Consider the following 40,558-nt stretch of genomic DNA (forward strand, 5'->3'; position numbering starts at 1 on the left):
CTATTTTTATTTACCATTATAGTTGTTTTATATATTGGTTATTAAAAACATAGACATATTTTATCATTTATATCTACGTTTTTAGGTACAAAAATATAATTAACCGGTTATTATTTTATAATAAAACACAAAGAGTAAAAAAATTGACTTTGATCTGAGAGAAAAGGTATCTTAAAAAACATCGAGGCAAAATAAAGCGTTTTATCTACACCATTTAATAGATAGTTTGTTTTTAATTCTAATATTTTAAAAGGATAAAAATTATTAAAAACGATAATAAAATGGTGGTAACGATAAATAAAAAGACCGAGATATAAAAAAATTGAATTTCAGGAAACATGAAGAAACGGAATTCTAATAAGAAGTACAAATAAGCTATCAAATATAGCTAAGAAAGTTTGTTCCGCCCCAAGTTATTTTATCTAACCATAACAGGTTGAATTAAAATCTTGGAATTTATTAATTATACTTTTAAAATCAATCACAAGAGGTAATACTATGTCAGAGATCGAAGCAATCTCCTTAAAAGCGCCAATCAGCGTTATTGCAAAAGTAACCAACAAATCAATATATAAACTTAAACTTATTCAGGATTCTATCCGTTTGGATCAAGGTGAGTGGACCACTCTTCCTCCTCAAGTAATTAATAGAAGCAATGATAACACTCCTGGAAAAGCTATTTGGAGAAGTGATTCAAACAGCCTGTTAGGTGGTGTTTCAGGACGTTGTACCTATGTATTTGTAGATAACAAAGGCGAAATTTATAGTATCTATATTACATGGAACAATCCTCTGATTGGCAGCAGCAGCTACTCAATCTCAACCGATTATTTAGGTGATGATTTACACTTATCCTATACAGCAGATGGCGGTAACAATCCAATAGTAGAATATATGATTGTAAGCTAATATTTAACCATTAATATTAACAACCATTCCTGTGGTAAAATATTTAAATAAATATTTATGCAACAGGAATGGTTTATTCATTCAGAGAGATAATCCCTTTCCCATCTTAATCAATTATGAATTCTTATCATAATAACACCATTTTTTTATTATAAGACTGCTTTTAATATGTTTTTACAGATGGCGCCCGATAAGTATTAAAACGATCGAGTAAGATGGCAGGATCTTGCTCAATTATTGCCATATGACGATATTTTTCATGCAAGAATTGTTCATCAGCCATTTTATTAATCATGGCAATGAGCGGATCATAAAAGTTATTAATATTAAGAATACCGCAAGGTTTCGTATGTAACCCAATCTGACTCCAGGTAAATACCTCACTGAACTCTTCCAACGTACCAAAGCCACCAGGTAAAGCAACAAAACCATCAGCTAATTCAATCATTTTGTTTTTACGCTGATGCATAGTTTCAACAACGTATAATTCAGTCAGATTTTTATGTGATATTTCCCGTGCTTCCAGTAATGTTGGAATAACACCAATCACTTTCCCGCCCTCTGCCAAAACCGTATTAGCAACAGTTCCCATAATACCCACACTGGCGCCGCCATAAATGAGCGTAAGATTACGTTTAACCAATTCCTTTGCGAAGATAATGACATTTTCTTTATAGATTTCAGATATACCTAGACTTGAACCACAATAAACAGCAATACTTTTCATTATCTTATCTCCTGCCACTTTATCTTCACATGAAAACCAGAATTATACGTTAGTATCACCATCATACAACTCACTTATACCCGTTATCTTTCATGTTGGCTGCACTCGCTCACCCCAGTCACATAGTTATCTATGCTCCCAGGGATTCGCCCTTGCCGTCTCGATGCATCTTGAAATACATAGGGTATATAAAGCTAATACCAAGAAAAACAAAATAAGAATGGTTTTTTCATATTCAATATATTAGCATTAATCATAACTTATATTTAATTATTATGATATGAAATCAAGTATCAACCAGATTGTAGAAAATACCTTCATCACCTATAGCCCCTAAATTATCGACATATTAAAATACAATGTAAATTTATATCAGAATTATATTCCAATAATAAAATTTAATTTCACTATAACCATATAATATGGTCTAATAAATGAAAAATATTTCTCTAAAATTATATTCTCTAAACCTATTGAGTTATCTACGTTTCACTGCGAAAATTATCAGTCAGATCACTTGATTTTAATTGAGGTTTTGCCCGGATGTCTTCTTCCAAGCTCCAAAAGAGTGCCTTTCCATTAATACCTGTAATACTGTTACTGCTTGCCATGACATCAATTCAGAGCGGTGCTTCTCTTGCCAAGACACTATTTCCGGTTATCGGCGCGCCGGGAGTTACCGCACTGCGCCTAGGTATTGGAACTATCATTCTGTTTATTATTTTTAAACCCTGGCGCCTGCGTTTTAGCCGAAAATCAATCATGCCGCTGCTTACATATGGTATTGCTCTTGGTGCAATGAATTATACATTCTATATGGCGCTGACAACTATTCCTTTAGGGATTGCCGTGGCTCTTGAATTCACTGGCCCACTGGCTGTAGCTATGTTCTCATCACGCCGACCAATAGATTTTCTTTGGGTGGCATTGGTTATCGCCGGCTTAGCTTTCCTGTTACCCATTGGCAATAATAATATTGATAGTTTAGATCCTATAGGGATTATTTACGCACTTAGCGCAGGTGTTTGTTGGGCACTGTATATTATTTTCGGCCAACGCGCTGGTGCAGGCTATGGAGCAGCAACTGTGTCTATTGGTTCATTTATCGCTGCTATGATATTTTTCCCTGTCGGTTTGATACAAACAGGGCCAGAACTATTATTCGATATGTCTATTCTCCCTCTGGCGCTGGCAATTGCCATTCTATCTACTGCATTCCCATATACACTGGAAATGATTGCTCTGACTCGTTTACCTGCACAAACATTTGGTACTCTGATGAGCCTTGAACCCGCACTGGGTGCGCTATCCGGTATTGTGTTTCTGAATGAACATTTAACTATGACTCAATGGCTAGCGCTGTTCTGTATTATTTTCGCCTCTATCGGTTCTACATCAACGATAAAAGGAAAACCTAAAATCACCTCAGTCGATTAATCATTTCATTTAATCGAGATAATAAAGAAAACCGGAGTAATAAAATCATTCTCCGGTTTTTTATAAATAAAAAAGTTATCATTCATGATTAAATGCCTTACATAGATTCACCTAATAAATTATTATATTTTTCAATATTATCCTAAAAATTTCATGATAAATATTTTCCTATAAAAATGAACTATTGATTTAATAGGAATAAGCTATATGATTTAAAATTGGTATCGAGTTACATTCATCTCATCAATAAAAATCTTATTATTAACACCTTCAACACCAAGGGAAAATTATTATGGAAACAGCTAAATTAGTCAAATCAGGGACATCCACGCTACTTTATACTCGTAATGATATCGATGATGATATTAAACAGGAAACAACTGAAATTCTAAATCACATGGTGATCCAATTTATTGATCTTTCGCTACTTACTAAACAAGCACATTGGAACATGCGCGGCAGAAATTTCATTTCCGTCCATGAAATGCTGGATACCTTTCGCGCCACAATTACTGAACATACAGATACTTTCGCCGAAAGAGTCGTACAACTTGGTGGAATAGCTCTCGGCACCGTACAAGAAGTTAATAGGAACACAATGCTGAAAAGCTATCCAACAAATATCCATGACGTGCAGGATCATCTAAAAGCATTAGCCGACCGTTATGCTGTTGTCGCTAATGATATTCGTAAAGCGATGGATGAAGTTGAGGATGAAAACACCGCAGATATGTTAACCGCCGCCTCCCGTGATCTCGACAAATTCTTATGGTTTATTGAAGCAAGCGTTGAGCAGTAAAATATAAAGAGCCGTCATATTAAGAGCTCTAAAACTTGCAGGCTCCTGTTAACAACGGGGGCCTGTTTATATTAGCCTTTCATCACCCAATATCCGATACGGCAAAACATCATAAAATGCCCTCCACATGGACGAATTTATACCTAATAGATTTCGAGTTGCAGCGCGGCGGCAAGTGAACGAATCCCCAGGAGCATAGATAACGATGTGACTGGGGTGAGTGAAAGCAGCCAACAAAGAGGCAACTTGAAAGATAACGGGTATAACCATATTCTTTAAAAATCAGCACAAATTGTCTATAATCCACACTTATTTTCAGAAATAACTTGAGGAAATAATAAAATGGATAACGACGTAAAAGACAGTAATGGCACCTTACTTAATGATGGCGATTCTGTACAGGTCATCAAGGATTTAAAAGTAAAAGGCACATCAGCAACGTTAAAGCGCGGCACTTTGATTAAAAATATCCGTCTTACTCATCGTGAAGATGAAGTCGAATGTAACACAGATAAAATCAGAGGATTAGTATTGAAAACCTGTTTTCTGAAAAAAGTAGGATAAATCGCCTTTTTTATTAATTATACCCAATGGATTTCAAGATGCATCGCGACGGCAAGGGAGCGAATCCCCGGGAGCATAGATAACTATGTGACCGGGGTGAGTGAGTGCAGCCAACAAAGAGGCAACTTGAAAGATGACGGGTATATATTTACCAAATTAGCCGCCCCTATAAAGAGGGTGGCATTTTTTGCTAAGAGTGAAAATAAATCCCGATTTTGGGTAGATTTATTTCTATACTTATAACTATCGTTTAAATCAAAAAAAGAATTGCAGCCACATCAACAGAGATGTCTGGCTATTCTTATGGTACTTATTATGGGGATATCATTAATACTCCCCAGCTATATTGACAGCATTGTAGCTTTAAGGCTACAGTACGCCAAATGAATACGATTAAACATTACCTCACTCCCGATAAACGGGATCTGTACATGGAATTCTTGAAAGGGATTCGTGATCCGATAGCGAAATCAAAAATTTCGTCGCGGGTTAACCGGATGGCTACAGGAAATTTTGGTGATCATAAACCATGCAGAGCAGGCGTCTGGGAGCTTCGTATAGATCAAGGGCCAGGCTACAGGGTTTATTACAGCCAGGTTGGTAATGAGATTATTTTGCTTTTACTGGGGGGTGATAAACGCACCCAAAATGCTGATATAGCACAGGCTATTGAATGCCTAGAAGATTACTTAAAGAGGTGATTATGGCTAAAGCATGTTTACATGATGATGCTATGGTGCAACTTCTCCGCGAAGATCCTGAATTTGCGCGGCATTACCTGCATCAGGCTTTTGTTGATATGGATGAAGAAGGCGGGCAGGAAGCGTTCCTAATGGCATTACGCCACGTAGTAGAGGCGCGTGGAGGAATGGCGCAAATTGCTGACAAAGCAGGCGTTTCTCGTGAGACGCTGTATCGCACACTGTCGCCGAAAGGCAATCCAACACTCAAAACTCTGCGTAGCGTAGTTGCAGCAACAGGATTCCAATTTTCGCATCTTGCTGCAACGACTTAATCCTTGATTGATAGGAATTATAAATCCTAGATGGTACCGAGGTTATTCGTATTATCAGTGCACGAAAAACAGAGCGGATGAGAGGAAACATTATGAGCATAGTTATCGCCTTGCTTCCGCTAAGTGTGAGTTTCAGTTATCTTTTTTATATTGCCAATTTCCGCCTCTGAAATAACCTCCGGCTGTTCAATAGGAAAAACGGGCAGCGCCTGCAATAATCTTGGGCCATACCTTTTGCTCAATAAGCGCCTGTCATAAATCACCACATCACCATAACATTCATGACTACGGATAAGTCTTCCTACTTGCTGAATAAGGCTAAAAGAAGCACTGGGTAAACTCTGCACTTCAAACGGATAACGCTTAAGTGATTTCAACCACTCGCTTTCAGTAATAATGACTGGATTATTCACTGGCGGAAATGAGATTTTTTGAATGTGAACTTGGGACAGATAATCCCCCTTTAAATCCAACCCTTCCGCAAAAGATTGCAATCCAACCAATACGCTACACTGCCCTTCATTAATACGCTGACAATGAGTTTCCACTAACCGATAACGTGGCTGATCCCCCTGCACCAGTAACATCAGACGTAAATCTGTCACATAAGAGAGAAAAATATCCATCGCCCTCTGGCTACTGAACAAAATCAACATACCTTTATGTTGCTGCCTCAGCAATTGAGCCCTGAAATAACACGCCATCTCTTGCAAATGAGCGGCTTCATTATGCAGTGTCGGCTCCAACGACATTTTGGGAATAACCAATTTGCCCTGCCGCATATGATCAAAAGGCGATGACAATGTGACAAAACGGTCGCCTGCTTTTTCAGTTAACCCAGTCAATTCCTGAATACGGGAAAAACTATTCAAGGAACGCAGTGTTGCCGATGTCACAACCACATGAGGAATATTACGCCAAAGCAATTGGTCAAGCTGTTCACTGACTCTGATGCCGGAGCAATGGAAGTAGAGGTGCGATTGATTTTTCTCATAACGGCGCTTAAACCATTTTGATACTGGCGCCCCAGATGACTGTTCCAGCGCTGCTAAACGCCACAACTTAGCCATATTTTCAAAATATCCCAGTGTGCGACTGGTCTGCAAAATAGACCGATGCAATCTGACAATATCCTGTTTAGCCGTTCGCTCAGTTAAATCATTCAGTATCGCTTCTGCCAACCCCCGTAAACCGTCGGTCAGTTTAAATAGCTGCTGGCAGCAAAGTAGCAAGTTATCCGGTAACTTACCCATCTCAAACAGATACTCATCTACTTCATTTTTTTCAGGCAAAAATGCCTGAGTAATAATAGCGAGTTCTTTAAAGCACTCCCGTAGTTTTTCACTGTGTTCATTCAGGCGACTGGCATTAGCTAAGCGTGGTGGCTTTGCCGGATGGAATTGCACCAAATATTGCTCAACATGACGAACAAAGGTATCTAACTGACCATTCAGTTGAAACAGGGTGATTTCCCCCTCAACTTCCAGAGAGTCCCTGGCAACATCCGGTATATGGTGTCCCTCGTCGAGTACCAATAGCAAATTTTTAGCATCAGGGAGTACCGATTCACTCTCTAATGCCGCCATCACTAACGCATGGTTAGCAACCACCACATCTACATTTTCGATCTCACGGCGAGCAATAAAAAATGGGCAACGGTGATAATACTGACAGTTACGCCCCAGACAATTTGCTTTATCCGTACTCACTTTCACCCACAAAGCATCGGACAAAGCCAGTTTATGGTGATCACGCACCCCATCCCAGGCAAAGGTTGTGTAATCACTACGCAACCGACGACACAATTCCCTTTCTTCGCTATTGGCAAGCTCTGTTTTGTCCTCAACCAAAAACATCAGATCGATCTGCTCACTATCAGTTGCACAGATAGCTTCAAGATTGCGTGGGCATACATAACGACCACGACCAAAAGCACCGGTAAATTTCAGATCGGGAATAATTTTGCGCAACAGTGGCAGGTCTTTACTATAAATCTGATCTTGTAAAGCGACATTCGCCGTACTTACAACCAATGGCTTACTTTCCGCTCTACTGATAGCAATGCCAGGCAACAGGTAAGAAAGGGTTTTACCGATGCCGGTTGGCGCCTCAATAACCAAATGGCGCCCTTCCTGATCCGCAAGCGTTTTTGCAACTTCGGCAATCATCTGTCGCTGAGGAGCACGAGAAATAAAACCATTAATATGTTGAGGTAATGCTTTATACCACTGACTTATCTGATTTTTTATTGAATTAGAAAGTGCCATTGAATTCTCTGCCATACAACCGGGGCGCTATTGTCCCACAGAGCAGAAATGAAATCAGCTTCATGTCGAGGCGACAATTGGTCAACTACGTTTGTTATACCTAACAGATTTCGAGTTGCAGCGCGGCGGCAAGTGAACGAATCCCCAAGAGCATAGATAACGATGTGACTGGGGTGAGTGAAAGCAGCCAACAAAGCAGCAACTTGAAAGATGAAGGGTATAAATTGGTGAACACCTTGCCAGCTATCCAGAACGCTATATACTTCCTATTTTCTACAACACCTGAGAACAATAATGAAAAAGTTCCCTATCATTTTCATCGCTATCTTTGCATTTGGTTCAATTGGCGGCGTATTCTTGGCAGGTCTTAATATGTATACCCGCTCAACTACACCGATAGAATCACCAACTAGCCAACAGCAAGAAGCCAACACAGCACCGATACAACAACAATAACGGGCCGTGACACTCATTTTATCTTTGTATCCAATTCATCTTCGTGTCTAGTGAGGAACCTCATGAATAACGCATACTTTGTCACTCCACAATGGTTAAAAGATCATCTTAATGATGAGAATATCGTCATCCTTGATGCGACTGCCCCACCACCACCTCAACAAATTGATTGCCATAAACTTTGGCTGGATACCCACATCCCCGGCGCCCAATTTTTTGATTTAGACAAAGTTGCCAATCATCAAAGTGGATTGCCTCATATGCTGCCCGATCCGCAAACTTTCAGCCAGGCTGTTGGCGCAATGGGCATCAGTGAAAATCATTTAGTCGTGATTTATGACCAAGGAAATATGTTCTCTGCCCCCCGCGCATGGTGGACATTTAAGATATTCGGCAGCCATAACGTCCGTATTCTTGATGGCGGTTTACAAGGCTGGCAACAGGCAGGATTACCAACAGAATCAGGTGAAGTGCAACGCAATCCTCAAATCTTTAGTACCGATTTCGATGCCGATAAAGTGAAATCCCTAGAACACATTTTGGCTTCACTAAATGATCCACAAATCCAAATTGTCGATGCCAGAGCAACGGATCGTTTTCAAGCTAAAGCACCAGAACCACGCCCTGGATTAAGAATGGGCCATATTCCCGGTAGTAAAAACGTTCCGTGGAACATGTTAGTAGAAAATGGTCACTTTAAATCGGCAAATGAAATTACAGATATTTTTCATAAACAAGATGTCGATTTAAACAAACCGGTTATCGCCAGTTGTGGATCAGGTATGACCGCTGCCGTTTTGGTACTGGGTTTAGATATCATCGGCAAGCAAGATGTTTATTTATATGACGGCTCATGGGCTGAATGGGGAGCAGATGATGCTCTGCCACTTGAAAAATAATTAAACGCCATAGGGCATATTTACTTTATGCCCTTTAATTATTCAATATATACAAATATACCCGTCATCTTTCAAGTTGTCTCTTTGTTGGCTGCACTCACTCACCCCGGTCACAGAGTTATCTATGCTCCCGGGGATTCGTTCCTTTGCCGTCGCGATGCATCTTGAAATCCATAGGGTATAGATATATCTTTCGATCATCAGATAGCAGCCAATCAAATAACACCCATATCGTTATATTTCACAATCCCATTTATTAATTTAATTATCCATTCATCAATCAATATTATTTTTTATCAATCATAGTTACATAAAATAATGAAATAAATATATTTGTAAATTTAAATATTATTATTATTAACTTAAAATTCGATTCTGTTTTTTATTTAAAAATAAGATTAAGCTACTATTCCAATAGGAGCTAATATTGCAAGCCATTCTTATCAATAAATCGTGAGCATGAAGTAACAGTGAAGAGATAAACACCACGATGGGTTTAGAATCTTTACGACAAAGCAAGAAAAATAAAACATTCTAATGCACTAAGTACTGAAAAGTTGAATATTAATGTTTTACCAAAGCACAATATCAACATTTATATCATAAAAATGGAGAGTAAAAATGACCATTTCTCTTAAAGATCAAAGAATAAATCTCGCGCTCAGCTTTATCAGTGGTGCAGGAAGTATAATAAGCGAAAAACCAGAACCAGCTATGGTTGCGGAAAACATTCAAGCATCATTGGAAAAGAGCAAAGTCACTGCCAATAGATTCTCTATTATTTGGGGACCCGCTGTTTTTCGTGTTGATAATGGAAAAAACAGCAAAGATAATAAGGACGACCACGTTTTATTCATTGTGAAAAATCGCAAAATTCCCCACGATTATCGCATCGTTATCCGTGGATCATGGTCTGATGTTAACTGGCAGGTTGAAAACTTTGCTGTACACGAAACTGTAAATTGGTCACTTTGGGATCAAAACATTCCTGAAGAGTTTAAAGACGCTAAGATCTCTTATGGAACCCACATAGCATTAAACTATATTGTTAATCAAGTAAAAAGTAACAATATTCCTGGTCATGGAGAATCACTCATTGAAGCAATTGATAAAATTGCTTCGGAAAAAGGCATACATAATATTACCGTCACCGGACACAGTTTGGGTGGTATTCTCGCTTCTACCCTTGGATTATATTTAAAACGCTTATACCTTAATAAGGGTAACAACAATATTCGTATTCATGTTTGCTCTTTTGCCAGCCCAAATACCGGTAATGACATTTTTGCCTCTTACATTAAATCTGTTTTTAACCACTCGTCAGCAACTAGCTATAAGAGCCATTTCTTAAGGGTTCATAATCAAAAAGATGTCATTTCCCTCATCTGGAACCTGGATGGATTAGCAAAGATTCCGACTATCTATGAGCCATTAATTAAATTAGATGAGAAATTAATTAACAGATTTAAAAAGATTGTTCTGCTTGTGAAAGATAAGGGTTATACCAAACTTACGCCAGATTTATCTTTTACAGCACCTATTTTAAAATTAGATCTCAATAAGCAAGTTGTTTTTCAACATATTAAAGCCTATGCCAATCAATATGGCATGAATTTAGTGGAAGTTAATGACGGTACTCAACCACCTATTGATGATCTTGTGGTTATTAATAGTAATCTATCTCAAGATATTGTCGCTTATTTCTTACAGATACCTCTGCCTGAATGACAATATTAATGTCGTATAAATTGATTATGCTTTCTCTATATTTTATCTAAATTTAATGGAGCCTTATTACAAAGGCTCCATTAAACGACAATTATTTAAATATAATAATTAAGTCACTTTTTTCATATATCACTAGAATATCACCGATTTATAATCATTCCCAACAAAATTATTCACAGAGATAATTTCAAAGCTATTTACCTATTGCTACAATTAAATAATAGACATAATCCCAAAAAATATAAATAATATTTACATGTGATTATTTAATATATAATTCTGATCGTTTACTTTTAATTTCAAAATAAATAATTTATATTTTTGTTAAATAAAATAATATCAAAAAACCTATGTACTTATTTGACATATTTGAAAGTTATTATTAACTTTAAGTTAAATTCTGTTTTTGTCAAAATGGAAGAGCAGCAGAATTAAATCTTGATATTTAAACCAATACTTCGCATTAACACTGATAACATGAAAAAATAGGGAGTAAAAATGACTATTTCTCGTGAAGATCAAAAAATAAATCTCGCGCTCAGCCTCGTTATTAACTCTGGAGGTATAAGAACTATCAAACCAGAACCGGGCATCGTTTCGGAAAATATCCAAAGATCGTTAGACAGCAGTAAAGCAACAGCCAATAAATTCACTATCATCTGGGGCCCCGCAGTGTTTCGCGTTGGTGACATTAATGCGAAAAAAAGCGTTATAGATAAAAAAGATGATCATGTTCTATTCATTGCGCAAAATCGCCATGACCCAAATGACTATCGTGTGGTCATTAGGGGATCATGGTCCGATATTAACTGGCTCAATGAAGATATTATTGTCTGTAACACGCAAGATTGGGCACGATGGGATTCACGATCACCTGAAAATGCCAAGATAGCCTATGGAACTGATATGGCATTGGGCTACATTATTAATCAAATAAAAAGCAATAACCCTCCCGGTTATGGAGAATCGCTCACTGATGCCATTGATAAAATTGCCCTGAAAGAAGGGATACAAAACATTACTATTACAGGACATAGTTTGGGAGGCATACTCTCTTCTACCATTGGTTTATATTTAAAGAGACGGTACTTTGATAAAGGAAATAATAATATTCGGATTAATGTTTGTGCTTTTGCAGGCCCAACGGCTGGTAACGATATTTTCGCATCCTATTCTGAATCTATTTTCAATGACATATCAGTAGTCGGTTATAAAAGTCATTTTCTGAGAATTCATAATAGCATAGATGTCGTTCCTCTGGCTTGGAACACAAAAGATTTGGAAAAAATTAAAGCTATCTATCCAGTGTTAACTGTAACAATTAATGCTCTTATCCTCTCTGTCCTTGATAAGAATTACACGCAAATTTTCCCAGATTTCCCTATTCATTCACAGATTCCAATATCACCAATAATGTTATTTGACGATTTACTGATTAATATTGTCAATCAACATATTCATGCCTATACCAAAGAGTATGGCATGAGTTTTATCACCGTTGATGATAATTCAACTATACCAACTGATTACGATATTGTTGTAGTCAATGATAGCCTATTCGGAAGTATCATTGATCTCTTCAAATTTCTAACCAAAGGTAAAATCAGTATTACATAATTTTATATTATTATGTATATTTCTCGCAGAGTATAAATGGAGCCTTTATTAAAGGTTCCATTCATTACAATAAACTACTTCCCATAATCAGAATGATATCCACAGTCACTTATACCCGTCATCTTTCAAGTTGCCTCTTTGTTGGCTGCACTCGCTCACCCCGGTCACATAGTTATCTATGCTTCCGGGGATTCGCTCCCTTGTCGTCGCGATGCATCTTAAAATACATAGGGTATATATAGCCTTTCAAAGATGTAATGATATTTCCATGTAATTATTTGGAACATCATTTTTATCACCTAGTTTTAATTTCGTAATAAATAATTTACATGTTGCCAAACAAAATAATATTAAAAAATTCTTTGCACACATTTGACAGATTTAAAATTCATTATTAAATTTAAAATTAACTATGTTTTTTATTTAGCCGGAAAATTTTAAAAATCAAACCTTAATTTTTCATCCCAAATATCAGATCAATATTTATCATATGAAAAAATTGGAGGGAGTAAAAATGACTATATCTCTTGAAGAGCAAAAATTAAATCTCGCGTTAAGCCTTATTATTAATTCTGGAGAAATTTCTGACAAACCAGACAAAATAAACACCATCAAGTGTGATATTAATAAATCACTTAAAAACAGTAAGACAACGGCAGATAAATTTTCTATCGTTTGGGGACCGGAAGTGTTCCGTATTGATGAAAAGCATCACGATAAAAAATATGATCACGTTGTAATGATTGTGCAAAATACCGACAATTCAAGTGATTATCGCCTTGTCATTCGGGGAACCTGGTCCAGAATTAACGAGCTTGATGAAGATCTTCTTGTAGCGACAACTGTAGACTGGTCAAATTGGGACACAAATATCCCTAAAGAATTTAAAGACGCTAAGATCTCCTATGGAACAGACTTAGCATTAAAGTCTCTTATTAATGGCAAGCCTCTTAATAAGGATAGTGTATCACTAATTGATGAAATTGATAGAATTACCACAGAAGAAGGGAAAGATAAGATACTGAATATTACCGTCACAGGGCACAGTTTGGGCGGCTTATTGGCTTCTACTATTGGTTTATATTTGAAGAGACGATATCTTGATAAAGGAAACGATAATATTCGTATTCAAATATGTACCTTTGCAGCTCCAACTGCCGGTAATAATATTTTCGCATCCTATTCTGAGTCTGTCTTTAGCGGAACATTAATGCATAGTTATTACGAAAGCAACTTTCTGAGAATTCATAATAATCATGATATCGTTCCCTTAGCATGGGCTATAAAAGATTTAAAGAAAATTAAAGCTATCTATCCACATCTGGCAATCAAAATACTTGTCGATGCTGTTATTCTCTCTGTCCTCGATAAAAATTATACCCAGCTCTTTCCAGATTACTATTTTACTACAAAGATTCCAGACTCTATTCACGGCTTATTTGATAAGATAGGTTATCAACACATTGATGCATATCCCAGAGGGTATGGCATGAGTTTCACTCGAATTGATAATAGTCCAGAGATACCGACTTGTTACGATATAGTTGTGGTTAATGATAGCCTATCCGAAAGTATTATTAATCTCTTCAAGTTTCTGACTAAGGATAAAATCGACATTACATAATTTTATTTTATTATGTATATATTTGATTTAAATGGAACCTTTATTAAAGGTTCCATTCATTGCAATAAGTTATACCCGTCATCTTTCAAGTTGCCTCTTTGTTGGCTGCGCTCACTCACCCCGGTCACATAGTTCGCTATGCTCCCGGGGATTCGCTCCCTTGCCGTCGCGATGCATCTTGAAATCCATTGGGTATATACCCGTTATCTTTCAAGTTGCCTCTTTGTTAGCTGCACTCACTCACCCCGGTCACATAGTTATCTATGCGCCCGGGGATTCGCTCCTTTGCCGTCGCGATGCATCTTGAAATCCATTGGGTATAATTGAATAGAGTAAATAAATTATTTTTCTTACCTATAACTAATTACAGTAATTCACTATCACTTACTTTTTAGATATCAATATAAACTATTATCCATAGATAATAATATATCTATGCCCTTCACGTTACATTCCCAATGGCTAATATAATCTTACAAAACCATAGCATAATTTTTATCGGTTATTTTAAAGTTCACAATAGATAATTTATTTTGTTAAATAAAATAACTTTAAAAAATTATATACTCTCTTTTAACAGATTTAAAGATGATTATTAACTTTGACTCTGTTATTTAAATAAAAACCCAAAGTATTGATCATTGGTGTTTAAGCTAATACATCAGATCAGCATTCACTATATTAAAAATTGGAAACAAAAATGACAATTTCTCTTGAAGATCAAAAAATAAATCTTGCGTTAGGCCTGATTATTAACTCGGGGAGTATAATAACAAATCAACCAGAACCCGCTATCGTTTCAGAAAATATTCAAAAATCATTAGCAAGTAGTAAAGCAACAGCAAATAGATTCTCTATCGTTTGGGGACCTGCTGTTTTTCGTGTCGGTAGTGTTGATGTTAATAAGAAAAAGAGCGTTTCAGATAAAAAAGATGATCACGTTTTATTCATTGTGAAAGATCTCAATAATCCAAACGATTATCGAATTGTTATTCGCGGATCATGGTCTGCTGTTAACTGGTTTGATGAGAATTTCAATGTAGGCACAACTGAAAACTGGTCAATTTGGGATTCAAAAGCCCCCAAAGATGCTAAAATTTCAAAAGGAACCCATATAACTTTAGACTATATTGTCAACCAAATAAAGAGCAATAACCCTGCTGGTTATGGTGAATCATTGATTGAAGCAGTTGATAAAATTGCTCTGGAAGAAGGTATACATAATATTACCCTTACAGGGCACAGTTTAGGCGGTGTGATGGCCTCTACGCTTGGTCTGTATTTAAAGAGACGTTATATTGATAAAGGAAACAATAATATTCGTATTCATGTTTCCTCCTTTGCTGCCCCAACTGCCGGTAACGATGTTTTTGCATCCTATAGTGAATCTGTTTTTAATGGGACATTACTGTCTAGCTATAAAAGTAATTTTCTCCGCATCCACAATCGTAAAGATATCGTTACCCTAGCCTGGAGTGTAAAAGGATTAGAAGAAATTAAGGTTCTCTATCCAATATCAACTTTAATCGTTAACGGTTTTATCTCAGTCGTGAAGGATAAGAATTACACTCAACTTACGCCAGATTTACCTTTTACTGCACCTGACTTAAAACCTTCTCAAGGTTTAATTGAAAAACTCGTATCTCAACACATTGATGCTTATGCCAAAGAGTATGGCATGAGTTTTATTGTAGTTAATGATCGTACTAATCCACCGACTAATTACGACATTGTTGTGATTAACGATGGTCAATCTCGCAATATCAGAAATGTCCTCTCATCTATCATTCAAGACGAAGATAATACCTGTTAATTTTATCACATTGAATCTTTTTATAACTTAACCAAAATGGAACCTTGATTAAAGGTTCCATTCTTTTCCCAATATGCCAAAATCATTCATAGTCACCATCATCACATCAATTAAAATTTCTTTGACAAAAATATCACGCAATGATAATGAATCCATCATCATCTGACTTTTTATAAACCAAAACATGACAAAAAGAAGCCAAAATGAAACCCAAAAAGCTAGAAACCAGAAGATTAATATTACATCCTTTAGAAAGTAAGGATTATATACAAATTCAAAAGATCTTTCCTCAGTGGGAAATTGTTCGTTATCTGACAGCAAGCACCCCGTGGCCCTACCCAGATGATGGCGCCTTGGAATATATAAATAAGATCGCGCTACCATCAATGGCAGAAGGAAATGCATGGTTTTGGACTATAAGAAAGAAGGATGATCCATCAATAATAATAGGAATGATATCTCTATATGATCAAGAAAATAATAATAGAGGTTTCTGGCTAGACCCACAATGGCATGGAAACGGGTTTATGACCGAAGCAGTCCAAGTAGTCACTGATTTTTGGTTTAATACCTTAAATCGCAAAGTACTCAGAGCGCCAAAATCCAGTGACAATATCGCTTCAAGGAAAATATCAATTAAAAGTGGTATGCGATTAATAAAGCTAGAGAATAAAGACTTTGTTAGCGGAAGAATGCTCTCGGAAACGTGGGAAATAACCCACGATGAGTGGAATAAAAATAATCCTCAAAAAGAGTAACTACCTTGCATATTTATGGGCATGCTTTTGTTTAAGCACTGCCCAAGTTCGCTCTTTATGGCAAATAAAATAGCCCTATTGGGATAGGTAGTTAATCACCCGTCACACCAGAGATAACATGTGCTATCTCAACAGACGTTTTTAACTTTCTTATCTTTTCAAACAGAGTTGTTGCTTCTTCATATTCTTTACGCAAATAACCAAGCCACTGTTTAATCCGAGCAACATGATATTGCCCGGTATCACCCTGCTTTTCCAACCGAATATATTTTTGCAATAGTTGAACAATGTCCTGCCAGCACATTTTTGGTTCGTTATATTTCACCACTCGGCTCAAATTAGGAACATGAAGCGCCCCCCGCCCAATCATGATTGCCTCACAACCTGTCACACTCAGGCAATCCTGCGCGCTTTGCCAATCCCAAATCTCACCATTGGCGATAACCGGAATAGAAAGACGCTGGCGAATTTCACCAATCGCTTGCCAGTTAATACGCTCCGCTTTGTAGCCATCCTCTTTGGTTCGCCCATGAACCGTAATTTCGGTCGCGCCTGCCTGTTGTACCGCATCGGCAATTTCGAATTGCCGATCGCCACTATCCCAACCCAAGCGAACCTTAACCGTCACGGGCAAATGAGCAGGCACCGCTTCACGTATCGCTTTTGCCCCCTGATAAATCAGTTCAGGATCTTTCAGCAACGTTGCCCCGCCACCGCTACCATTAACCGTTTTTGACGGGCAACCGCAATTTAAATCAATGCCATAAGATCCCAATTCAATTGCTCGTGCCGCGTTTTCTGCCAGCCACTGCGGATATTGACCCAAAAGCTGAACCCGTACCAATGTGCCGGACGATGTCCGGCTTTGGTTACGTAATTCAGGACAAATCCGATAAAAAGACTTTACCGGCAATAGGCTATCGACAACCCGTAAAAATTCCGTAATGCACAGATCATACTCATTAATCTCACTCAGCAGTTCCCTGACCAAGGAATCCAGCACACCTTCCATCGGAGCCAGTAAAACCCGCATTCATTAACCTCTAGCGTTAGGCGATTTATGGGATGCATCATGATTGCGATTACGCTGACGTGAAGGTGCGCCAGAACGGCGATGGCTATTTTTCTGCCGATTATCGCCACGTGCCTGACGGCCATTTTGGATAGGTTCAGCCTTAATGGTTGGATCTGGCTCATAACCGGGAATTGCCATACGAGGAATCTCCCGTTTTAGCAAACGCTCAATATCTTTCAACAATTTGTGCTCATCAACACAGACCAAAGAAAGTGCTTGCCCTGTCGCATCTGCCCGACCAGTACGACCGATACGGTGGACATAATCTTCGGCGACATTAGGCAATTCAAAATTCACCACATAAGGCAGTTGATCAATATCCAAACCACGGGCAGCAATATCTGTCGCTACCAGTACTCTGATCCGGCCATCTTTAAAATCAGCCAGCGCACGGGTTCTCGCCCCCTGACTTTTATTACCATGAATGGCAGAAGCTGTTACACCATCTTTATTTAACTGTTCAGCCAAACGGTTGGCGCCATGTTTAGTTCGGGTAAACACTAGAACTTGCTGCCAATTACGGCTGCCGATCAAGAAAGAGAGCAGCTCACCTTTACGCTTTTTATCGACAAAGTGAACAAACTGTTCAATCTGTTCAGAAGCAGAGTTACGACGCGCAACCTCAACACTAATAGGATCATGCAATAATTTATTGGCTAAGTTTTTGATATCGTCAGAGAAAGTGGCAGAAAACAGTAAATTTTGCCGTTTCGGTGGTAATTTATTCAGCACCCGGCGAATATCATGAATAAACCCCATATCCAGCATACGGTCAGCTTCATCTAATACCAGAATTTCTACCCGCGATAAATCAACGGCATTTTGATGCTCAAGATCCAGTAAACGACCCGGTGTTGCGACCAAAATATCCACACCACCCCGCAATTTCATCATCTGAGGGTTAATGCTAACACCCCCAAAAACAACCAGAGAGCGCAATCTGAGGTATTTACTGTAATCACGTACATTTTCACCCACTTGAGCCGCCAATTCACGGGTCGGCGTCAGGATTAATGCTCTAACTGGCCGACGCCCTTTCACCTGAATAGGAGAATCATTTAACCGTTGCAACATGGGTAAGGTAAAACCCGCGGTTTTACCTGTGCCTGTTTGAGCACTCGCTAATAAATCTTTACCCGCTAATACGACAGGAATTGCCTGCTGTTGGATTGGCGTTGGCACTGAATAACCTTGTTCTTCAATGGCACGCAAAATATCAGCACTTAAGCCAAGTGATTCAAAACTCATAAATAAGAAATGCTCCAGACTTCACCATTCCTGAACGCTATTCAGGGGCAGTTTTATGGGAAGAAAATCAGACGTGGTAAAGACCACAAAGGAAAAAACACAAACTGCAATGCTCCATATCTGAATTATTATATCAGATATACTTTCTGAGGGTGCAACTAAAACTACAGCTATTTACCCGGTAATTTTCATGATCCATAACATTTTCATGCAATTTACATTGATTTACTATAAGTATAGAGTTAACCAATGATTGATATTTTGTTTAAGTCTTTTGATTATTTGCAACAGGATTCATGTCCATGTCAGTCAACAACACCCAAACCGCCAGAGGCGAACAAGCTAAACAACAGTTACTCGAAGCAGCCCTTGAAATTTTCGGTAAATCAGGACTAACCGGCGCAACGACTAGGGAAATCGCATTGCGCGCTCAACAGAACATTGCAGCCATAGCCTACTATTTTGGCTCTAAAGAGGGACTTTATCAGGCAGTCGCCCAGTATATTACTGAGACAATCAAGAAGGAGTTCACTCATCTTTTTAAAGAGATTGATGGCTTTTTTTCATCATCAACGACAGGCTCACCGGAAAATATATTGAGATTAATTCATGAAGGATTTCTTGGCGTTAATCGTCTGATGATTGAAAAAGAGAGTATTAATATCAGCCGGATTATGGCCCGAGAACAACTTGCACCAACAGATGCCTATACTCTGATCCATGAACAAGCACTAGTGCCTCTTCATAGCAGGTTAAATAAACTGATTGCCCACTATATCGGCGCCAATGAACATCAACTTTCTACCATGCTCCATACCCATGCATTAATGGGAGAAGTTCTCACTTTCCGCATGGCAAGGGAAACTTTATTACGCCAAACCGGCTGGAATAATATTGGGCCCGAAGAATATAAATTGATTGATCAGATCCTTATCCAGCATATTGATTTATTACTGAATGGACTGAAAAAACATAATTCGAATAAGTAAAATAACAGGGAATATCATGTACAACAAAAAGTTCACACTGGCAATATTAGTGGTCGCGGTTGTTCTTGGCGCTATTTTAGGGAGTTACTATTATCAAGGTAAAAATGATAAAACTCTGACTCTCTATGGCAATGTAGATATACGTACTGTTAATCTTAGTTTCCGAGTCGGTGGTAAACTCGCCAATCTGCAAGTTGATGAAGGCGATACCATTAAGGCTAATCAAGTGATCGGCCAACTGGACAATGGGCCATTTATCAACGCTTTCAATAAAGCGAAAGCCACTCGTGATAGCGCTAAAGCACGTTTGGCTATGATGGAAGAGGGTTATCGCACCGAAGAAATTGCCCAAGTACGTTCGGAAGTTGCACAACGTGAAGCTGCCTGGCATTTCGCTGATAGTTTCCTCAAACGCCAGCAAGGCTTGTGGCAAAGCAAAGTTATTTCAGCCAACGAATTAGATGATGCTAGAACGAATCGTAATCAGGCATTAGCGGCTTTACAAGCAGCAAAAGATAAACTGAACCAGTTCGAAACTGGTTATCGTAAAGAAGAAATTGCAGAAGCCAAAGGCCAGCTTGCTCAAGCCGAAGCGGCGGTTGCGCAGGCTGAATTGGATTTACAAGATACTCAACTGACTTCTCCCTCACCGGGTACTATCCTAACCCGCGCCATTGAACCAGGCACTATGCTGGCAGCAGGCAATACGGTGTTTACGCTTTCTCTAACTGACCCGGTTTGGGTTCGAGCTTATATCAGTGAAAGCTATCTTGGGCAGGCAACCCCCGGACGTGAAATTTTACTCTATACTGACAGCCGCAAAGATAAACCTTATCACGGCAAAATTGGCTTTGTTTCACCCACCGCCGAATTTACGCCAAAAAATGTAGAGACCCCCGATCTACGTACCGATCTAGTCTATCGGTTACGTATTATTGTCACCGATCCGGATGATGCCCTGCGTCAAGGTATGCCTGTCACCCTGCATTTTTCTGATTCAGACAAATAAGGGGCTGTCATGAGCAGCGCTGCATATACGATAAAGTTGGAAAAAGTCGAGAAAACTTTTCCTAACTTGAGTCATCCTGCGGTATCCAGCTTAACCGCTGAAATCTACGGCGGCTCTGTTACCGGCCTTGTAGGGCCGGATGGAGCAGGGAAAACGACGCTGATACGCATGTTAGCTGGCTTACTAAAACCAGATAGTGGTTCTATTGAAATAATGGGGCTTGATCCGATAAAAAATGGCGTACAAGTGCGTTTTGAACTGGGCTATATGCCGCAGAAATTTGGCCTGTACGAAGATCTCACCGTATTAGAAAACCTGAATCTGTATGCGGATCTGCGTGGCGTACTGGGTGATGAACGTAAAAAAACCTATGAGCAATTACTCACGTTTACCGATCTGACCCGTTTTACCGGGCGACTGGCAGGCAAACTTTCAGGCGGTATGAAGCAAAAACTGGGGCTTGCCTGTACTCTGCTCGGCAAACCCAAAGTTCTGTTGCTGGATGAGCCAGGAGTCGGAGTTGACCCAATAGCCCGCCGCGAACTCTGGCGCATGGTTCACGAGCTGGCAGACGATGGCATGCTAATTCTCTGGAGCACTTCTTATCTGGATGAAGCTGAGCAGTGTCGTGATGTCCTATTACTTAATCAAGGAAAGTTGCTCTACAACGGACAGCCGCAAAAATTAACCCAAAAGATGTACGGACGTTCTTTTCTACTTGATACCAAACAGAATTCCCGTAGAAAAACACTGCAACACGCCCTTACCTTGCCACAAGTAACAGATGGCGTGATTCAGGGGAAATATGTTCGTCTTATTCTCAAACCTGATGTCTCCCCGCAACAATTGCTTAACCGACTTGAACTACCAGATACTGAAATTATTAGAGCTGTTCCCCGCTTTGAAGATGCTTTTATCGATTTACTCGGTGGCGGCTCTACCCGTCGTTCGGAACTAGCAGAGATCATGCCGCAGATTGCAGCTAATCCCACAGAAACCGTGATTGAAGCACGGGATTTAACTAAAAAATTTGGCGATTTTGCGGCCACTGACCATGTTGATTTTCAGGTGAAACGCGGAGAGATCTTTGGTCTGCTTGGCCCAAACGGCGCCGGTAAATCCACCACATTTAAAATGATGTGCGGGCTTATGGTACCCACTAGCGGTAAGGCATTGGTATTAGGAATGGATCTTAAAACCAGCTCTGGAAAAGCTCGCCAACATTTAGGTTATATGGCGCAGAAATTTTCTCTGTACGGCAACCTGACGGTTGAACAGAACTTGAAATTCTTTTCCGGCATTTATGGCCTGCAAGGACGCAAACAAAAAGAGAAAATTGACGGCATGATCGACGCTTTCAATCTCAAATCTGTTTTACATCAAACCACCGACGAATTGCCTCTGGGATATAAACAGCGCCTTGCCCTCTCCTGTTCACTGATGCATGAGCCCGATATTCTGTTTCTGGACGAGCCAACTTCTGGCGTCGATCCGCAGATACGACGCGAATTCTGGTTACATATCAACGGCATGGTAGATAAAGGCGTCACCGTTATGGTAACCACCCACTTTATGGATGAAGCCGAATATTGTGACCGAATAGGGCTGGTATTCCGCGGTAAATTGATTGCTGCTGGAACGCCTGATGATTTGAAACAATTGGTTGCTACCGATGAAAATCCTGATCCATCAATGGAACAGGCATTTATTGATCTGGTCATTAATTATGATGAGGAGCCACAATGAATAGCCCAAAGCAACATGCTCCACAGCAAGCTGTCCGCTTCTCTTTGTGGCGATTGAAAGCACTTTGCATAAAAGAGACAAAACAGATCTTACGCGATCCCACCAGCGGATTAATTTCTATTGTCATTCCATTGATTCTGCTATTTATCTTTGGCTATGGTATTAATCTCGACTCCAGTACCGTCCGTCTTGGTATTCTGGTAGAACAACAAAGTAAAGATGCTCGTGAGTTGATACAGGCGTTTGCCGGTTCGCCCTATATTGAACCCAAAATCAGTGATAATCGTCAGCAATTAATTAATATGATGCAATCAGGAGAAATACGTGGACTGGTTGTCATTCCTGTTAATTTCGATACGCAACTTGCCCGCTCCGATGGTAAAGCACAAATTCAGGTGATTACTGACGGTAGTGAACCCAATACCGCAAGCTTTGTACAAAATTATGCCAAAGGAGTATGGCAGATTTGGCTACAACAAAGAGGGCAAGATCAAGGAAACACTGCCAATCCATTGATTGATATGCAAGTCCGTTATTGGTTCAATCCGGCAACCATTAGCCAGCATTTCATCATTCCCGGCGCAATCACCATTATCATCACCGTGGTTGGCGCCATCCTGACATCTTTGGTGGTTGCGCGTGAATGGGAACGCGGTACGATGGAAGCCCTGCTTTCTACTCAAGTTACCCGCACCGAATTACTGCTCTCTAAACTCTTACCTTATCAAGTGCTTGGTTCATTCTCTATGCTGCTCTGTATGCTGGTGGCAGTATTCGTGTTAGATGTACCATACCGAGGCTCGCTGTGGATATTGTCTGCCATCACTAGCCTCTATCTGGCTACCGCCCTTGGTATTGGGCTTTTGATCTCTACGGTGACCCGCAACCAATTTAATGCAGCAATGATAGCGTTGAATGTCGCCTTTCTACCTGCAATTATGCTTTCCGGCTTCATCTTCGAAATAAACAGCATGCCCGCCTTTATTCAGGTAGTGACTTATTTCATCCCGGCTCGTTATTTTGTCAGTAGTTTACATACGCTCTTTCTGGCGGGAAATATCAGCACGGTATTGATGATAAATCTATTATTACTGATCGCCTCCGCTATTGTGTTTATTGGCCTGACTGCATGGAAAACCCAGCGGCGTCTGGATTAAGAAGGAATTAATATGTTTTATCGTCTTTACACCCTGATTATTAAAGAATTGCAGTCTCTACTCAGAGATCCGCAAACACGGGCTATCTTGGTTATGCCGGTTATCTTCCAGATGATCTTATTTCCTCTATCAGCAACCCTTGATGTAACTAACGCGACTATTGCTATTTTTGATGAAGACAAAGGTAAAGCTTCTATTGAGCTCACCCAACGGCTGGCAAAATCAAAAGCATTTCCTGACGTGATATTGCTAAACCATTCACAAGAAATTCAGCCGATAATCGATCACCAGAAAGCCTTATTATTGGTACGCTTCCCACAAGATTTCAGTGCTAAGATCGCCAGCCATGACCCAGTTTCCCTCCAGGTATTGCTGGACGGACGCAATTCTAACAGCGCTCAAATTGCAGCGGGCTATATCCAAGAAATTGTCCTTAACTATCAACAGGAACTGATGGGTAATTTACCAAAAGCCAATAATAGCGAGTTGGTAATCCGCAACTGGTATAACCCCAACTTGGATTACAAATGGTTTGTCGTGCCCTCTTTGGTGGCGCTGATTACCACGGTTGGAATATTAACCGTCACCGCGCTATCAATTGCGCGTGAAAGGGAACAGGGAACGCTGGACCAGCTACTGGTTTCACCTATGACTACCTGGCAGATTTTCATTGGCAAAGCGGTTCCTGCGGTGATTGTCGCTACCTTTCAGGCAACTTTGGTGTTAGCTATTGGTATCTTCTGCTATCAAATCCCCTTTTCGGGTTCACTCACGCTGTTTTACTGCGCCATGCTGATATACAGTTTATCGCTGGTAGGATTTGGCCTGCTAATCTCTTCCCTTTGCTACACCCAACAACAAGCGTTTATTGGCGTATTTGTCTTTATCATGCCCGCCATCTTAATCTCCGGTTATATTTCTCCGGTTGAAAATATGCCCGGATGGTTACAAGATATCACCTGGATTAATCCTATCTGGCACTTTAACGACATCACCAAGCAAATTTATCTCAAAGATGCCGATTTCACGGTTATCTGGAGGAGTCTATGGCCGCTTTTAGCCATTACTGCCACAACCGGTAATCTTGCTTATTGGTTATTTCGGCGGAAGATCGCTTAACAAGAATGACCCTGCATTTTAGCTACGCTTAACGATGCAGGGCGTTTATCAGAAGCAAATTAATGACTAGCGGCGATCGCCAAAAATACGCAATAACATCAAGAACATATTGATAAAGTCTAGATACAGCGTCAAGGCGCCAACAATAGAGAATTTACGCAAATTCTCTTTGTCATTCACATCCAGCTCTTCACCCATCTCTTTCAGCTTCTGAGTGTCATAAGCGGTTAAGCCCGCAAAGATAACGACACCAATGTAGGTTACCGCCCACATCAACGCTGCACTCTTTAACCAGAAGTTAACCAGAGAAGCCAAAATGATGCCGATCAGCCCCATAAACAAGAAGCTGCCAAGGCCATTCAGGCTACGTTTGGTGGTATAACCGTAAACACTTAGCGCGCCAAACATTCCCGCCGTCACGACAAAAGTAGTGGCAATGGAACCACCAGTATATATTTTAAAAATACCGGAAAGCGTTAGCCCAGTCAGCGCTGAGTAGAGCATAAACAACCCAGTAGCTAACGAAGCTCCCATGCGGTTAATCATGCCAGAGAGGACGAAAACCAATCCCAATTGAGCAATAACTAATCCATAGAAAACCACCGAGTTTGAGAAAATATATTCAACAACATTCTGATTTTGTGACACATACCAAGCCACAAATGCGGTTAACAACAGACCACAAGTCATCCAACCATAAACCTGGGCCATATAAGTTTGTAGGCCGGTTCCAGCTTGCTGGATTATCGAACCATTAGAGCGTGGATATCGATCCATGAAGCTTACCTTTATATAACGATATTAAAGACCTGGGCTGTTCAGTATCAACAACCCACTCAAGTTTTATACATTATCATAGAATATAAACAAAACAATTAACTATTCAATAATTACTCATATAGAAATCTTTTTACTCAATCCTTTTTCGAAGCGTTTCGCAGAATTTAGTAATACTTTCATGACCAACGTTTCGCAGCTTTCTGATCACTCTCTCGGGATTCAACCCAACGTTCACCATCAGGCAAAAACTCTTTTTTCCAGAAAGGCGCCTGCGTTTTCAAATAATCCATAATAAATTCAGCCGCTTCAAAAGCCATATGACGATGAGCGCCAGTTACACCGACAAACACAATCTGATCACCTGGAGAAAGCGTACCAACCCGATGAATAACACTGATTCTCTGCAACGGCCAGCGACTGCGTGCTTCGGTGACAATACGCTGTAACGTTTTTTCCGTCATTCCCGGATAATGTTCCAATCTCAGCGCTCCGACATCATCTCCCAAATTATGATTGCGAACTTTGCCAGTGAAAGTGACGATAGCACCATCTTCATCACATTGAGCAAGCCATTGATATTCATCCCCTACATCGAAATTTTCCGGCCCAACGAAAATGCGGGTGTTTTCCATTTATTATCCCCCAGTCACTGGCGGGAAGAAGGCCACTTCATCGCCATCCTGTAGAGGGTGCCCGCCATGAACAAGAGATTGGTTTACCGCTGACAACAATTTTCCATCTTCCAACGCCAAAGCCCAACGTTCTCCCTTTGATATTAACGCCTTTCTCAAACCATCAACGGTTGTGTAACGATTATCAAGATCCAGTGAATCAGTACCTACCAGCTCACGTACCTGAGCAAAAAACAGTACCTTAATCATTGCTCCACCTTAAAATAACCTAATTTTCCACCTATCTTCTCCAGCAAACGAACTGGCCCAATGACCATATCTTTCTGTACTGCTTTACACATATCATAAATGGTCAAAGCCGCGACTGACGCCGCTGTCAGTGCCTCCATTTCAACACCAGTTCTTCCGGTCAGGCGGCAACAAGATTCAATTCTCACCCGGTTATATTCTGTCTGCGCTTCCAACTGGATCTCCACTTTAGTTAGCTGTAATGGATGACAAAGCGGGATTAATTCCCATGTGCGCTTTGCTGCCTGAATACCCGCAATCCTCGCGGTTGCAAACACATCACCTTTATGATGGCTACCCTCAATAATCATTGCCAGTGTTTCCGGCTTCATTTCAACAAAAGCTTCTGCCCGAGCCTCGCGTGATGTTTCCGCTTTAGCGGAAACATCAACCATATGCGCTTCACCGGTAGAATTGATGTGAGTTAATTGAGACATTCTCAGCTCCTGAAAAAACAACAATACCTAGCGGTAAATTAACCGCCGATAACAGAAAGATTTGGGGTGATTCCGCTGTCACCTTGATGAAGAAAATGGGTTTCCCGTTTATGGCGCAATCCACCTTGAATACGCAATTTCAGATCATTGAGTTGCTCTTCATTTGCCAGCAAGTCACGCAGTGGTATCCCCTGTTCACCAAACAGGCATAAATGAAGATTACCTATTGAAGAAACACGTAACCGATTACAACTTCGACAAAAATCTTTCTCATAAGGCATAATCAGACCAATTTCTCCCTGATAATCAGGATGGTTAAACACCTGTGCCGGTCCATCACTACGTGAACGTTGAAGTAAGCGCCAACCATCAAGCAACAGACGTTCACGGATAGTTTCCCCCGAAATGTGGTATCGACGAAACATTTCGCCACCGTCACCGGTCTCCATTAATTCAATGAATCTTAATTGAATCGGACGATCCTTTATCCAGTGCAAGAAAGCCGGCAGGCGGATATCATTAACATTTTTCATCAACACCACGTTGACTTTCACTTTATTAAAACCCGCCGCAAACGCGGCATCAATACCGCCCATCACCTGAAAAAATTTGTCCTGTCCGGTAATTGCATGAAACTGGCGAGGATCAAGCGAGTCCATACTGACATTCACCGCAGTTAAACCTGCCTCTTTCCACTGAGCGACATCCCGTTCCATTCGATAACCGTTGGTAGTTACCGCCAGAGTTTTAATCAACTTATTCTCACGTATAACGGAAATAATATCGGTGAAATCACGGCGCATGGTCGGTTCGCCACCCGTCAAACGGATTTTCTCTGTACCCAGATCAGCAAACGCTCGGCCAACAAGACGAATTTCGGATAATGTCAAAAAGGAGTGATGCCCACGGGGTTTATAACCATCCGGCAAGCAATAAGTACACCGAAAATTACATACATCGGTAATGGATAGCCGTAAATAGTAAAATTTACGGGCAAAAGCGTCTATAAGTTGTTCCACAATAACACCTTTCCAAACACGGGAGACGCAGACATTTCTGCCTCACATCCTGGTGACCCAGTGGTCACGGCCAAAACATCATATCACTGTGTAGAAAGTGACTTAGATGCAGAGGCTAGGAGTTAAATTCCAACATCTATTATGAAAAACGACATTCCTAATACAAATTCTAGCGCTTAACAAAGAAAAATGCGAATACCTACTTTCGTTATATAATTGAATATACAATGATTTATCAAATGTTCAGAACAAATCGCAAACAACTTCTTATTGGCGAGCAATTAAAATATTGCGCCCAATCGTAACGCTTATCCGATTAATCGTGTTTTATAATAAATTACGCTAGAATTATTCGGTAAATATATGTTCAGTCAGCAACAGGAATTCTATGCGAAACCGCACATTAGCCGATTTAGATCGGGTAGTTGCCTTAGGCGGAGGTCATGGCCTTGGGCGTGTTATGTCCTCTCTTTCATCACTAGGTTCCCGCCTAACAGGCATTGTCACCACGACAGATAATGGCGGCTCAACCGGCAGAATTCGGCGCTCTGAAGGCGGTATTGCCTGGGGAGATACCCGCAATTGTTTAAATCAGCTTATTACCGAACCCAGTGTTGCGTCGGCAATGTTCGAATACCGTTTCGGCGGCAATGGAGAACTCGCAGGGCATAATCTGGGTAATCTGATGCTTAAGGCGTTGGATCATCTGAGTGTCAGACCCCTTGAGGCGATTAATTTAATCCGCAGTTTGCTGAAAGTTAATGCTCATCTTATTCCAATGTCTGAGCAGCCTGTTGACCTGATGGCGATAGATGATCAAGGCAACACCATTTATGGCGAAGTTAATGTTGATCAGTTGGATTGTATTCCTCAGGAGTTGATGCTTTATCCTCCCGCGACGGCAACAAAAGAAGCATTGGATGCCATCACTCAGGCAGATCTGATTATCATCGGCCCCGGCAGCTTCTTTACCAGTCTGATGCCATTGCTTTTACTTGAAGATCTCACCCAAGCGCTGCGCCGTAGCAACGCCAATATGATTTATATCGGTAATCTTGGCAAAGAATTAAGTGCCGCTGCCGCTAAACTGACACTGAAGGATAAGCTGGAAATAATGGAAAACAAAATTGGCAGCCGGATAATTGATGCGGTCATTGTTGGCCCTTGCACAGATATCAGCGAGCTTAACGACCGGATTATTACTCAACAAATACTCGAAGCACAGGATATTCCCTACCGCCACGACCGTGAATTACTGCATCAGGCGTTAGAGAATACCCTGCAAAACCTTGGTTAATTACGAATTGGCAATAAATTGCTCACGCAATGTCTGAACCTGATCCCGAACACTCGCCGCCTGTTCGAATTCAAGATCCTGCGCATGCTGGTACATTTTCGCTTCCAGCTCGCGGATTTTGCTTTCCAACTCTTTGGCAGACAGTTTGCTGAATGTTTCCGTTGTGGCAACTGCTTTACCTCTGCCCTTCCCTTTGCCACCCGTTGGCTGCCCGATTTGCAGAATATCACCAATCTTCTTATTCAGACCTTTTGGAACAATGCCGTGTTTTTCATTAAATACCTGCTGCTTAGCACGCCGACGTTCCGTTTCACCAATAGCTTTCGCCATTGAGTCAGTTATCTTATCGCCATAAAGGATCGCTTTACCATGCAGATTACGGGCAGCACGCCCAATCGTCTGAATTAATGAACGTTCAGACCGCAGGAAACCTTCTTTATCCGCATCAAGAATGGCTACCAGAGAAACTTCTGGCATATCCAGCCCTTCCCTCAGTAAATTGATGCCTACTAATACATCAAACTCACCTAAACGAAGATCCCGAATAATTTCCACACGTTCGACAGTATCGATATCCGAGTGCAAATAACGAACCCGTTCGCCATGTTCTTCCAAATACTCGGTTAAATCCTCCGCCATGCGCTTAGTCAACGTAGTAACCAACACCCGTTCATTTTTCACCGCCCGGATGCGGATTTCAGACAGTAAATCATCAACCTGTGTTGCGACAGGGCGCACTTCCACTTCCGGATCAAGCAAACCAGTAGGACGCACCACCTGTTCCACCACATCGCCACCGGATTTTTCCAATTCATATTTGCCCGGCGTAGCCGAAATATAAATTGTCTGTGGAGCCAGTGCCTCAAATTCTTCAAACCGAAGTGGACGATTATCCAACGCAGAAGGCATACGGAAACCATATTCCACCAACGTCTCTTTGCGGGAGCGATCCCCTCGGTACATTCCACCGATCTGCGGAATGGTAACGTGCGATTCATCCACTACCAACAAACCATCAGCCGGGAGATAATCAAACAGTGTCGGCGGCGGCTCCCCTTCAGCACGGCCAGAAAGGTAACGAGAATAGTTTTCAATACCAGAGCAATAACCCAATTCATTCATCATTTCCAAATCAAATTGAGTACGCTGCGTAATACGCTGCTCTTCCAGCAGTTTACTATTTGCCAGCAATACCTTACGCCGCTGCTCAAGCTCAATTTTAATCTCTTCCATTGCCTGAATAATACGCTCACGCGGAGTAACATAGTGAGTTTTCGGATAAACGGTGTATCGTGGGACATGATATTGAATCTGTCCTGTTAACGGATCAAACAGTGATAACCGTTCTACTTCATCATCAAAGAGTTCAACGCGCAGGGCATGCTCATCAGATTCAGCCGGAAAGATATCAATCACTTCACCGCGTACTCTAAACGTCCCCCGCTGAAATGCCTGATCATTACGGGTATATTGCAATTCAGCTAAACGCCGTAGGATGGAGCGTTGATCGATAATCATCCCGTTGGTCAGGTGAAGCATCATTTTTAGGTAACTATCGGGATCACCCAAACCATAAATAGCCGAGACAGACGCAACAACAATCACATCTCGCCGCTCCAGCAAAGCTTTAGTAGCAGACAAGCGCATTTGCTCAATGTGCTCGTTTACCGAAGCATCTTTTTCAATAAAAGTATCGGAGCTCGGCACATAGGCTTCAGGCTGGTAATAATCGTAGTAAGAAACAAAGTACTCAACGGCATTTTCTGGGAAGAAGTCCTTCATTTCACTGTAAAGTTGAGCCGCCAGTGTCTTGTTCGGAGCAAGTACCATCGTTGGTCGGTTTAAATTGGCTATCACATTAGCGATAGTGAATGTCTTACCCGACCCTGTAACCCCTAGCAAAGTCTGGTGGGCAAGCCCGTCTTCTAAGCCTTCCTGTAATTGACGGATAGCCTCTGGTTGATCACCACCCGGTTGGAAGTCAGAATGTAATTTGAACACCTTACTCATCGGTATCTCACTTTCCTAACATTAATTCACCTATAATACTGGATAAAAAACCAGCTTCAAGTTGGTTTTATAAAAATGGGCTCAAGTAGGTCACTTCTCTATCAATTAAGCATCCATTGATATCAAAATAAATGCCATTTTATCCCCAAAATTATCTTGATTTTTCCATTTTCTATATAATCGGCTGAAAGGTGACAACACGGAACATCGCCACCGGTCTGACATGGCTTGATTTTTACTATCTTATTGATATTTAAATAAATTAAAACAAAGACGAGAATAACATCAACCTTGACGCAAGCCGCGTATTTTCTTACGTTGCGTAACTTTTCTAAGTCTAATACACAAGGTTATCCACAGGAATAGTGGATAACTCTACAAACCCTATTAACTGTACGAGGTTGCAATATCATGCCACAAAATAGGTATCCTCTATCGATAAAAATTTTTACTATTTTTTTAACCTTTATTTCAGTTACTCACTTCAAAAAAATGAATAAATTTGCTGTAGAAGTAAGAATTTTCTCACTGAAATTAAACATCAATAAATTATATTCGTTCAATATTAACAGTATTAAAGGTAGATAATTATCGGTATTTTCTATATACTGAATGAAAAAAACTGCTTTTTCTGCGTCAAACAGCAGAAAACACACCGACATTAGATTAGAACTTTTATTCAATAAGAGATAACTGGTGAACAGTTTCCTGTATGAAATCTGTTACTCAAGAGGAGAGTCGTGTCTTACTTAAACGGAAATAGGATTCTCTGCTTCCTACGCTTTCAGCAATGGCAAATTTAATATCATCAACAGCGTTTTTTACTATTATTCCCACTAACAACGCCTATTCCCACGAACAACGCCGATAAACATTTACCAAAAAACAGCAACTGGCTTAATTGGTATGAACAAAACCCGATTTTTAATTAGGATATTAAGGTATATCCTTGATAAATTAATGAATTTGCATCAGCATATCCCCTATTTTACAAAATGAGCCCCATCACGAATACATAAAAAAATGATAGATACACAAATATCAAATCGACACTGCCCTTGTAAAACGTCCAATATTTTTCTGGCTATTTTCGATCGAAAAACTTACTTTGTATCTATCATTCATAATCTCAATCGATTGCTGTTCCAAAGCATCTTTATACTGCCATTTCCTGGTGCTTTAACTATGTTATTATTTTATTTATTTATTAATTTCAGTCCTAATGTTTATTTTACTTCCGCTGTTTTCTGGTGATTCCCTAGTGCTAAAAGAAATAACCCACTTTCAGACTCGACGGATAAAGTAGCTCTTTTCCCCGAGAGATTTATAATAATAATATTTTGTTTGATGCTATCTGATGACCCAAAAACACATCAACACAACTTAACATTATTATAATAAAATCCATAAAGTCAACATAAAAATAAACATAAAGTTCAGTTTTGTGTAAACTTTATAATGAATTTCACTTAATTCTATGATTTAACTTTCATTTTTAGAATATAAATGTAAATCCATGAGCATTTTCTGATATGGGATGTGCTAATATAAATAATCAGAAAAATAAGATATTAAAAATAAAATCAATAAATTATCACAATGAGTGGTTTTTTCACACTGGACAATATCATCAAGTAACATATAGTAATGCTGTTATCTTTATATAAAGGATTCTCATGAAAACGTCTAACGCACAGCGAAAAACGAATATCATTAAAAATATAGAATATTTGATACGTACCCGTGGAGAAACCAAGAGTTCTTTTTCCAATCGAACTGGATTAACCCGTACCACCATTTATAAAATCCTGGAAGGACAAGTCAATAACGTTCAACAATCTACTGTTCTTCGGATCTCCGATTTTTTCGGTGTTTCCTGTGAAGAAATAGAATATTATGATCTTGAACAATTAGAACGCCTCAATGAAACACTCTCAACCGAAGGCAATAAAAATCCTTCGGCTATCCCTATTGTTCCACAATCTGAATTCTTATCCGTTTCTGAGAAAAAAATAGGTCAGCTTGTTACCGAGTATCCACTTACCTATTTCTTTGGTGATGAATCAAACATGCTGGCGCTTAAAGTTGAATCGGCAATAGAAGATACATTCATTCCCGGCGAGGTGATCCTTATAAAACGTCCCCCCGCATTAGTCACCAATACGCCATTATTGTATTACGCTAAGGGAATTGGGTTCTTTATCCGGCAAGAAAAAAATGATGACTGTCTTGATAGGAAACCCTACAAAAATGCTCATTTCTTAGGCTACATCGTAGGAGAAAGACTATAAATGACAGCAAATCAGAAGTTTAAATTACTGGGATTCACAAGATACGGTAAATTATCGGCGAATGTCATGGTACTCGCGACCGGCAAGACCATTACTATGGGGTTAAAAGAGCTAGCTGACAGTGATATTTCAGAAGATCTGAGCAGGCATGAGCTCAGTACGATATATCGGAAATTATACAGCCACAGTAATATCGTCACAGCTTATGAACTTGGGGATCGTCATGAACGTTCATGGCAAGCCTATTTACTAATTAGCATTGCGCTCAGTGTTATCTATATTTTCTCTACCATATGTGGTGTGAAGCCCATTCATATCCCGATCCTTGATATCGTCACGCCCCCTGGCGTTTTTATTTACCCTATTACCTTCTTGCTGGTCGATATTCTCAACGAATTCTATGGATTACGTCTGGCAAGAAGAACGATTATTATCTCTTTTGCAGCGAACTTATTATTTGTTCTCGGGCTTTGGGGAACCGCACTGATGCCAGGTGTGCCTGGATGGGAGTTTGGTGCAACTTATAATGGAATAGTGAATAGTATCGTATCTGTATTACTGGCATCATCTCTTGCTTATTTTATCTCTGAAAATATAAACTCATATCTCCTTTGCAAAATAAAATCTCTCACCAATTCAAAATATCTTTTCCTGCGAGTAATCACCAGTACTGTTATCGCCTCAGCATTTGATAGTATAATATTCTGCTCAGTTGCTTTCTATGGCGTTCTCAGTATAGATATTATAAAAGAAATGATTATCGCCCAGTTCCTCATTAAAGTGGCTTATTCTATTCTGGGTGTAGGCCCTATTTATCTGGTAAGAAAGATATTCAGGAATTATATAAACCGACCAACAGATGCTCCAGTCAATAAAAAACTCGCTGAAGTATAAATAGAGATTTAGTTTTGTCAGAGTATATAAAACTTATTGAAAAATATCATTTTTATGCCGGAACATCATTCCGGCATATTGTTCTAAAATAGCTCACAATGAATAATCAACAGTAAAATCAATATATTCATTACCAAAGATATAAATACTGTAATTATCCATCACAACACTAAAATAACACTCAACCAGATTAAATTAATAATTCAATTAGTCAGTAATTTTAAATCTATATATTCCCCTAGAGGATTAAAATATTCTGGCGTTAAATGAGGAATCGTACCCAATAAAGGCGCGGGTAACATACGTTTTAATGTCGCCAAATATTCTTGTTGGCGTTTGCCTGCGGGTTCAATCTCATTAGCTATCCAGCCTGCAAAATGTAACCCTGAACCTATAATAGCCTCTACGGTAAGGATCGCGTGATTAATACAGCCCAGTTTCACCCCCACGGTCAAAATAACCGGCAATTGCTCTTTAACCACCCAGTCAGCAAAAGTCGCCGATGGCGATAAAGGGGTATACCAACCACCAGCGCCCTCAACTAAAACCCAGTCCGCTTTCTTTTCTAACTGGCGCAGCCCCGTAGACATAACAGCAAAATCAATAGGCTGATTCAGATCATCACTGGCAATATGGGGGGATGTTGCTTCAACAAATACTAACGGATTCACTTCTTCATATTGCAAAGGCACAGAACTATTTGCCAGCAATGCCAGCGCATCGGAATTACGAATACCTGCCGACGTTATTTCACTACCGGAAGCGACGGGTTTATAACCTGCTGTTTTATATCCTGCTTTAGTTGCCGCTTGTAATAAAGCACAACTTACAACTGTTTTACCCACTTCGGTATCTGTACCCGTCAAAAACCAGCGCTTAGTCACGATAAATCACTCCAAAGACAACCTGATAGCTAAGAGGTAAATGTTTATTTTCTCGTGGATAAGCCTGCTCTAAAGCAGTCAACCGTCCACGTGTCATCAGCCCTTGCTGTCGCCCATAATGAAGGTGAGTCGCGCCAATCCCTTTCAGCGAACCCAATAGCGGCAATATATGAGAATATTGCTGACGATAAACCTGACTAATAAGACAATGCCGGAATCCCCGACAAGCATCTTTAATCGTCTGCTGTGGCAGGAAGTGATTAATATGTTGGTAGTTATCAACCGCACTCCAAGCTTGCTTCAATTCATGTAATGAACCTTTAGCCAAAGTGGAAAACAGAATCAATCCACCAGGACGGGTTACCCGATAAAGCTCTCTTAAAGCGCTGGATAAATTATCGCACCACTGAACAACCAGATTACTGAAACAGATATCAACACTGCTGTCAGCAAGCCCTAAATGTTCAATATCCCCTTGCAGATAATAATCAGCCGCCAACCGTCTACGGGCATGGGCCAACATACCCGATGCTAAATCCAAGGCAATAACCTGCTTCCCTTGTTGCCGCCAGCGGTGACTAAAAAAACCCGTGCCACAGCCGGCATCCAATACTAATTCGCCAGGATGCTCACCAACTTGTTGCATAAGGAATTCACCGGTTTGTTGCTGTAATTTCGCCACCACATCATAATTGGCGGCCGCTCGCCCAAACGCTCCAGCAATCGCCTGTTTATTGACAAATTCAGCTACGGAACCCATGCAATGCCTCCATCAACATATCAATATCCTGTGGTATATGGTTGGCCGTCAAAGTAATACGTAATCTGGCGCTGCCCGGCGGCACTGTTGGCGGGCGAATAGCTTTAACCCAAATCCCTTTTTGTTGCAGATACTGAGATAAGGAGACACTCAGCTCATTATCACCCACAACCAATGGCTGGATCGCAGTGGTTGAATCTGTCAGATTGAACGGCAGTTTCTGTGCCTGCCGACGGAAATAATCAATATTCTGCTGTAATTGCTGACGCAATTCATCACCAGCTTGTATCTGCCGAACCGCTTCAGAAATAGCCTGCGCTTGTGCCGGAGGCATAGCAGTACTGTAGATAAGATGGCGTGAGTATTGAATCAAATATTCTGTTGTCTGTTCATCACAAAGCACCGCGGCGCCACTCAACCCAAATGCTTTGCCAAAAGTGACAATCAAGACTTCTGGTTTGACATTCTGCTGCCAACAACTTCCCCTGCCCTGTTCACCACAGATACCAATACCATGAGCATCATCTACCATTAACCAGTTGCCAGAAATTCTGGTTTGCTGATAAATATCGGCTAGCGGTGCGCAATCACCATCCATACTGAACACACCTTCGGTCACCACTAGCGTCTTTCCAATACAAGGCTTTGCCAATAAATCTGCAAGTGATGCAGGTTGGTTATGAAGAAAACGCCGTAATTGAGCGGGGGAATGTATGGCGGCTTCCATTAATGAGGCATGACTCAGGCGATCGGCAATAATTCGATCCTGTTTCGTCATTAACGCGGCAATAACTCCCTGATTAGCAGAATATCCAGAAATAAACAGCAATGCCTTTGGATAACCTAACCAGTCAGCCAATTGTTGTTCCAATAGCTGATGGGCTTTTGTATAACCGATAACATGGCCTGAACCACCACTGCCAACACCATATTGTTCCGCTCCCCGCTGCCATGCGGAAATGACTGCGGGATTTGAACTCAGCCCAAGGTAATCATTACTGGAAAAATTAAGATATTTGCCATCATTGGTATACAGGAAACGCCCATCCGATTTCTGATTAACCTGCCGCTGACGCCATAGCGAAGTGTCCCGACGCTCAGATAATTGCCGGGAAAGATAAGATGACCAGCCCATTATAATGCCGCATTATAAAATTGTTCGTTGTCCGCATTGATAATGGCTTCTGCCAAATACTGCTGTTGCTGATTATCACCAAATGCCGTCTGAGTCTGCTGAGGATTAATGCCTAACTTGCGGAACAGTTGTAAATCTTTATCTTCCGCCGGGTTAGGCGTAGTGAGCAACTTACAGCCATAGAAAATAGAATTGGCGCCAGCCATAAAACACATTGCCTGTGTCTGCTCATTCATCTGTTCACGACCTGCGGATAACCGGACATGAGAAGACGGCATCATGATCCTGGCAACCGCAATCGTGCGGATAAAATCGAAAGCGTCTACATCTTCGTTGTCAGCCAGTGGCGTACCTTTGACTTTAACCAACATGTTGATGGGCACACTCTCCGGCGGTTTTGGCAGATTTGCCAGTTGTACCAATAACGCGGCCCGATCACGGATCGCTTCACCTAAACCGACAATACCACCAGAACACACTTTTATACCCGCCTCTCGTACCTTATCAAGGGTATCCAATCTGTCCTGATAGGTCCGGGTCGTAATGATGTTGCCATAAAATTCCGGCGAGGTATCAAGGTTGTGGTTATAGTAATCTAATCCTGCATCCGCCAGCCGCTGCGCTTGTGAACCATTGAGCATGCCCAGTGTCATGCAGGTTTCCATTCCCAGTGCTTTGACCTCCTTAACCATTTTCTCCAGATAAGGCATATCCCTCTCATGGGGATTTTTCCACGCGGCACCCATACAAAAACGTGTTGAACCCGCATTTTTAGCCTTACGAGCAGAATCAATTACTTGTTCCACTTCCATCAACAGCTCTTTTTCAAGACCTGTTTTGTAACGGGAACTTTGCGGGCAATATTTACAATCTTCCGGACAAGCCCCGGTTTTGATGGAAAGTAGTGTACTGACCTGTACTTGCTGTGGGTCAAAGTACATACGATGAACCTGTTGTGCTTGAAATAATAATTCGAAAAAAGGCTTATCAAACAGCTCTTGCGCCTGCTTAATTGTCCATTGCTTACGCTCAATCACAATAACATCTCCAGTGTGAAAAAAGTCTAGCCAGTTTAAATAATGCCGTTATACTGTCAACCAATTTCAAATAAATAAGTTTACATCAGCCTTATGACCTCTTCCGATATTGAATTTGATCTGCACCACATCTGGCATCCTTATACCTCTATGACCAAACCTCTCCCGGTCTATCCGGTTGTTGGCGCTTCTGGTGTAGAACTAGAGTTGGCTGATGGTCGTAAGTTGGTGGATGGCATGTCTTCCTGGTGGGCTGCCATTCATGGATATAACCATCCGGTACTGAACCAAGCTGCTAAAATTCAGATTGATCAGATGTCCCATGTCATGTTTGGTGGAATTACCCATCCACCCGCAATCGCACTTTGCAGACAATTAGCGGCAATCTCCCCATCATCACTGGAATGTGTCTTTCTGGCGGATTCAGGCTCTGTTGCGGTGGAAGTGGCTCTAAAAATGGCATTGCAATACTGGCAAGCAAAAGGTGAGAAACGTCAGCGTATTTTGACATTACGCCACGGTTATCATGGCGACACATTCGGTGCTATGTCTGTCTGTGATCCCGACAATTCAATGCATAATCTCTACAAAGGCTATCTGCCATCCCATCTGTTTGCCGAATCGCCTCAGTGCGGATTTAATTCTCAATGGGACGAGCGAGATATCATGCCATTTCGTACTCTGCTGGAGCAGCATTCCTGTGATATTGCCGCGGTGATCCTTGAGCCTATCGTACAAGGTGCTGGAGGAATGCGAATTTATCATCCTGAATATCTGCGTCAGGTCAGAATGCTGTGTGATCAGCATCAAATTCTATTAATTGCAGATGAAATTGCTACCGGTTTTGGTCGCACAGGAAAATTGTTTGCTTGTGAACATGCTGCAATTGAGCCAGATATTTTATGTGTAGGAAAAGCGCTGACAGGCGGCTATATGACACTATCAGCAACACTGACAACCCGTAAGGTAGCCGAAACGATTAGCAATGGTGAAGCAGGCTGTTTTATGCATGGCCCAACATTTATGGGCAATCCATTAGCTTGTGCCGTAGCAGAAGCCAATTTGAAATTGTTATTACAAAGCCCTTGGCAACAACGTGTTAAATCAATTGAAAATCAATTAAATACTGAGTTGATGCCACTAAAATATCATGCAAAAGTGGCCGATGTTCGGGTATTAGGTGCAATTGGCGTCGTGGAGATGAAACAGCCTGTGAATATGACGGTGCTACAACACCATTTTGTTTCTCAAGGTGTTTGGATAAGACCATTTGGCAAGCTGATTTATTTGATGCCGCCTTATATTATTCAACCGGAGCAACTTTCACTCCTGACAAAGGCTATCTCTGGTGCAATTAATTTGTAATTTTTTATTATTGAAGAAATTTTTCTGAATTTATTGCGAACAATTAGTAAAGCTGAATTTCAACTCGATCAAAAAAGGCCCCCAATCGGGTAATGCCCGTCAGTTAAGCAACTGACGGGCATTATCCCCAGATATTTTCTCTTTTGAAGAAGATAGCATAGACAGCTTAAATAAAATTCAGGTTAATTAACCTGAGCTTTACTTAAATCGGATTTTTAATTAACGCCGCTGATTTAAAAAATATTTCGTGATAAATATCACATTTATTAACACTAATAAATATTCATCACACAAACAGACGGGACAACATGAATTTTTTATTATATGTTCTTGATTGGATATTAAACAAATAAAACTACTTATCAGTTCAGTTATCTTAACAACAATAGAATATCCCCGATGTTGCCTGTTCAATACAGGTTATCAATAAGACTATCAGCAACAGACTGCTAGCACTCTCATAGTTCGATGTGCTTTACCCGAGGCTTTTTAACCCTTGGATGATTTATTTATCACTACGCGCCGCAATTAACGCTGTCGGACAACTGTGCCGTACGTTGTAAACCCTCAGAAATGATAAAGGAAGCGTGATGTCATTCCAAAAAAAACCATTCAAACGATTTAGCACCGAACAAATCTCTGGCCGCCTGAATATTCAAAGCGCCGACGGGCTAACATGTAACATGCCCCCAACCCAAACAGATACTCACCATGATGACCTCATTTCATCCCTATCTGAGTGATGAACCATAATGGCCGGGAGGGGTCATGAG

At 40.5% G+C, this 40,558-nt stretch carries 36 protein-coding genes and 1 riboswitch; of the genes, 22 read left to right on the forward strand and 14 right to left on the reverse strand.

Features of this window, described 5'->3' with window-relative positions:
- Positions 1-498: 498 nt before the first annotated feature.
- The gene (locus OO184_RS18545; RefSeq protein WP_049583463.1) at positions 499-909 is read left to right on the forward strand and encodes a hypothetical protein; all 411 of its coding nucleotides are present in this window, start codon (positions 499-501) and stop codon (positions 907-909) included.
- A 163-nt stretch (positions 910-1,072) separates the two neighbouring features.
- On the opposite strand, the gene OO184_RS18550 is transcribed toward OO184_RS18545, so the two are convergent.
- Positions 1,073-1,636 (reverse strand): LOG family protein, encoded by a 564-nt coding sequence (locus tag OO184_RS18550; protein WP_265380445.1) that lies wholly within the window; start codon positions 1,634-1,636, stop codon positions 1,073-1,075.
- A 543-nt stretch (positions 1,637-2,179) separates the two neighbouring features.
- On the opposite strand from OO184_RS18550, the gene rhtA reads away from it, so the two are divergent.
- The 5 genes from rhtA (at position 2,180) to OO184_RS18575 (ending at position 5,451) form a co-directional block, all read left to right on the forward strand.
- Positions 2,180-3,073, forward strand: coding sequence for a threonine/homoserine exporter RhtA (rhtA, locus tag OO184_RS18555; RefSeq protein ID WP_265380446.1), 894 nt, complete (start codon positions 2,180-2,182; stop codon positions 3,071-3,073).
- Between the two features lie 292 nt (positions 3,074-3,365).
- Positions 3,366-3,872 carry a DNA starvation/stationary phase protection protein Dps gene (gene dps / locus OO184_RS18560; protein ID WP_265380447.1) on the forward strand — a complete coding sequence of 169 codons (507 nt, stop codon included), beginning with the start codon at positions 3,366-3,368 and terminating at the stop codon, positions 3,870-3,872.
- A gap of 342 nt (positions 3,873-4,214) precedes the next feature.
- Positions 4,215-4,436 carry an alkylphosphonate utilization protein gene (locus tag OO184_RS18565; RefSeq protein WP_265380448.1) on the forward strand — a complete coding sequence of 74 codons (222 nt, stop codon included), beginning with the start codon at positions 4,215-4,217 and terminating at the stop codon, positions 4,434-4,436.
- Between the two features lie 383 nt (positions 4,437-4,819).
- Complete coding sequence (locus OO184_RS18570; RefSeq protein ID WP_265380449.1) at positions 4,820-5,137, forward strand: type II toxin-antitoxin system RelE/ParE family toxin; 318 nt, start codon at positions 4,820-4,822, stop codon at positions 5,135-5,137.
- 2 nt (positions 5,138-5,139) lie between these two features.
- Positions 5,140-5,451: an addiction module antidote protein gene (locus OO184_RS18575; RefSeq protein ID WP_176692813.1), complete on the forward strand. Its 312-nt coding sequence runs from the start codon at positions 5,140-5,142 to the stop codon at positions 5,449-5,451.
- A 119-nt stretch (positions 5,452-5,570) separates the two neighbouring features.
- On the opposite strand, the gene dinG is transcribed toward OO184_RS18575, so the two are convergent.
- Positions 5,571-7,718: an ATP-dependent DNA helicase DinG gene (dinG, locus tag OO184_RS18580; protein WP_265380450.1), complete on the reverse strand. Its 2,148-nt coding sequence runs from the start codon at positions 7,716-7,718 to the stop codon at positions 5,571-5,573.
- Between the two features lie 294 nt (positions 7,719-8,012).
- On the opposite strand from dinG, the gene OO184_RS18585 reads away from it, so the two are divergent.
- The 7 genes from OO184_RS18585 (at position 8,013) to OO184_RS18615 (ending at position 16,613) form a co-directional block, all read left to right on the forward strand.
- Positions 8,013-8,174: a hypothetical protein gene (locus OO184_RS18585; protein WP_265380451.1), complete on the forward strand. Its 162-nt coding sequence runs from the start codon at positions 8,013-8,015 to the stop codon at positions 8,172-8,174.
- 62 nt (positions 8,175-8,236) lie between these two features.
- On the forward strand, positions 8,237-9,073 hold the full coding sequence (gene sseA, locus OO184_RS18590) for a 3-mercaptopyruvate sulfurtransferase (protein WP_265380452.1): 837 nt from the start codon (positions 8,237-8,239) through the stop codon (positions 9,071-9,073).
- 621 nt (positions 9,074-9,694) lie between these two features.
- Entirely contained in the window at positions 9,695-10,801 is a 1,107-nt protein-coding gene (locus OO184_RS18595) for a lipase family protein (protein ID WP_265380453.1), read from the forward strand.
- 498 nt (positions 10,802-11,299) lie between these two features.
- On the forward strand, positions 11,300-12,418 hold the full coding sequence (locus OO184_RS18600; protein WP_265380454.1) for a lipase family protein: 1,119 nt from the start codon (positions 11,300-11,302) through the stop codon (positions 12,416-12,418).
- Positions 12,419-12,932: 514 nt separating this feature from the next.
- Positions 12,933-14,042, forward strand: coding sequence for a lipase family protein (locus tag OO184_RS18605; RefSeq protein ID WP_265380455.1), 1,110 nt, complete (start codon positions 12,933-12,935; stop codon positions 14,040-14,042).
- A 700-nt stretch (positions 14,043-14,742) separates the two neighbouring features.
- Positions 14,743-15,855, forward strand: coding sequence for a lipase family protein (locus tag OO184_RS18610; RefSeq protein WP_265380456.1), 1,113 nt, complete (start codon positions 14,743-14,745; stop codon positions 15,853-15,855).
- Between the two features lie 203 nt (positions 15,856-16,058).
- Complete coding sequence (locus tag OO184_RS18615; protein ID WP_265380457.1) at positions 16,059-16,613, forward strand: GNAT family N-acetyltransferase; 555 nt, start codon at positions 16,059-16,061, stop codon at positions 16,611-16,613.
- Between the two features lie 91 nt (positions 16,614-16,704).
- On the opposite strand, the gene dusC is transcribed toward OO184_RS18615, so the two are convergent.
- Both dusC and rhlE read right to left on the reverse strand, forming a co-directional pair.
- Entirely contained in the window at positions 16,705-17,646 is a 942-nt protein-coding gene (gene dusC, locus OO184_RS18620) for a tRNA dihydrouridine(16) synthase DusC (protein WP_265380458.1), read from the reverse strand.
- Between the two features lie 3 nt (positions 17,647-17,649).
- Positions 17,650-18,936 carry an ATP-dependent RNA helicase RhlE gene (gene rhlE / locus OO184_RS18625; protein WP_265380459.1) on the reverse strand — a complete coding sequence of 429 codons (1,287 nt, stop codon included), beginning with the start codon at positions 18,934-18,936 and terminating at the stop codon, positions 17,650-17,652.
- A gap of 302 nt (positions 18,937-19,238) precedes the next feature.
- Here rhlE and OO184_RS18630 point away from each other — a divergent pair, with 302 nt between their 5' ends.
- Genes OO184_RS18630 through OO184_RS18650 form a run of 5 tightly spaced genes read left to right on the forward strand, consistent with a single transcriptional unit; the run spans position 19,239 to position 24,956 of the window.
- On the forward strand, positions 19,239-19,925 hold the full coding sequence (locus OO184_RS18630; protein ID WP_265380460.1) for a transcriptional regulator: 687 nt from the start codon (positions 19,239-19,241) through the stop codon (positions 19,923-19,925).
- 16 nt (positions 19,926-19,941) lie between these two features.
- A complete protein-coding gene (hlyD, locus tag OO184_RS18635) occupies positions 19,942-20,934 on the forward strand; it encodes a secretion protein HlyD (RefSeq protein WP_265380461.1) in 993 nt (330 codons plus the stop codon).
- Between the two features lie 9 nt (positions 20,935-20,943).
- Positions 20,944-22,680, forward strand: coding sequence for an ATP-binding cassette domain-containing protein (locus OO184_RS18640; protein ID WP_265380462.1), 1,737 nt, complete (start codon positions 20,944-20,946; stop codon positions 22,678-22,680).
- A complete protein-coding gene (locus OO184_RS18645; protein WP_265380463.1) occupies positions 22,677-23,837 on the forward strand; it encodes an ABC transporter permease in 1,161 nt (386 codons plus the stop codon). Before OO184_RS18640 ends, OO184_RS18645 begins: the two co-directional genes overlap by 4 nt.
- A 12-nt stretch (positions 23,838-23,849) precedes the next feature.
- Positions 23,850-24,956, forward strand: a complete 1,107-nt coding sequence (locus OO184_RS18650) for an ABC transporter permease (protein WP_049583482.1) — start codon at positions 23,850-23,852, stop codon at positions 24,954-24,956.
- A gap of 66 nt (positions 24,957-25,022) precedes the next feature.
- On the opposite strand, the gene OO184_RS18655 is transcribed toward OO184_RS18650, so the two are convergent.
- From OO184_RS18655 to moaA, 5 genes are all read right to left on the reverse strand, one after another.
- Positions 25,023-25,733 (reverse strand): Bax inhibitor-1/YccA family protein, encoded by a 711-nt coding sequence (locus tag OO184_RS18655; RefSeq protein WP_265380464.1) that lies wholly within the window; start codon positions 25,731-25,733, stop codon positions 25,023-25,025.
- Positions 25,734-25,912: 179 nt separating this feature from the next.
- A complete protein-coding gene (moaE, locus tag OO184_RS18660) occupies positions 25,913-26,368 on the reverse strand; it encodes a molybdopterin synthase catalytic subunit MoaE (RefSeq protein ID WP_265380465.1) in 456 nt (151 codons plus the stop codon).
- Positions 26,369-26,371: 3 nt separating this feature from the next.
- The gene (gene moaD / locus OO184_RS18665) at positions 26,372-26,617 is read right to left on the reverse strand and encodes a molybdopterin synthase sulfur carrier subunit (protein WP_265380466.1); all 246 of its coding nucleotides are present in this window, start codon (positions 26,615-26,617) and stop codon (positions 26,372-26,374) included.
- Positions 26,614-27,093 carry a cyclic pyranopterin monophosphate synthase MoaC gene (moaC, locus tag OO184_RS18670; protein ID WP_265380467.1) on the reverse strand — a complete coding sequence of 160 codons (480 nt, stop codon included), beginning with the start codon at positions 27,091-27,093 and terminating at the stop codon, positions 26,614-26,616. The genes moaD and moaC overlap by 4 nt, the downstream gene beginning before the upstream one ends.
- 38 nt (positions 27,094-27,131) lie before the next feature.
- Complete coding sequence (gene moaA / locus OO184_RS18675; protein WP_265380477.1) at positions 27,132-28,115, reverse strand: GTP 3',8-cyclase MoaA; 984 nt, start codon at positions 28,113-28,115, stop codon at positions 27,132-27,134.
- Positions 28,102-28,246, reverse strand: a riboswitch (molybdenum cofactor riboswitch). (Overlaps the previous gene by 14 nt.)
- 254 nt (positions 28,247-28,500) lie before the next feature.
- Here moaA and yvcK point away from each other — a divergent pair.
- On the forward strand, positions 28,501-29,409 hold the full coding sequence (yvcK, locus tag OO184_RS18680) for a uridine diphosphate-N-acetylglucosamine-binding protein YvcK (protein ID WP_265380468.1): 909 nt from the start codon (positions 28,501-28,503) through the stop codon (positions 29,407-29,409).
- On the opposite strand, the gene uvrB is transcribed toward yvcK, so the two are convergent.
- Positions 29,410-31,419, reverse strand: coding sequence for an excinuclease ABC subunit UvrB (uvrB, locus tag OO184_RS18685; protein WP_265380469.1), 2,010 nt, complete (start codon positions 31,417-31,419; stop codon positions 29,410-29,412).
- A gap of 1,676 nt (positions 31,420-33,095) precedes the next feature.
- Between uvrB and OO184_RS18690 the strand changes: the two genes are divergently transcribed.
- Together OO184_RS18690 and OO184_RS18695 are read left to right on the forward strand one after the other, a co-directional pair.
- Positions 33,096-33,710 (forward strand): helix-turn-helix domain-containing protein, encoded by a 615-nt coding sequence (locus tag OO184_RS18690; RefSeq protein WP_265380470.1) that lies wholly within the window; start codon positions 33,096-33,098, stop codon positions 33,708-33,710.
- Positions 33,711-34,604: a queuosine precursor transporter gene (locus tag OO184_RS18695; protein ID WP_265380471.1), complete on the forward strand. Its 894-nt coding sequence runs from the start codon at positions 33,711-33,713 to the stop codon at positions 34,602-34,604. It abuts the gene before it with no gap.
- A gap of 203 nt (positions 34,605-34,807) precedes the next feature.
- Here the strand turns inward: OO184_RS18695 and bioD are convergent, their stop codons facing one another.
- From bioD to bioB, 4 genes are read right to left on the reverse strand one after another with little or no spacing between them, the layout of a single operon-like run.
- On the reverse strand, positions 34,808-35,488 hold the full coding sequence (gene bioD, locus OO184_RS18700; RefSeq protein WP_265380472.1) for a dethiobiotin synthase: 681 nt from the start codon (positions 35,486-35,488) through the stop codon (positions 34,808-34,810).
- The gene (bioC, locus tag OO184_RS18705) at positions 35,481-36,248 is read right to left on the reverse strand and encodes a malonyl-ACP O-methyltransferase BioC (protein ID WP_265380473.1); all 768 of its coding nucleotides are present in this window, start codon (positions 36,246-36,248) and stop codon (positions 35,481-35,483) included. The genes bioD and bioC overlap by 8 nt, the downstream gene beginning before the upstream one ends.
- Positions 36,232-37,383, reverse strand: coding sequence for an 8-amino-7-oxononanoate synthase (gene bioF, locus OO184_RS18710; protein WP_265380474.1), 1,152 nt, complete (start codon positions 37,381-37,383; stop codon positions 36,232-36,234). Before bioF ends, bioC begins: the two co-directional genes overlap by 17 nt.
- The gene (gene bioB / locus OO184_RS18715) at positions 37,383-38,420 is read right to left on the reverse strand and encodes a biotin synthase BioB (protein WP_265380475.1); all 1,038 of its coding nucleotides are present in this window, start codon (positions 38,418-38,420) and stop codon (positions 37,383-37,385) included. The genes bioF and bioB overlap by 1 nt, the downstream gene beginning before the upstream one ends.
- 93 nt (positions 38,421-38,513) lie before the next feature.
- Between bioB and bioA the strand changes: the two genes are divergently transcribed.
- A complete protein-coding gene (bioA, locus tag OO184_RS18720) occupies positions 38,514-39,785 on the forward strand; it encodes an adenosylmethionine--8-amino-7-oxononanoate transaminase (protein WP_265380476.1) in 1,272 nt (423 codons plus the stop codon).
- Positions 39,786-40,558: the final 773 nt, after the last annotated feature.

The organism is Photorhabdus aballayi, from assembly GCF_026153155.1.
Lineage (GTDB): Bacteria > Pseudomonadota > Gammaproteobacteria > Enterobacterales > Enterobacteriaceae > Photorhabdus > Photorhabdus luminescens.

Excerpts from the sequence above, each read along its gene's own strand:
- OO184_RS18645 (WP_265380463.1), top strand. The coding sequence starts at position 22,677 with ATGAATAGCCCAAAGCAACATGCTCCACAGCAAGCTGTCCGCTTCTCT.
- dinG (WP_265380450.1), bottom strand. The coding sequence starts at position 7,718 with ATGGCACTTTCTAATTCAATAAAAAATCAGATAAGTCAGTGGTATAAA.
- OO184_RS18570 (WP_265380449.1), top strand. The coding sequence starts at position 4,820 with ATGAATACGATTAAACATTACCTCACTCCCGATAAACGGGATCTGTAC.
- bioA (WP_265380476.1), top strand. The coding sequence starts at position 38,514 with ATGACCTCTTCCGATATTGAATTTGATCTGCACCACATCTGGCATCCT.
- bioC (WP_265380473.1), bottom strand. The coding sequence starts at position 36,248 with ATGGGTTCCGTAGCTGAATTTGTCAATAAACAGGCGATTGCTGGAGCG.
- dusC (WP_265380458.1), bottom strand. The coding sequence starts at position 17,646 with ATGCGGGTTTTACTGGCTCCGATGGAAGGTGTGCTGGATTCCTTGGTC.
- OO184_RS18655 (WP_265380464.1), bottom strand. The coding sequence starts at position 25,733 with ATGGATCGATATCCACGCTCTAATGGTTCGATAATCCAGCAAGCTGGA.
- OO184_RS18550 (WP_265380445.1), bottom strand. The coding sequence starts at position 1,636 with ATGAAAAGTATTGCTGTTTATTGTGGTTCAAGTCTAGGTATATCTGAA.
- OO184_RS18695 (WP_265380471.1), top strand. The coding sequence starts at position 33,711 with ATGACAGCAAATCAGAAGTTTAAATTACTGGGATTCACAAGATACGGT.
- OO184_RS18605 (WP_265380455.1), top strand. The coding sequence starts at position 12,933 with ATGACTATATCTCTTGAAGAGCAAAAATTAAATCTCGCGTTAAGCCTT.
- sseA (WP_265380452.1), top strand. The coding sequence starts at position 8,237 with ATGAATAACGCATACTTTGTCACTCCACAATGGTTAAAAGATCATCTT.
- OO184_RS18640 (WP_265380462.1), top strand. The coding sequence starts at position 20,944 with ATGAGCAGCGCTGCATATACGATAAAGTTGGAAAAAGTCGAGAAAACT.
- OO184_RS18565 (WP_265380448.1), top strand. The coding sequence starts at position 4,215 with ATGGATAACGACGTAAAAGACAGTAATGGCACCTTACTTAATGATGGC.
- rhlE (WP_265380459.1), bottom strand. The coding sequence starts at position 18,936 with ATGAGTTTTGAATCACTTGGCTTAAGTGCTGATATTTTGCGTGCCATT.
- OO184_RS18595 (WP_265380453.1), top strand. The coding sequence starts at position 9,695 with ATGACCATTTCTCTTAAAGATCAAAGAATAAATCTCGCGCTCAGCTTT.
- uvrB (WP_265380469.1), bottom strand. The coding sequence starts at position 31,419 with ATGAGTAAGGTGTTCAAATTACATTCTGACTTCCAACCGGGTGGTGAT.
- OO184_RS18690 (WP_265380470.1), top strand. The coding sequence starts at position 33,096 with ATGAAAACGTCTAACGCACAGCGAAAAACGAATATCATTAAAAATATA.
- OO184_RS18610 (WP_265380456.1), top strand. The coding sequence starts at position 14,743 with ATGACAATTTCTCTTGAAGATCAAAAAATAAATCTTGCGTTAGGCCTG.
- OO184_RS18630 (WP_265380460.1), top strand. The coding sequence starts at position 19,239 with ATGTCAGTCAACAACACCCAAACCGCCAGAGGCGAACAAGCTAAACAA.
- dps (WP_265380447.1), top strand. The coding sequence starts at position 3,366 with ATGGAAACAGCTAAATTAGTCAAATCAGGGACATCCACGCTACTTTAT.
- moaC (WP_265380467.1), bottom strand. The coding sequence starts at position 27,093 with ATGTCTCAATTAACTCACATCAATTCTACCGGTGAAGCGCATATGGTT.
- OO184_RS18585 (WP_265380451.1), top strand. The coding sequence starts at position 8,013 with ATGAAAAAGTTCCCTATCATTTTCATCGCTATCTTTGCATTTGGTTCA.
- rhtA (WP_265380446.1), top strand. The coding sequence starts at position 2,180 with ATGTCTTCTTCCAAGCTCCAAAAGAGTGCCTTTCCATTAATACCTGTA.
- OO184_RS18575 (WP_176692813.1), top strand. The coding sequence starts at position 5,140 with ATGGCTAAAGCATGTTTACATGATGATGCTATGGTGCAACTTCTCCGC.
- OO184_RS18600 (WP_265380454.1), top strand. The coding sequence starts at position 11,300 with ATGACTATTTCTCGTGAAGATCAAAAAATAAATCTCGCGCTCAGCCTC.
- OO184_RS18650 (WP_049583482.1), top strand. The coding sequence starts at position 23,850 with ATGTTTTATCGTCTTTACACCCTGATTATTAAAGAATTGCAGTCTCTA.
- yvcK (WP_265380468.1), top strand. The coding sequence starts at position 28,501 with ATGCGAAACCGCACATTAGCCGATTTAGATCGGGTAGTTGCCTTAGGC.
- bioF (WP_265380474.1), bottom strand. The coding sequence starts at position 37,383 with ATGGGCTGGTCATCTTATCTTTCCCGGCAATTATCTGAGCGTCGGGAC.
- moaD (WP_265380466.1), bottom strand. The coding sequence starts at position 26,617 with ATGATTAAGGTACTGTTTTTTGCTCAGGTACGTGAGCTGGTAGGTACT.
- OO184_RS18615 (WP_265380457.1), top strand. The coding sequence starts at position 16,059 with ATGAAACCCAAAAAGCTAGAAACCAGAAGATTAATATTACATCCTTTA.
- moaE (WP_265380465.1), bottom strand. The coding sequence starts at position 26,368 with ATGGAAAACACCCGCATTTTCGTTGGGCCGGAAAATTTCGATGTAGGG.
- OO184_RS18545 (WP_049583463.1), top strand. The coding sequence starts at position 499 with ATGTCAGAGATCGAAGCAATCTCCTTAAAAGCGCCAATCAGCGTTATT.
- hlyD (WP_265380461.1), top strand. The coding sequence starts at position 19,942 with ATGTACAACAAAAAGTTCACACTGGCAATATTAGTGGTCGCGGTTGTT.